We start from the raw sequence: 55144 nt of genomic DNA, 5'->3' as shown, positions 1-55144 counted from the left end.
CCCTTGGTTCGCGCCTTGTCCATGTGCCCTTTTCCTCCGACTGCGATCGGCCGCTGGTTGCGGCACCCGGCCGGTTCGCCCGGTGATGAGTGCCGGAGCGCGAACGGCCCGCACTGAAGCCAATAGGCCGCCTTCCGGCCGGTGGGATGGCCAGGACGGTCCAAGGTGTAACGAAGCCGGAAGGGCTGTGGTTCCAAGGAAATCGCGCTTTCGTACGGGCCTACGCGCGCGAGGCGCCCTCCGGCGCTGTGGTATCCGGGGAAGCGATTGAGGGACAAGGGAAATCCCCGACGATCACCAGGGCGTCGCCGGAGTGGTCGCGGGTGAGGGTACCGCCGAGCTGGGTGGCGAAACCGCCGGCGAGGCCGGACGGCTCCTCCGGCGCGTCGGCGGCGCCGGTGAGCACGAGGCGCAGCCGATCGGCTTCCACCGAGCCGGTGATGAGCACGCCGAGGGAGGTGCTGCCGGGCCGGAGCGACAGGCCGAGCACCAGCTCCACCACCATCAGGGCGAGGGGAACGGCCATGTCGGTGGGCAGCCGCGTCTCCTCGGCCTCCACCATCAAGCGCAGGTGCTTGTCGGAGGAGCCTTCGATCAGCGAGGCGAGTTCCCCGAGCAGTTCGCTGAGACGCACCTGGGAGCCGTCGCTCGCCTCGTAGAGGATGCGGTGGACCAGGGCGAGGGTGTTGACGCGGGTGCGCAGCTGGTCGAAGCGCTTCCTGTCCTCGCCCTTGCCAATACCGCCGCCGTAGAGCGACAGCAGGCTCACCACCACCTGCAGGCTGTTCTTGATGCGGTGGTGGATCTCGCGCACCAGCGCCGTTTTCTCGGCGAGGTTCTCGCGCAGGCGCGCATCCCGCTGCCGCACGGCATAGGCCATGTGCTCCACCGACTGACCGAGCATGCGGAATTCGCTTGGCGCCGAATCGAGCCGCGTCGGCCGGAAGCCGTAGTGCCCTTGCGCATAGACCGCCGTGACCCGGCGCAGATAGAGCAGCCAGCGCAGCACGATGCGGTCCACCGCCACCCACAAAGCGATGAGCGAGGCGACCATCACCAGCGCCGGCAAGGCGAAGCTCGCCGCCACCGTCACCAGGGTCCAGCCGAACAGGCTGTCGGACGGGGAGGCATAGGCCACCACCATGCCCTCCCGCCCGAGGGGGGTGGTGGCATAGGTCCAGCGCCGGCCCGATGGGTCGGTGCTTTCCCGGAGCGCGTTGTCCGGAGTGGCGAACGGGGCGGCCTGGAACAAGGCGCCGCTGAGGGTGCGCGAGTTGGAGACCAGCTCCTCGCCCGACGCGGAGAACACCGCGACCACGCCATCGGTTGGCGGCACCTGCTGGCGCAGGAGATTGTCCAGCCAGCCGATCTCGATGCCCAGCGCCAAGCCGCCCTCGAGCCGGCCCGAGGCATCGCGCAGGGGCAGGAGGCCCACCAGCACGTCGCGGTTGGCGGCGGTGCTCCGCACCCGTCCCGACAGGCTGAAGCCGGGCTGCCGGACGGCCGAAAGCCACCAGGCGTCGTCGCTCATGTCGGTATCGGTGGTGGGTAGCGCGGAGCAGGTGACGCGGCCGGCGGCGTCGATGACACCGATATTGGCCACGAAGGGCAGGGAAATGGTCGCGCCCCGCAGCGTCGCCCGGCAGCTTGGGCCGGCGCTGCGCACTTCTTCCACGTTCTGGAGCGCGTAGAGCACGTTTTCCGCCGAGGCGATGACGTTCTGCTGGGCGGCGGCGGCGGCCAGAGCATGGCGCAGCAGGTTCTGGCGGGCGTCCTCCTCGGCGGCGGACAGCTGCATCACGCCCTGCACGATGTTGAGGGCGGCGATGGGGGCGAGGGCCAGGAGCACCATCAGGATCAGGCGCCGGCGCACGCTGTCGAACAGCGTGCGCGGCCGGGCGCCGGCCGAGCCGAACAGACCGCCACCGTCGCGCGCACCGTCGCGCGCGCCCGCCGCGTCGCCGGAGCCGGCTTCACGGCCCGAAGCGCCCCGCCACAGGCGTTCGCGCGACGTTTCGCGCGCCCCCCCCTCGCGGGATTTGGCGGACTGCGCCCGTTCGAGATCCATCGCCGCTCCGCCAAAACGCCTTACCAGTACAACGCGCCGCCGCCCCGACGGCGTGCCCGATCACAACCCGACCCGCCCTCGATATCTCACACCGCGTCGCCTGCGGCGGCACCCCGACGCAAGCAGCCTGTCCTGACGCCCGCACCGCCGACCCGAATGACGCCGCGAGGCGCCACCGGACCCGGCGACGACGGTCGCGGGGGACTGGCTGTCGCCAGCACGCAACCGGGAGGATAGACCGCGAGAAGGGGTCCTTCCCCGACGCCCGAGCGGCCGCTTTTCCTTCTGCCAGGGAACGTCCTGCGCTCCCGGCGGGTTCACCTTGAATGCCGCATGCCGCTACGGTCGCGGTCAAGGTTCCGCTCCCGCAGGGCTCGCTTCGGACTATAATGCGATTTGCGGCGGGCCGGTTCCATCGGGGTGGAACTTGTCGCGCACGCAAGCGTTACCGGGGTTTGGCTTCAACTTGGCCCGAACCACGTTGGCCCGAACCACGGTGGCGCAGGCTACGGTGGTTCACAAGGCCATCCGCTTGGTCCCGTACAGCTTGGCAGGGAAAATTCCGCATGGCTTCCAATCCGCTCATCAAGCAGCTCCCGTTCCTGCGCCGCTATACGCGCGCCCTGATGGGATCGCAGGCGGCCGGCGACCTCCTGGTGCAGAACACCCTGCAGGCGATCCTGGACGGCAAGGTCGCGGTCGATCAGGCGGTCTCGCCGCGCGTCGCGCTCTACAAGGCGTTCCACGAAACCTGGAACCGCCAGTCCTCCGGCGGGCAGGTGCCGTCGCGGGCGGATGCCCGGCTTCAGGCCATGGACCCGTCCTCCCGCGTGGCGCTGCTTCTGACCGCCATGGAGGGCTTCTCCTTCGCCGAGGCCTCGACCATCCTCGGCACCACCCTCTCCGACGTGGAGGCGCAGGTGATCTCCGCGCAACGGGAGATCGACCGCCAGCTTGCCACCCGCGTGCTCATCATCGAGGACGAGTGGGTGATTGCGCTCGATCTGAAGACCCTCGTCACCGAGCTTGGTCACGAGGTGATCGGCGTCGCCCCCACCCATTCCAAGGCGGTGGAGCTGGCGCAGGGCGGAAACTTCGGGCTGGTGCTGGCCGACATCCAGCTCGCCGACGGTTCGTCCGGCATCGAGGCGGTGACGGAGATCCTCGCGAGCTTCAACGTGCCGGTGATCTTCATCACCGCCTTCCCGGACCGCCTGCTCACGGGCGAGCGGCCGGAGCCGACCTATCTCATCACCAAGCCCTTCCTCACCGAGACGGTGAAGGCGACGGTGGCGCAGGCGCTGTTCTTCCACGAGGCCCGCGCCCAGCCGGAAACCGCGCGCAGCGCCTGAGAAGGACCGCGCGCGCGGTCCTGACGAAGATCTGCGCGGAAATCGCGCGGACTACGAACTTTCCCGGGCACGCAATTGCCCTGTCGGTCGTTACACTCCCGAGCGGACCCGGAGCGGGACGCCTCCGGCCATCCGGCCGGCGCCAGCTCCACCGCGCTTCGTGACAAACCCTGCCGGAGACAACCATGGTCGACAAGCCGCAGATCGTGACATCCCCCGCCGCTTCCTCGGCCTCCGCCGCCGAGGCCAGCCTGCACGACGTGAAGTCTGACCTCGACCAGCTCAAGGCCGATTTCACCAAGCTGCTGGAGACCCTCGGCAAGACCGCCAAGCATTCCGTGAAGGGTGCCAAGGGTGACGCCGAGAGCGCCGCCGGCGAGGTGGGCGACTGGGCCGAGGAGCAGGTTCTGACCCTGCGCGAGAGCATTCGCGAGCAGCCCATCACCGCCTGCGCCATCGCCGCCGGCGTCGGCGTCATCCTCGGCCAGATCCTGCTGCGCCGCTGACCGGAGCCGGTCGATGTGACCGGCCCTCCCGTTTGAAACCAAGTCATGGCCGGGCGCGTCCCGGCCATTTGCTTTGAGGGGCCGTCTTTTATTCCGCCATCCGGAACCCGAGCCGCTCCAGCGCCGCCACCAGCGTCGCGCCGTCGTAGGGCTTGGAGATGACGCCCACGTCCGAGCGATCGCCGAACAGCCCGGTCAGGTCCTGCGTCGCGTAGCCCGAGGCGACGATGACCGGCAGGTCGGGCGCGATCTCGCCCAGCCGGCGCACCACCTCGTCGCCGCGCATGTCCGGCAGGCCGATGTCCACGATGGCGAGCACCAGCGCGTCGCGGCCGATGTCGGTCCTGGCGGCGCGGGCGTGCGCGAGCGCCGCCTCGCCGTGGGAGGCGATGGTGACCTTGAAGCCCTGATCCTCCAGGATCTGGCTCGCCACCATGGCGACGAAGGGCTCGTCCTCCACCAGGAGGACGGCCCCCCGGAGGGCGGGTTCGTCCAGCATTCCGTTCACCTTGGCGACCATGTCGGACTGGCTGTAGGGCTTGGTCAGGAGCTTCATGCCCGGATCGAGCCGCCCCTGATGGACCACCGCGTTGCGGGCGTAGGCGGTGGTGAACAGCACCCGCGCGCGCGGCATCCGCCGCTTCATCGCGTCGGCGAGGCCGCGTCCATCCATCCCGTCGCCGAGCCGCACGTCGGTGAAGAGGAGGTCCGGGCGGGCGCCGCGCGACACCGCGTCGAGGGCGGCCGAGGCGTCCGCCGCCTCGATCACCGTATGTCCGGCCTCCCGGAGCGAGGCGGCGCCAAGGGCGCGGAGCTGGTCGTCATCCTCCACCATCAGCACGGTGGCGGGGGCGGTCCGGGTCTCGGTGTCGGCGCGCGCGGGGGCGGGCTCGGCCGCGGCGGCGCCGTCCTCCAGCCGCGGCAGGTAGAGTTTCACCGTGGTGCCCTCGCCCCGCTCGGAATAGATCATCACATGCCCGCCGGACTGCTTCACGAAGCCGTAGACCTGGCTGAGGCCGAGCCCGGTCCCGTCCTTCGGCCCCTTGGTGGTGAAGAAAGGCTCGAAGGCGCGGGCGCGGACGTCCTCCGACATGCCCATGCCGGTGTCGGTGACGAAGATCGCCACGTACTGGCCGGGCGACAGGTCCTCGTGCGCGGCGCAATAGGCCTCGTCCAGATAGGCGTTGGCGGTCTCGATGGTGAGCTTGCCGCCCTCGATCATGGCGTCGCGCGCGTTCACCGCGAGGTTGAGGATGGCATTCTCCAGCTGGTTGTGGTCGATCTCCGTACGCCACAGCCCGCCGGCGAGCACGGTCTCCACCATCACCCGCTCGCCCAGCGCGCTGCGCAGCATGTGGGACATGCCGGTGACGAGGCGGTTGGCGTCGGTCGGGCGCGGGTCGAGCGGCTGGCGGCGGGAGAAGGCGAGCAGGCGCTGGGTGAGGACGGCCGCCCGGAGCGCGCCCTGCCGGCCGTAGTCGAGGAAGCGGCGGATTTCCTCGGTCTTGATCTCCTGGGTCCGGGTGCCGTTCGGATCGGACGGCACCCGGCGCTCGGCGGCCTCGATGTTGCCGATGATGATGGTCAGCAGATTGTTGAAATCGTGCGCGATGCCGCCGGTGAGCTGGCCGACCGCCTCCATCTTCTGCGCCTGCCGGAGCTGGGATTCGGCCCTCAGCCGCTCGTCCATCTCCTGCTTGAGCAGCGAGTTTGCCTCGGCGAGCTGCATGGTGCGGGCGGCGGCGAGGCGCTCCAGGTCCTCGTTGGTGCGCGACAGCGCCTCGCGCGCGGCGACGATCTCGGAGATGTCGGTGCAGCTGCCGTACCAACGGTCCACGCGCCCGTCTTCGTCGCGCACCGGCACGGCGCGGCACAGGAACCAGCGGTAGCTGCCGTCCTTGGCGCGGAAGCGGCATTCGCGCGAGAAGGGATTGCCGCTGGACAGGCTGGCGTGCCACGCGCCCATCACGCCGCTCTTCTCTTCCGGATGGAGGAAGGCGTGCCACTCCACCACCTCGCCGGGCGGCGGCTCGACGCCCGTGTATTCGGACCAGCGGCGGTTGTAATAGTCCCCTGAGCCGGTGGGGGCGGAGGTCCACACCATCTTCGGCAGCGCCTCGGCCAGCAGGCGGTAGCGCTGCTCGCTGGCGGCGATGGCCTTCTCGGCGCGTTTGCGCTCGGTGATCTCCACCACGATCATGCCGACGAGGCTGATGCCGGCGCCATTGGTGCGCACCGGAAAATAGCTGACGAGGAAATGCCGCCACATGCCCGGCAAGGCGGGCGTCGCGCCTTCCAGCTCCACGTCGGCGATGACCTCGCCGGTGGCGAGCACCCGCTCCAGCGATGGCGTCACAGCTTGGGCCAGCTGGGGCAGAATGTCGGTGAGGGAGCGCCCGGCATGCTCGCCGGCGGGGATGCCGTCGATGCGGGCCAGCATCTCGTTGACGCGAATGAAGCGCTGCTGCGCGTCGAAGAAGGCGAAGCCGACGGGAGCGTGGGCCAGCAGGGCCTCGAGCGTCGCCACCACGGCGGTCTGCTCGCTCGCCGCCGACAGCAGAGCGGCATGGGCCGATTCCAGCCGGCGCAGGACCGTGCGCACGAGGGAGGCGATGCCCCAGACGGCGATGGCATTGACGGCGAATGAGAGGAGAGAGGCCAGCGGCGAGCTGCCGGCGCCGCCGTTGCCGGCTTCCGGCAGCAGTGCCGCATTGACGCCGGCAACGAGCGCGATGGAGGCAAGACCGATCTTCGGCCCGCTGACCAGCGACACGACGATGATCGCTGGCAGCTGGAACAGGTAGGGCGGGAAATCGATCACCCACAGGAGAAGGCCGAGACGAATCGCCAGCGCCCCGCCGATGACGGCGCCGGCGAAGGCGAGACGCCACCAGAGGGGCAGCGGCTCCGCGATAATTCTCAGAAGGAGGCCGGCGGGGCCTCGACTGGCCAGGTTCATCCCTGCTCCCTGTGGCGATCGGGCCGCCACATTGCCCCCGCAACTGCCGCGGGATCAACCGCCGCTGGCCCTGTTCGTTCTGCTCCGGCCGGGACGCCGGACGTGACGATGCCGGCCCGGGCCATGGGCCCGGACCGGCAGGTGCTTTAATTCCAGAGGCTTGCGGAGAGAGAGGCCATCACAGCACTCTCTCCCCGGAGGCCGATTGGGATCAGCGGGCGGCCGGAGCCGTGGCTGGCGGGGTGGTGGCCGGACGGTTGTTGTTGTTCACGCTGCCGGTGGTGGCCGGGGTGGCGTCCGCCTCGGTGAAGGTCGGGGCGTTCTTCAGCTCGTCCTTGGTCTTGCGCAGCACCATACGGTTATTGCCGTCCATGCGGGAGACCTCGACCGACTGGAACGGCACCGCCACGTCCTTCTCGCCGATGCCGAGGAAGCCGCCGACGCCGATCACCACGGCCGCCACGTTGCCCGTGCGGTCGATCACGAGATCATTGATCTCGCCGAGGTTCTCGTCGGCCGGGCCGCGCACGGCGGTGCCGATGAGGTTGGACGCCATGTGCTGGTCGGCCATCTGGCGCGTCACGAAGGTGGGGGCGGTGGCGGCGGAACTGCTGGCGGCGCCCATGGTGCCGGTCGGGGCGGCCGGGGTCGCCTGAGGCGCGGTGGTGGAGGGTGCCGCGGTCTGCGCCATGGCGGTGGTGGAAAGAAGAACAGCCGCGGTCGCAGCGTAGATCGGCATCATCTTCATGTCATCCTCCTCGTGGGAACGGGTTATAGCCCTATGGCCCTGTTCAAGATGCACCGAAGCACTTGCCATGCGCGCTATCGCGCGAAGCTATGCCGTCGTATGCCTGAAATGGTGCGCGGGCTCGACTGGCCTGCGCGCAAAGACAAGTTGAAGTCGTGAGGCTTAAGTCTTGTCTCCGCTGGCCTATCAACTCGAACCGCGCCGCGCGGTTCCCTGACGGGGGACGCTTCTGCGAAGAACTTGGAATGGTTGACTAAGAAACCAGTTCAATGGTAGTTTCTTAGTCAACAAATGAGGTGCCCATGGCTTCCGCCCCTCCGGTCCCCGATCTCACCCGCCATCTCGGCTTCTGGCTGAGGCGGGTGTCCAACCACGTCTCCCACGCCTTTTCGGTCCGGCTGGCGGGGCGGGGCGTGACGGTGGCCGAGTGGGCCCTGCTGCGGGCGCTCTATGACCGCGCGCCGCACCCGCCCAGCCGCATCGCGGAGGAGATGGGCATGACGCGCGGCGCCATCACCCGCCTCGCCGACCGCCTCATCGCCAAATCCCTGCTGGTGCGCACCGCCAGCGCCAGCGATGGCCGCGCCCAGACATTGGCCCTCACCGCGGCCGGCCGCGCGCTCGTGCCGGACCTTGCCGCCCTCGCCGATGCCAACGATGCCGCCTTCTTCGACTGCCTGACGGCGGCCGAGCGGGAGACGCTGGAGCAGCTTCTGCGGCGGGTGGCCGAGCACGGCCGAATGACCGCCGTTCCCGTGGAATGACTGCCCGAGAGGAGGCCAAATGACCGAAGAGCAAACCGCCGCCGCACGGGCCTGCCTCGCCGCGGCCGAGAGCGACACCGCGACCTTCCCCGCGATCGTCGGGGCCCTCGTCGCCGCCGGCTTCGAGGGCTATGCGGTGGACTTCCGCCGCGCCGCCGCCACCTATTACCTGCCGAGCGGCGACAGCCTGGAACTGCCCACCCACAAGGCGGCGACCGCCATCGCCCCCGCCCTCGACGACGCCGGGCTCACCGCCGCCATTCGCGAGGCCCAGCAGCAGGCGCCCGGCTACACCTATCGCGGCTTCTGCGAAAAGGCGGCGGCGGCCGGCTGCGCCGGCTACATCGTCTCCTTCCCCGGCCGCCGCGCCGTCTATTTCGCCCGGACGGGGCAGACGCATGTGGAGCTGTTTCCGGGGTCGTGAGGGGCTTCCTGCCGATCGGGCCATTCTCCTGCCTTGCACCGTGGCGGTTCGCATGGCACAGGCGAAAGGAGCCCGAGCCCCGCCCCGAGCCCAGGATCTAGAGGCATGTTCCGCACCCTCTCCGACTTCATCTCCGACATCACCGGAGGCCAGCGCGAGGCCGCCGCCTTCGACGAGACCGACTATCGCCTCGCCGCCGCGGCCCTGCTGGTGCATGTCATGTCCATCGACGGGGCGGTGACGCCGGAAGAGCGGGCGGTGCTCAAGACCATCCTTGCCGGCCGCTTCGCCCTCGACGAGGCCGAGACCGAGCAGCTGGTGGAGATCGCCATCGCCAAGGACGCCGAGGCGGTGGACCTCTACGCCTTCACCAGCGTGCTCAACCGGGCGCTGGACGAGGAAGGGCGCCTGCGCATCGTCGAGATGATGTTCGAGGTGGCCTATGCGGACGGTGGCCTCTCCGAGTTCGAGGACAATCTCGTCTGGCGCGCCGCCGAGCTGCTGAACGTCGGCTCCCGCGACCGCATCCGCATCCGGCGCGAGGTGCGCGAGGAGACCGAGGGCGGCGAGCCGCCGGTCTGAGCTCAGGCTCGATCCTCATGGTATCAGAGGGGGTTTTCGGGGCTGACAGCGCCGAACGGCATCGATACCCCGCCTGAACCCGTCCCGAACGGTGCCGATATCGCCTTGAGGGTTCGGGTGTCAGCTGCCCGTCACAGGCCCCTCATGTGGCTGCGCTAGTCTCCCTCGAAAATCGCGAGGGGGGATAAATTCATGGACGCGCGCACGCCTTTTCCCGCCATCCGCGGCATCGGCTATTCCATCCGCTCGGCATCGCCCGAGTTCGACGATCTCCCCGCCGCCCTCGACGAGGCCGAGCGTCTGGGCGTTGATTTCGTTGAGCTTCCCGCCTTCGCCTGGACGCTCGTGGTGGACGGGCGGGTGCTCGAGGACCGCCTTGACCGGCTGGTCGCCGCCACCCGCGACCGGCCCTTCGGCTACACCGTCCATGGGCCGCTGGCCATCAACCTGATGTCCCCCAGGGAGCGCCTCCCCCGCCACGAGGCCCTGCTGGACGCCATGATCTCCATAGCCGGCTCATTAGCCGCCCCCCACCTGGTCCTCCACTCCGGTTGCGTGCGGGGGGACGATGATGTGGCGGTGGCCTATGAGCGTCAGCGCAACGCTCTGCTGCGGGCCGGCGACAAGGCCGGGGCGGTGGGCGTAACTCTTTGCGTCGAAAACATCTTCCGCTTCGAGACCATGCGCGAGACGGCGCTGCCGTCGCGCCTCGCCGGGGAGCTGGACGCCATCGATCACCCCCACGTCCGCGCCACTTTGGACGTCAGCCACGCCCTCCTGCGGGCCACCGACGCAAGGGTGGATTTCGCCGTCGAAATCGCCGCTCTGGCGCCCTACGCCCGCCATGTCCATGTCCACGAAAGCTTTGGCAGGCCTCAGGAAAGTTGGGCCATCGACGAGGCCGAGCGGGCCGGCCTAGGCGAGGGGGACCTCCACCTCCCGCTCGGCTGGGGCGGCATCGACTGGGATCTCGTCACCCGCCGCTGCGCCTTCCCGGCCGGCACCATCGTGAATCTGGAGCTGAACCGCCGCTACTGGCGCGAGCTGCCGGACCAGATCGTGCGTCTGCGCGCCCTCGCGGACAGCTTTGCCTCGCGCGCCAGCGCCACGGCCTGAGGCGCGTGCGCTGCGGCAGGGACCCACCCCGCGGATGCCGCACTGCACATTCAGGTCCTTGATTCAACGTAGTTATTTTATCGCGCCGGTGCTCCCCTCCGACGCCAAATCGACTAGCTTGGCGGCGAAGGAGTCCGCCCATGCCTGTCGCCACCAAGCCCGAATACAAGTCCGCCCCACAGCCGGAAGGCGGCGCGGACGGCCTGTTCATGTCCTCCAGCATGCGCGGGTTGCTGAAGCGATGGGGCGTGTTCATCGCCGTAACAGTGATCGCGCTCGCCTGCCTTCTCCTCTCCTTCACCTCCCACCAGGCGTGGCTCATCGCCTTCTGCGTCCTCTTTCCCCTTGTTCTGGTTGGTATTTTCGACGTCACCCAGTCCGAGCACTCGCTGCTGCGCAACTACCCGGTCATCGGTTCGGTGCGCTGGATCTTCGAGGCGCTGCGTCCCTATCTGCGCCAGTATCTGATGGAGGATGACCAGTCCGGGCGGCCCTATAACCGCGAGGACCGCTCCGTCATCTACGCCCGGGCCAAGAACGAGGAGGACCGCCAGCCCTTCGGCACCGAGCTCGACACCTATGCCGCCGAGTACGAGTGGATGACCCACTCCCTCGCGCCCGCGCCGGTTTCCCACGAGCCGTTCCGGGTGACGGTGGGCGGCAGCGCTTGCGCAAAGCCTTATTCCGCATCGGTTCTCAATGTCTCCGCCATGAGCTTCGGCTCACTGGGCCGCAATGCCATCGAGGCGCTGAACCTCGGTGCCAAGGGCGCCGGCTGCTATCACGACACGGGCGAGGGCGGCCTCTCGCCCTATCACCGCATCCACGGCGGCGACATCGTGTGGGAGCTGGGCTCCGGCTATTTCGGCGCCCGCAACCGCGACGGCACCTTCTCGCCCGAGCGCTTCGCCGAGCGCGCCACGGACCCCCAGGTCAAGATGGTGGAAATCAAGCTTTCCCAAGGCGCCAAGCCGGGTCACGGCGGCGTGCTGCCGGCCGCCAAGGTGACGCCGGAGATCGCGGAGATCCGCGGCATTCCCTTGGGCGAGGACTGCATTTCGCCGTCCCGTCACTCCGCCTTCTCGACGCCGGCGCAGATGATGGAATTCATCGCGCAGCTGCGGGAACTGTCGGGCGGCAAGCCGGTGGGCATAAAGCTGTGCGTCGGCCATCCCAGCGAGGTGTTCGCCCTCGCCAAGGCCATGGTGAAGACCGGCATCCAGCCGGATTTCGTGGTGGTGGACGGGGCCGAGGGGGGCACCGGAGCCGCGCCGCACGAGCTGGCCGATCACCTGGGAATGCCGCTCCGGGAAGGCCTCATCCTCATGCGCAATGCGCTGGTCGGTACTGGCCTGCGGCAGGAGGTGCGCCTTGCCGCGTCGGGCAAGGTCACGTCCGGCTTCTCCATGGCCGCCAACATGGCCATCGGCGCCGACTGGTGCAACGCGGCCCGGGCTTTCATGTTCTCGCTGGGCTGCGTCATGTCCATGCGCTGCCACACCGGCACTTGCCCGACGGGTGTGACCACCAACGATCCCCACCTCCAGCGCGGTCTGGTGGTGGACGAGAAGGCGGAGCGGGTGGCGAGCTTTCACCGGCACACGGTTCATGCGCTGGCGGAACTGGTTGCGGCCGCCGGGCTGGAGCATCCGGGAGACCTTCTGCCCCATCACGTCTGGCACCGGGTGAGCCCCATCGAGGTGAAAGCGCTCGACCGTATCTACACCTTCCTGGAGGCCGGAATCCTGCTCGACGCGCCGGACGAGACGCCCTACGCGGCCGAATGGCACGCCGCCGACGCCGACAGCTTCGCGCCACGGCAGACGGTGGGTCCCCGCCGCGCCGCCTGAGCCCAGCGGAAGGTCGAGCCTTGCGGGGGCAGGGGGCGCCCCCCATATGCAGCCTGTCGGGATGCCGCAAGGGTTCCGGCGGGCATGGCCGGATAGGTGCATGCCCGGCAATGCAAAGTCGCTTGACGAGGGCTTTGGCCGATGTCGCGGATGTCTTCCCTGTCGTCCCCCTTTCTCCTGGGGTTCGACGAGGTCGAGCGGGCGCTCGACCGGGTGACCAAGAGCACGGACGGGTATCCTCCCTACAATGTGGAGAGGATCGAAGCCGCCGGTGAGCCGTTGCGCCTCAGGATCACCCTGGCGGTGGCGGGCTTCACGGCGGAGCAGCTTGAGGTCGTGCTGGAAGAAAAGGAGCTGACCATCCGGGGCCGGCAGGTCGAGGAAGGTCAGGGCCGTATTTTCCTGCACCGGGGGATCGCCGCCCGGCAGTTCCAGCGCACCTTCGTGCTTGCAGAAGGCATGAACGTGCTGGGCGCCGAACTGAAGCATGGTCTCCTGTCGGTCGATCTGGTTCGCCCCGAGCCTGCTCGCCACGCCAAGCGCATCGACATCGTCTCCCGCTCCTGAAGGGGAGGGATGCCGCGTTTGCCAGGAGTAGAGGAGTAGATTGATGACCCACGATACGGAAAACGAAGTCCTGGCGGATATCACGCCGGAAGCGCTGGCGGTCCTTGGCGGCGGTGAGATCGCCTATGTGCGCAGCATCAAGTCCGAGGATGTACCGTCCCTGTTCCCGCAGGCCCCGCAGATCGCGCCGGGTATGACCCTGTTCACGCTGCACGCGGCCGATGGCACGCCGATCATGCTGACCGACAGCCGCGAAGCCGCGCTGGCCAATGCCATGCAGCACGAACTGGTGACTGTCAGCGTCCACTGAGGCGCAGGATCGGGCGACGCAGAATTTCGGATGTTTCAGCCGGGCCGGCGACGGCCCGGTTTTTGTTTGCCGGCGGTCAGGCCGCGTTGGAGGCGGAGGACGCCGTCTTTTGTTTGCCGGCGGTCAGGCCGCGTTGGAGGCGGAGGACGCCGTCAGCAGCGCGTGCATTGCGCCAGCGTCCCGCGTGGCGCGAAGCTTTTCCACAACATCCGGATCGCGCAGCATCCGGGCGACGCGGGCCAGCGCCTTGAGGTGATCCGCGCCGGCCGCTTCGGGGGCGAGCAGCAGGAACACGAGATCTACCGGCGCGCCGTCCAGCGATTCGAAATCGATGGGCTTTTCCAGCCGAGCGAACAAGCCGAACAGCTTGGTGAGGCCCGGCAGCTTTCCATGCGGGATGGCGATGCCGTTGCCGACACCGGTCGAGCCAAGCCGCTCCCGCTGCAGCAGGGTGTCGAAGATGTCCCGCTGGTCGCGTCCCATCAGAAGGGCGGCGTGGTGGGACAGCTCCTGCAGGGCCTGTTTCTTGCTGCTCGCCCGCAGCATCGGAAACACTGCGTCCGGGGCAAGGAGGTCGGCGAGCGGCATCTATCAAGTTCCTGGAGCGAGCGGCCGAGGCTCATGAAGCGGCGGACGCGCGGAACGGGTCAAGGCCTGCGGAGCGCCCAAAGCGCCGCTGCATTGGTCCGTCCCCACCAAAACGCAGGAGGGTTGCCCCTCCAGGAGGTCGTTATTGCGGCCTCCATCTAGCGTTAACCTGCCTCGGGCTCAAGTCAGGGCCGGCCGCGCTGAAATGAGGCGGGGTGAAATCTGCGTCCCGCACTTTCCGGCTGGAGCGATCCGCGCAGGTTACTCGCTGCAGCTGTCAGGACATGCCCCCCCGAGCATTGCCTTACCCCGAGGCGGTCTCTCGCACCGCCGCGGGAGGTTTCAAACATCGCGAACGGGGAGCCCTGCTACAGGCTCCCCGGCGCGTGACCTAGTGCAGTTCCTCGGAACCCGGATCGATCCACCCCACATGCCCGTCCGGGCGGCGGTAGACGACGCTGACCCGTCCATGGCCGGCATGGCGGAACACCACGACCGGGGCACCAGTAATGTCCAGTTCCACCACAGCATCGGCGACCGAGAGCGTCCGCAGGCGCGTCACCTGCTCGGCCACGACGGTCGGGCTCCAGCCGACGAGCTCGTCCTCGTCCTCCGTCTCCGGCGCCGCGCTGAGGATGTAGCTTTGGGCGGCCTGCTCGGCAGCATTGCCGTTGCCATGACCGTGGCGATCCTTGAGACGCTGCTTGTATCGGCGCAGGCGCTTCTCGATCTTCTCCACAGCGACGTCGGCGCAGGCGTTCGGATCCTGCGCATTGCCGTGCGCCTGAAGGTTCACGCCCGAATCGAGATGAAGCATGCATTCGGAGCGATAGCCGGAGCCGTCCCGGGTGACGGTGACGTGACCTGACCAGCCACCATCAAAGTATTTGCCGAGGACTTCCGAGACCCGCTCGGTCAAACGCTGGCGAAGAGCTTCGCCGACGTCGAGATTCTTTCCGGACACGCGTAGGGCCATGCGATTTGATCCCCTATGAACGGTCCCTGTGAGGGACCGTCATGCATTGCAAACCGGCCGGCTGTCTAAAGAGGTAGAAGTGCTTCGCCGGCATGTCAACGGCAACAGGAGCCGGAAACCGAACGGTTTTTTCAGTCTCGCCGATCGTCACCGAAACGCAGGCGAGGCCGTCGCGATCACCGCGACAGACCGGGCCACATGCGCGACAGAACTCCGTCTCGGCGCACGAAACCATGCCACAGCCCGGCGCCGGCGTGCAGGATCACGAGTGCGGTCATCAGGAAGCCCAGGCGGACGTGCCACGCGCCGAACAGATCAGCCAGGGCATCGTCCTTGGCGACGATGTTGGGCAGGGTGAACAGCCCAAAGATGCTGACCGCGCTGCCGAAGGCATTGGATGCCAGCCAGCCGAGCACGGGCATGACGAAGATCAGCGCATAGAGCGCGTAATGCACGGCGTTCGCCACCATCCAGAGCGATCGGGCCATGGTCTCAGGCGGGGGTGGAGGGGGGTTGAGGATGCGCACCACCACCCGGACGACAGCCAGGCAGAGGATGGTGAAGCCGATGGAGCGATGGAGGTCGAACAGGCGGTCCTGGGTCGGGCCCGAATCCATGTTCATCATGGCGAAGCCCAGCGGGATCACGAGGATCACCAGGGCCGCCATGATCCAGTGGATGAGCCTAGCCGGCGGCGCGTAGGGCGCGGGGTTGGAGAGGGTGTTCATCGGGGTTTCGGACCTCCGGTGGCAAAGGCTGGTCGCGTGATCCTTCCTCGCGAACGCTGTCCTTCAGATCGCAACGAAACAGGACATCGCCATCGGCGAAGACATGCACCTGCGCCTTCGGGCGCAACGCTTGAGCCAGAGTGTCGCACGCCTTGCGCGACAAGCCGATGCGGCCGGCTCCGAGGATCACGGGGGACACGAAAACGTGAAGCTCGTCCACGAGCCCGGCCTCGAGGAAAGCCGAGAGCGTCGTGGGTCCACCCTCCACCAGAATCCGCCTGAGCCCACGCTGCTTGAGCGCCTCGAGGATCGAAGACGGCTCGAAGGCCGACGGGTCGGCCATCGGTACGACTTCGACGCCGGTCGGAAGCGGAGCGCCCGCTGCCATCCGGCGCAACACCAGCCGGCGGATGCCGTCCTCGGCGAAACACCGCGCATTGGGATCGACACGGCCCGATGGATCGATCACCACCCGCGCCGGACTGACGCCGGCGATGCGGCGAACGGTGAGCAGGGGATCGTCGGCGCAGACGGTTCCCACCCCGACCACGACCGCATCCACCGAGGCCCGCAGCGCATGCAGGTGATCGAGCGCGTGGGGGCCGTTGATATATTTCGAATCGCCCGAGGTGGTGGCAATGCGGCCGTCCAGGGACTGGCCGAGCTGGGCGATGACGTAGGGGCGATCGTCCGACCGTCGAAGATTTGCCTGCACCGGGCTCTCGCTCACTCGCTTGTGCGACCGGAGCCGCAGGGTCGTGTCATCCATCGGTCCTCACGCGGCGTATTCAATCTGTTCGATCAGGAACGCGTCATCATGGCGTTTGTTACGCTCCTGCCGATACGACAGATCGTTCGCGCCGCCGGCCGGCCGCGATTCCCGCTGTGAGAGGTCAAAATGGCGTCCATCGTTGAGGGTCTTGGGTTTGCGCCGGACGCGGGTCGGCTTTCCATGGAGCGGGCGATGGCGGAGGTGCGGTCCGCTCGCGCCGTTGTGATCGCCTCGGGCGACGCGCGCATCGTCGTCGTCGCCGCCGAGGCGTTCGATCCCGTCCTGGCCGGCGTGCTTGCCGAGGCGGGGGCCACGGATGCGGCGTTGGTCCTTCCCGCGCCCCGACTGAACAAGATGGGCGCGCCACGGGTCCAGCCGGGCGCCGTCGTGCTGCCGCATCTCGATGCCGCGCGCGTGGCCCATCTGTCACTCAAGCCCGATGCGCGCATCGATGCGCCTGTCGCGCCTGCGACGCCGGCCCAGGCCGCCGCGCTTGAACTGCTGGCCCAAGCGCTTGTCCTGCCGGCGGCGGTGACCTGTGCGGTCCCTGAAGAAAAGGCCGCGGGGCTGCTGACCGTCACGGTGGACGACATCCTGTCCTTCCGGGCCGCCGAGGTGGCCAGTCTCGCCATCGTGGGCCGCGCCCCGGTGCCGCTCGAAGGGGCGCCGGAAACGGAGTTTGTCGTGTTCCGAGGCGGCGAAGGGCTGCGGGATCAGGTGGCGATCATCGTCGGCCGCCCGGACCTGTCGCGGCCGGTGGCGGTGCGGCTCCATTCCGCCTGCCTGACCGGCGACCTTTTCGGTTCGCTGAAATGCGATTGCGGAGACCAGCTGCGGGACACCGTCCGGCGCATGGCGGAGGCCGACGGCGGCATTCTCCTCTATCTGGATCAGGAAGGGCGCGGCAACGGCATCTCCAACAAGATGCGCGCCTACGCTTTGCAGGCGCAGGGCTACGACACCTACGACGCTGACGCCGCCCTCGGCTTCGACCTCGACCAGCGGCGGTTCGATTTCGCCGCCGCCATGCTGCGCCAGCTTGGGGTGTCCGCCGTGCGGGTGTTCACCAACAATCCGCAGAAGATCGAGGCTCTGAAAGCGGCGGGGCTGAATGTGGTGGCCGACCAGCGGGTTCTTGGCCGTCCGACCGCCGAAAACGTCCGCTACCTCGCGTCCAAGCGGGACCGCGCGGGACACTATATCGACTTCGAGGCCCTTGCCGCCCGCGCGCCGGATTGAGACCGGCACACGACCCGTTCAAACGTCCTTGTCGACCGGCTTCAAAACGATTTAGAACCGCCCGGATAAAACCGGGAGGACATGATGAGCAAGGCAGGAAGAAAGGTCGCCATCGTAACCGGCGCCGGGTCGGGCGTCGGACGGGCGGTCGCCGTGGCCTTGGGGGAAGCCGGCTATGCCGTCACCCTCGCCGGGCGCCGCATGGATGCACTCGAAGAAACCGGGGCCGCCCTCGGCGGCGCGCCGCATCTGGCCGTCACGACCGATGTGACGGACCCTGAATCCGTGCATGCGCTTTTCGCCGCCACCGTCGAAAAATTCGGGCGGGTCGACCTCCTGTTCAACAACGCCGGCACCGGCGCCCCGGCCATCCCGCTGGAAGACCTCACCTTCGCCCAATGGCAGCAGGTGGTCGCCACCAATCTCACCGGCCCGTTCCTTTGCACGCAGGAGGCGTTCCGCGTGATGAAGGCGCAGGAGCCGCGGGGCGGGCGCATCATCAACAACGGGTCCATCTCGGCGACCGCGCCACGGCCGTTCTCGGCGCCCTACACCTCCACCAAGCACGCCATCACAGGCCTCACCAAGTCCACCTCGCTGGACGGGCGGGCCTATGACATCGCCTGCGGGCAGATCGACATCGGCAATGCCGACACGCCGATGGCGCAGAAGATGAAGGCGGGCGTGCCGCAGGCCGACCTCTCCATCAAGGTGGAGCCGGTGATGGATGTGGCGCATGTGGCGAGCGCCGTCGTCTACATGGCCAGCCTGCCGCTGGATGCCAACGTGCAGTTCATGACGGTGATGGCCACCAAGATGCCCTTCATCGGCCGCGGCTGAAGGCCTTTTCTCTCTGCGTTTCCAACAAAAAAAGGCCCCGGCAGTGCCGGGGCCTTCTCGTTGCTGGCCGGTCCTGTCAGACTGCCGTCACTCGTTGTTGCGGCCGCCGAAGAGCTGGAGCAGCATCATGAACATGTTGATGAAGTCCAGGTAGAGCGCGAGCGCGCCCATGATGGCCTTCTTGCCCGCCACGGCGACGTCGTCGCCGGCGAAATACATCTCCTTGATGCGCTGGGTGTCGTAGGCGGTGAGGCCCGCGAACACCAGCACGCCCACGACCGACACGATGAACTGCAGCATCGAGGAGCCGAGGAAGATATTCACCACCGACGCGATGATGATGCCGAAGAGGCCCATCATCAGGAAGGATCCCATGCCGGAGAGGTCACGCTGCGTGGTGTAGCCGTAGAGGCTCAGCGCTCCGAACGAGGCCGCGGTGATGAAGAACACCCGCACGATGCTCTCGTGGGTGTACACGAGGAAGATCGTGGAGAGCGATACGCCCACCAGAGCCGCATAGACCCAGAACGTGATCTGCGCGGCCGAGACGCTCATGCGCTCGATGCGGAAGCTCAGGAAAAAGACCGCCGCCAGAGGCGCGAGCATCACCACCCACTTCAGCGGGCTCACGAACAGCGCGTAGCCGAACTGCGTCAGCATGATGCCGCCAGCGATCCGCCCCGCGGCCAATGCCGGGTCGGTGGTCACCGAGAGCATGTAAATGCCGAGCGCGGCCGCGCCCGTGATGGCAAGGCCCAGTGCCATGTAGTTGTACACGCTGAGCATGTACGTCCGCAGCCCCTGGTCGATCGCGGCCTGCGAGCGTGCCACCGACGGGTTCCAACGCCCGGCGACGTTGCGATCATAATCGGACATCGTCGTTCCCCTTGAAGAAATCTCAAACGCCCAAGACCGGCCGAGGCCGGACCTGCGCGTTCGCCGTCAATATGGTGGGTTCGCGAAGGGGCGGCAAGACGAGGCTGGATGAAATTTACGCAAGGTCACTTTACGTCAGGCATACCCTTGCGGCTGCGTTAAGGTATAGTTTCAACCCGCATGGGGTCGGGGCATGCGGATGGGGGATCATCTCAGGCGGCGGATCGTTGCCGGGCGGGCATGTCTTGTCGCCTGGGGACTCTTGCGCGGAAAAATCCATCTTGCCGGAACGGCGCTGAATTGGCCCGGGTTCGGCTCGGCGCTGGTGCTGTTCGCCTTGCTTCTGCTGGCCGGTGCGCCGTCGGCGCGTGGCGGTGCCTGGACGCAGGAGGAGGGGCACGGGCAGGTCATCCTGCAAGGCTCGGCCACCTATTCCGCGACCGAGTTCGGACCCACCTACGATCTCTACGCCAGCCGCCCCTATGACAAGGTGGAGGTCACCCTCGTCTTCGAATATGGCGCCACGGATTGGCTGACCCTGCTCGCGGCGCCGCAATTCCTGAACGTCTCGTTCGCCGACCCGTCACCATCTTCCTATGCCGGGCCGGGCTATCAGGACCTCGGCGCCCGGGTGCGGCTGTGGCGCGATGCGGCGAGCGTGGTGTCGGCGCAGGTGGTGGGCCGCTTTTCGGGTACCGGCAATTCCCAGAGCGCCGCCGCCGTGGGCTATGAGGATCCCGAGCTCGACCTCCGCCTGCTCTATGGCGTGGCGTTCACCCTGTTCGGCAAGCCGGCCTTCCTCGACGTTCAGCTCGCCCAGCGCATGCGCTTCGGCCCGCCGCCGGACGAGCTCCATCTCGACCTCACGCTGGGCTGGCGCGTCGTGGAGCGCTGGCAACTCCTCGCCCAGTCGTTCAGCGTGATCTCGGAAGGGGCGGGGACCGGCCCGTACTTCGGCGACTCCTACGAGTATTACAAGCTCCAGATGGGCGCGGCCTACGATCTCTCGGCGGCCATCACCGTGCAGCTGTCCGTGGTCGGCACGGTCTTCGCCCGCAATGCGCCGCAGGAGAACGGGCTGGTCCTCGCCGCCTATTACCGTTTCTGAGGCGACGGCGCCGTGGTGACGAGGCGGATGCCCAGGGCAATGGGCACGATGCCGACGAGATCAAGCGGCGGCACCGGCTCGCCCAGCAGCAGCCAGCCGAACATGAGGCCGAGCGGCGGCATCAGGAAGTGCAGGGCGCTCGCGCGGGTGGCGCTGGTGCGGCCGAGGATGAAGAACCACAGGCTGAACGCGCCCACCGAGCCCGCCAGCGTCAGCCAGGCGAAAGAGAGGCCGAGCGACAGCGTGGGGTGGATGGACGCCACGTCCTCCCGCCACAGCGCCACCGGCAGCAGCGCAATCCCGCCCGCCAAAGACTGGATGCCGCTGCCGACGAACAGGGATGCCGAGGTGCGTACCTTCTTGAACATGAGCGTCGCGGCGGTGAGCGCCATCAGGGCCCCGACCACATAGGCGGTGCCGAGCGGATCCTCATGCCCGGAGACGATCCGCGAGCGGACCACGATGGCCACGCCGATCATGCCCAGGACGAGCCCGAGCAGTTTGCGCCCCGTCAGCCGCTCGCCCAGCAGCACCGCTGCGCCGAGCGCCGTCAGCAGCGGATTGGCGGAGACCAGGACGGCGGTGAAGCCGGACGACACATGGGTCATGCCCACGTAGCTGAGGCCCAGGTAGACCGCATTGTTGAGAATCCCCATCGCCGACAGCGCCGCGACATCGCGCAGATCCAGCCGGCGGAAATGGCTGGCGGGCAGGAGCAGCGCGCAGCCGCCGAGCACGACCAGCCCGGCCACCAGAAAGCGCGCGGACAGCAGCAGCAGGGGCGGGCAATCCGCCAGCGCCACCTTCGCCACGGCGAAGGCCGAGCTCCAGATGATGCAGAACGCCGCGATGAACAGCGGCAGCAGCGCGTCTGTCCGGCGGGTGGTGGCGGCAATGGGAAGGGGCGTGGCGGTCATGACATCTCCTGAACCGCAGAGAAGCACGCACGCGGCATATTGAAAAATTGAATGATTTGATATTGGCTAGTGGATAATCGAATGATGCCGGTGCGCCATGCTGGATATGGATCTTCTGAAAGCCTTCGTCTCCGTGGTGGACGCGGGCGGCTTCACGCGGGCCGGCGAGCGCGTCCATCGCACCCAGTCCACGGTCAGCCAGCAGGTGCGCCGGCTGGAAGACCAGCTCGGCCACCAGCTTCTGATCCGGGACGCCCGGGGCGTCAGCCTCACGGCCGAAGGCGAGCGCCTGCTCGGCTACGCGCGGCGCATTCTCGCGCTCGGTGCGGAGGCGCGGGCCGCCTTGTCGGGCGTCGCCCCCGCGCGGGTGGTGCGGCTGGGCATTCCCGACGATTTCGCTTTGGCGGCCCTGACGTCCGTGGTGGCGGAGTTCGCCCGCACGCGCCCCGGGGTCCGGCTGGCGGTGGAATGCGGGCTGAGCTGCGACCTCGACGCCGGCTTTGCGCGCGGGGAACTCGATGTGGTGCTGCTCAAGCGCGAGCCGGGCTCCGGTCCCGCTGTCGCGGCCTGGCCGGAGCGGCTGGTGTGGGTCTGTGGGGCCGGCTTCACGCCGGACGAGGACGTGGCGAGCCTTGCCGCGTTCCGGCAGGGTTGCCTTTATCGCAATCGGGCGGTCCACGCCCTCGAGAAGGCGGGCCGCCCGTGGCGCATCGCCTATGAATGCCCGAGCCTGATCGGCATCGAGGCAGCCCTCGCCGGAGGTCTGGGCGTGACGGTCCTGAGCGACCTGGCCCTCAATTCCCGGCTGCGGGAATTGCCGTCGTCCGATCTCTGGCCGCCCATCCCGCCCACGGAACTCGCCCTGCGGGCCGCGAGCAACGCCTGTTCCGCCGCGCGGGAGCTGGCCGATCTCATCGCTGCCTTCTGCGGCCGGGAAGCCCGCGCCGCCGCCTGACCGTCCACCCTTCGGTCAGCACTCCACCAGCAGGCGGCGGCCGATCTCGCCGATGCCGACGAGGCCCGGCGTGGCGTGCATCACCACGTTGATGGGAATCTGCGCGAGGCGGTCGTGGTAGGGCGGGTGCTCCTCGAACGCGGTGCGGAAGGGGCTTTCGGCGAACAGGTGCGCCATGGCCCGGCCCACGCCGCCGCCGACGAAGACACCGCCCTTGGCATCGATGGCGAGGGCCAGATCGCCCAGCACCCGGCCGAGCAGGCGCAGGAAGATGTGGCAGCTCTCCTTCTCCTGCCTCTGACCGTCCAGCGCCGCCTTGATGATGGCGTGGGAGGACAGGCTCTCACCGGAGAGAATGCGATGCAGCCGCACCAGTCCGGGACCGGAGAGCACATGCTCGACCGACACCGGGCCGAGATCGCGCACCAGATGGGCGACGATACGGGCCTCGTCGGTGGTCACCGCGCCGAGCCGCATGTGGCCGGCCTCGCTTGCCAGCACCTCATAGCCTGCCTCGCGGGGCAGGATAATCGCGGTTCCGAGCCCGGTGCCCGGACCGGACAGCAGCATGGGCGCGCCGGCGACGGCGCGGCCGGTGCCGACCTCCAGAAGGTCGTCGCGGGTGAGCAGCGGCAGGCCGTGGGCGAAGGCCTCGAAGTCGTTGAGCACCGTCAGCCGCTGGAACGAGAGGCCGGCCGCGAGCTTTTGTGTCGAGAAGCGCCAGTTGCGGTTGGTGAGCCGCACGTCGTCGCCGTCGATGGGGCCAGCCACGGCCAGCGCGCCGCAGGTAGGGGCGGCGCCGCTGACGGACGCCAGATAGGTGCCCAGCAGGTCCTCGAGGGAGGCGTAGGAATCGTTGGCTTCGAGCCGGACATCGAACGGGATGCCGTCGGCGCCGGCCCGGGCGACCCGGGTGGTTGTGCCGCCGATATCCGCTAGCAGGACAGTGGGAGCCATTGATGAGTCCGATGGTAGAGAGCTTTTACTGCGCCAAGCGTGTCCGGGACGCAAGCGCGCCGGAACCGCACGCACCGGCAGGACCTCAAGCGCAGCGGCGCCGGTGCGGTTCCCGGATGCCTCAGGCCCCGGTCCCGCGCCACCGCTTCAGTGCGCCCCAGAGAGGCAGGCAGAAGACAAGCAGCGTGAGGACGCCGAGTCCGCCCGCGATGGGACGTTCGAAGAAGGCGAGGAGGTTGCCGTCCGCCTTGATCATGGAGGTGACGAAACTGTCCTCCAGCATCTTGCCGAGCACGATGCCAAGCACGCACGGAGCGATGGGAATGTCGTGCTCTTCCATGAGAAAGCCGAGCACGCCGAACACCAGCATCAGCACGACGCCATAGGCGGAGTTGTTCACGGCATAGGCGCCGACGATGCAGAACAGCAGGATGAGCGGGATGAGGATGCGCCGTGGAAAGCGCAGCAGGGCTGTTCCCGCCTTCAGCGCGGCAAGACCGAGCGGGATCATCGCGAGGTTGGCGATGATGAAGATGATGAAGACCGCGTAGATGGATTCGGGATTGTTCAGGAAGAGGGTCGGTCCCGGATTGAGGCCCTTGAGGTAGAGCACCCCTATGACGATGGCCGTGATGCTGTCTCCCGGAATGCCGAACACCAGCGCCGGCACCCACGCGCCCGCCAGCGCGGCATTGTTGGCGGAGGTGCTCTCGATGATGCCTTCCACATGGCCGGTGCCGAACTTCTCCGGCGTCTTCGAAAACTTCCGGCTCATGGCGTAGGACACCCAGGCGGCAATGTCCGCGCCGGCACCGGGCAGGATGCCGATGGCGGTCCCTGTGATGTTGCCGCGGATCTGCTGCGGCCAGTATCGGGCGATCAGCCGGCCCCAGCCCTTCAGCGGATTGCCGAGCGAAGTCTGGCGCACCGACCAGTCCGGCGCACCGGCGGCCATGGTGCGGATCACTTCCGACATGGCGAACAGGCCGATCATGGCGGGGATGAAATCCACGCCTCCGAGCAGGTTCGAGTTGCCGAAGGTGAAGCGCGGCACGCCGGCCGGATTGTCGATGCCGATCTGCGCCACGAACAGCCCGAGGAAGAGCGACACCAGCCCCTTCACCGGCGAGCCCGAGCCGATGAAGATGGCGCACGCGAGCCCCATCAGCGCCAGCCAGAAATACTCGAACGAGGAGAATCCGAGCGCGATCTCCGCCAGAAGCGGCGCCGACACGATGAGGATCGCCGTGCCGAACAGGCCGCCCAGCGCCGAGAACAGAACGTTGGCGCCGAGCGCCACCTCCGCTTCGCCCTTGCGGGTCATGGCGTAGCATTCGTCGGAATAGGCGGCCGACGCGGGCGTGCCGGGCATGCGCATGAGCGTTGCCGGAATGTCGCCCGCAAAGATGGCCATGGCCGAACACGAGATCATGGCACCCACGGCGGGGATGGGGTCCATGAAGAAGGTGATCGGCACCAGGAGGGCGATGGCCATGGTCGCCGTCAGGCCCGGGATGGCACCGACCACGAGGCCAAAGGCGGACGCGACGAGAATGGTGAGGATCACGTCCCAGCGAAGGACGAGATCGAGACCTGCGAGCACGGCATTCATGGCAGGAAGCCCTCCACGAGGCCGCGCGGCAGCGGTACGCGCAGGAGCATGTTGAAGGAGAAATAGGTGAAAAGCGCGGTCGCCAGCGCGATTCCGATCGCCTGCGCCACCGGGACCCGCACGAGCACGAACAGGCCGGTCAGGACGACCGTCGCAGTGGCGACGAAGCCGATGAGCGGCGTCAGCACCATGTAGGCGAGGACAAGCGCGATCGTCGCCGCCGCCCTGAAGCTGGCACCGGGCGTGCGCACCCATGTCGCCTGCGCGAGTGGGAACGGTCCGGCGCGGACCGAGCCCACCGCGAGGATGAAGCCGCAGGCCGCAAGGCCCGCGGCCGTCAGCACGGGGAAGACATCCGCGCCGTAGGCCTGTCCAGGTATGGGCGGCAGGCCGGATGCCGCCGAGAACAAGATGGCAGCCCCGGCGAGCAGCAGCAGGCCGAGGATCAGGTCACTGAAGCGCATGATGCGGCTCCGGCGTCGCAGGAAGGGAGCGGCGGCGCGGGCCGCCGCGTTGAGCAGCCGCGGCTATTTCGCGAGGCCGACTTCCTTCATGACGGCACCGAGCGAGGCATCCGCCTTGGCCATGAACTCGGCAAAGCCGGGCCCGTCCGCATAGCGCCCGCCGAACCCGCGATTGGTGAGGAACTCCTGGTATTCCTTGCTGTCGTAGACCTTCTTGAGGGCCGCCTGCAGCTTGTCCGAGGCCGCCTTGTCGAGGCCCTTGGGAGCGGCGAATCCGCGCCATGCGCCGATGGTCCAGGTGCTGCCGGTGGCTTCCTTCAGGGTGGGAACGTCGGGCATCAGCTTCGAGCGCTCGGTCGCCATGATGGCGAGACTTTTCACCCGCTTGGCGTCGATGAGCGAGCGCGCCTCCGGAATGGAGCAGGTGACGACCTGGACGCCGCCCGCCACCAGGTCCTGAAGGCCGGGCGCCGCGCCGTTGGAGGGAACCCAAGGCACGCTTTTCGGATCGAGCTTCAGGGAAGAGAGCATGCCGGCAAGGGCAAGGTGCCAGATGCCACCCTGACCGGTGCCGGAGGCCTTGAACTTGCCGGGGTTGGCCTTGATGTCGGCGATCAGGTCATCGAGCGTCTTGTAGGCCGCATCCGCCCGCACCTGCACGCCAGCGGGGTCCTCGTTCATCAGGGCGAGGGGGGTGTAGGACGCACCGGTGAGCTGGGTCAGGCCCTGCCAGTGCATCATGCCGATTTCCACGGTGATGATGCCGATGGTGTAACCGTCCGGTGTCGCATCTGCGATGGCCTGATGGCCCACCACGCCCTGGCCGCCTGTGCGGTTCACCACAGCGATCGGCTGTCCGAGATCCTTTTCAAGAAGCGAGGCGACGATGCGCGCCACCGCGTCCGTCCCGCCGCCGGCATTCCACGGCACGATGAGGGTGATGGGGCGATCGGGGTAAGCCGCCGTGGCAGCGTTCGGCGCAATGGCGGCAAAAGTCGATGCGGCGAGGGCAAGCCCCGCCATCAGAAACCGGCGCATGGTGTCTCTCTCCCTGACTTTCGGCTTCTTTGGCCGAAATCTAATCGTTTTGAATGACTGTAAGTCAGTGCCTACCCGAGGTCAACGCGACCACGCCACTGGCGATCCTTCCGGCGGGAGGTGGCGCGGGGGGCCGCAGTGGCTTAAGCTTTCACCGAAAAAGGTGCGCTTCGTAGGCGCAGGGGCTGGCGATACGGCAGCTTCGACGTACATAAGCTGGTGGACCGGAAGCGCGCGCGGGGCGGGCGCGATGGATCGAGGCAACCTGGCGGGCCGGTCACTGGCGCGCCGAGAGGCATGGCGAAGCGCAGTGTTCGATATCTACACGATCATCTTCCTGGCCCTCGCGGTCTTCATCTTCGTGCGGCTGCGCAGCGTTCTGGGGCAGAGGACGGGCCGCGAGCGGCCGCCCTACGATCCCTATTCCCGCGATACCGCTCGTCCGCCTCAGCCGACGCCGGAAGGCAATGTCGTGAGCCTGCCCGAGCGCAACGGAACGCCGCCGGGCGCGCCGTCGCCGGTCGAGGTGGAGCCTGCGGCCTTCCGCTGGGAAGGTGTCGCGGCGGAGGGCTCCGCGACCGCCGCCGCCCTCGATGAGATCGCCCGCGTCGAGCCGGACTTCGACGCCAAGCACTTCCTGACCGGCGCGCGCGCGGCCTACGAGATGATCGTCAACGCCTTCGCCGCCGGCGACCGTCGCCAGCTGAAGGATCTTCTGGCCAAGGACGTCTATGACGGCTTCGTCGCCGCCATCGCCGATCGCGAGAGCCGCAAGGAGACGATGGAATCGCGCTTCGTCTCCATCGAGTCCGCCGATCTGCAGGATGTGACCGTGCGCGGTACCAACGCGCAGCTGACCGTGCGCTTTGTGTCCAAGCTCATTTCCGTCACGCGCGGTCCGGATGGCACGGTGGTGGACGGCAGCCCCGACATGGTGGCCGATGTGACCGACGTGTGGACGTTCGCCCGGGATCTCGGCACGCGCGACCCCAACTGGAAGCTGGTGGCCACGGAAGCCGCCCAGTAGGCCATGGCTCCGGCGCGCGCCGTCATAGCCGGCGTGCGGCGCCCGGCCCTCGCCGGTATCGTCGCCGCGCTAGCGGCCATGACGCCCGCTGTCGCCGCCGAACCTGTTGTCTCTCGCTCGAACCTGCCGGCCATGTCGCTCCAGCCCGTCGTTCCGGCCGTGCCCGGCGCCCGGCTCGAGCCGGTGGCCTTCGCTGCCCTCGACGGGTGGGCGGCCGACGACCACGCCGCCGCCTTCGCCACCTTTCGCGCCAGCTGCGCGGCGTTGAAGACGCCGCCGGCCGAGGTGGGTCCGGCCTCCGCGCCGACGCTCGCGCGCGGCCTCCGCCATGCCTGCGCCGCCGCCGCTCGCCTCGGCCCGTCGATACCGGCGCCCCGCCTCGCCCGCCTGTTCTTCGAGGCCAATTTCCGGCCGTGGCGGGTGATCCCGGACGGCGGCGAGGGCGGCTACTACACCGGCTATTACGAGCCGGAAGTGGCGGGCGCGCTCCAGCCCGGCAACGGCTTCGACGTGCCGGTCTATGGACGCCCCGACGATCTGATCATGGCGGCGCCCGGCCCGACGCCCAATTCCGGTCCGGCCTTCCGCCGCGAGGGTGGCGCACTCGTGCCCTATCACGACCGCGCCGCCATCGAGGATGGCGCGCTGGCCGGCCGCGGGCTGGAGGTCGCGTGGCTTCGCGACCCCATCGATCTCTTCTTCATGCAGATCCAGGGCTCCGCGCGCATCCGCCTTCCGGATGGCCGCATCCTGCGGCTGGGCTATGACGGCTTCAACGGCCAGCCCTATCTGCCGGTCGGGCGACTGCTCATCCAGCGGGGGCTCGTCCCGCGGGAGGAGATGTCCATGGCGCGCATCCGCGCCTTCATGGAGGCTGATCCCGACGCCGGTCGCGCGCTGCGACGGGAGAACCGATCCTTCGTGTTCTTCAAGGTCCTGCCCATGGGCGACGATCAGGGCGCGATGGGCGCGCAGGGCGTGCCGCTCACGGCGGGGCGGTCGCTGGCGGTGGACCGGAAGCTTCACACCTATGGTACGCCGATCTTCGTGGAGGCGGACCTGCCGCTGTCCGCTCCCGGCACGGCCGAGCCGTTCCGCCGGCTGATGATCGCGCAGGATACCGGCTCCGCCATCGTCGGTCCGGCGCGGGCGGACCTCTATTTCGGGGCCGGCGATGCGGCGGGCGCGGTGGCGGGGCGCCTGCGGCATGCCGGCAAATTCACTCTGCTGGTGCCGCGCTTCGCGGACCGCGCGCCATGAGCCGCCGCGGCCGCCGCCGGCTGCTCGATGCGGAAGAGCGCGCGCTCTGGGACCATGTGGTGCGCTCGGTGAAGCGCCTCCGCCCCGAAAGGCCAGTCGCGGCTCAGCCGCCGGTGACGCCGGCTCCGGAGCCTCCGCAGGTGGTCGAGCCCGCGCCGGAGGCGAAGCCGAAATCCAGAGCCAAGGCCGGTACTCCACCCAAGGTGGCCGCCCCCGCAGCGCCTCCGCCGCCGCCGCTCGCGGCGCTGGAGCCGAAGACCCGCCGCCGGCTCACGCGCGGGGCCGAGGTGGATGCCCGCCTCGACCTGCACGGCCTCACCCAGGCGGCCGCCCATCGCCGGCTGCGCTTGTTCCTCTTGGAGGCGCAGGCGAGCGGCCATGCGCTGGTTCTGGTCATCACCGGCAAGGGTGATCCCGAACGCCTGATGAGTTCAGGCCCGGCCTTCGGCGAAGGCCGGGGCGTGCTCAAGCGGGCGGTGCCCCTGTGGCTGGCAGAACCGGACCTGCGGGCCGTGGTGGTGGGGTTCGAATCCGCCGGGCGCCGCCATGGCGGGGAGGGCGCGCTCTATGTCCGCATCCGCCGCCGGCGCTGAGCGTCCCTCAGGTCAGAGGCAGGCGGAAGCAGGCATGCCATAGGTGCGCCCCGCCCCGAGCAGGTGGGCGGTGAAGCGTCGCGCCGGGAACAGACGGGCGATGGCAGGATCGGCGACGCTCAGCCCGCCGGCATAGGCGCCAAAGGCGGGCAGGATCATCCGGCTGCCATCGGTGACGAAACACCGGCGCCGCACGCCCCGTCCCCGCGTCACGACGCGCGCCGCAGGATGGAGATGACCGCAAACCTCGCCCGGCGCCGGCCCCTCTTCCGGCTCATGACGGAACAGCAACGGGCCGAGGGCGAGCATGGCAGTACCTTCGCCGCCGAGATCGTGGGGCAGGGGGTCGTGGTTGCCGGCGATCCAGATGAAGGTGCGGCCGGTCTGGATGCGGCGAATCTCGTCGCGAAGCGGGTCCGCCATGCGCTCGCCGGCCCAGCGGTCGTGCAGGCTGTCGCCCAGCGCGATCACCATGCGCGGCTGGTGCAGGGCAACGACGGCGGAGAGGCGCTTCAGCGTGTCGAGGGTGTCGTAGGGCGGCAGCATCTGTCCGCGCCGGGCGAAGGCGGAGCCCTTTTCGAGGTGCAGGTCCGCCACCACCATCAGCCGCTCGTCCGGCCAGAGCAGGGCACCGGAGGGGTCAAGCTCCAGTTCCGCGCCCCGGAGGTCGATCCGGGCGAGGGAGAGGTCCGCTGATTCGGCGAGGGCGAGCATGGCGGCGGATTGTGCCCAACGCCGCGCCGCGAGCAAGCGGGGCCGTGACGCCGGCATTGACGCACCATCAGCGCCAGATACCCGCCTCGGCCAGGATGGCAGCGACATCCTCGGGCCAGACCTGCTCGGTGAGGGAAGACAGAGCGTCCCTCGTCCACCACGCATGGTGCACCAGCGCCTTGCGCTCATCCTCCGACCAGCCGGCGGACGAGACCACAAGGCCGGGCGCGCGCACGAGGAAATAGCGCTCGTCCGACCGCACGCGCCGCCCGTCCGGCATCACGAACGAGACCGTGCGCTGGGCGACGGCGGGGCCGGGATGGGTGATGGCGAGGCCGGTTTCCTCCAGAAGCTCGCGGCAGGCGGCAGCCTCATAGGTCTCGCCCGGCTCCAGCCCCCCTCCGGGCGGTGCCCAATAGACGTTCCCGGCCAGGGCGCCCTCGGCATAGGCGAAGCGGAACAGCAGCAGCCGGTCCTCGCCATCCAGCACGAGGAGCCGGGCGGCAGGGCGGTCGATGGTGTCGTCGATGGTGCCGCTCACAGGAAGCTCTGCGGGTCCACGTCGATGGCGACCTTGATGTTGCCCGTCACCTTCGGTGCCACGGCCCGCCATTCACTGAGATAGGCGGGCAGATCGAAATTGCGCGGCGTGCGGACCAGAAGCCGCCAGCGGTGGCGTCCGCGGAGCAGGGCCAGGGGCGCTTCCGCCGGGCCGAGGATGCGCACCTCCGGTGCGATGGGGGCGGAAACCGCCAGGCGCCGGGCATGGCCCTCCGCCACATGGGCCTCGCTGGCCGAGACGATGAGCGCGGCCATGCGGCCGAAGGGCGGAAGCTGTGCCTCCTCGCGGGAGGCGATCTCCACGTCGTAGAAGGCATCGCGATCCCCCGTCACCAGCGCGCGCATCACCGGATGCTCGGGCATGTGGGTCTGAATGAAGCCCCGCCCCTCCGCCTTGCCGCGCCCGGCGCGCCCCGCCACCTGATGCACCAGCTGGAAGGTCCGCTCGGCGGCGCGGGGATCGCCATGGCCGAGGCCTACATCCGCATCCACCACGCCCACGAGGGCCAGGCCGGGGAAGTTGTGGCCCTTGGCCACGAGCTGGGTGCCCACCACCACGTCCACGTCGCCCTTGGCGACCGCGTCAAGCTCGGCCCGCATCCGCTCCACCCCGCCCAGAAGGTCCGAGGAGAGGACGAGGGCGCGGGCGTTGGGGAACAGGGTCTGCACCTCCTCCTGAAGCCGCTCCACGCCCGGCCCGACTGGGACAAGGCTGTCCGGCGCATCGCAGGCCGGGCACTTCTCCGGCACCGGGGCCTGATAGCCGCAATGGTGGCAGGTGAGGCGGCGGCGGAAGCGGTGCTCCACCAGCCAGGCGGTGCAGGAGGGGCAGCGCATCCGGTGGCCGCAGGAGCGGCACAAAGTGAGCGGCGCATAGCCCCGGCGATTGAGGAAAAGGAGCGCCTGCTCGCCGGCCTCCAGCGTCGTGTTGATCTCCGCTTCCAGTCGCGGCGCGATCCAGCGGCCGCGCGGCGGGCCTTCCCGGCGCAGGTCGATGGGGGAGAGGCCGGGCACCTTGGCGCCTCCGAAGCGGACGGGCAAGGCGAGCCGTCGGTAGCGGCCGCGCCGGGCGTTCACCTCGGTCTCGATGGAGGGCGTCGCCGAGGCCAGCACGATGGGTGCCGACGCAAGGCGCGCCCGCACCACTGCCATGTCGCGGGCGTGGTAACAGACGCCATCCTCCTGCTTGTAGGCCGGGTCGTGCTCTTCATCGACGATGATGAGGCCGAGATCGCGGAAGGGCAGGAACAGGGCCGAGCGCGCCCCCGCCACAACCTTGACCTGTCCCGAGGCCACCTCGTTCAGCACCTTGGCGCGGCGTCGGGTGGAGACGCCCGAATGCCATTCCGCCGGCTTCACGCCGAAGCGCTCGGTGAAGCGGTCGAGGAAGGCCTGGGTGAGGGCGATTTCCGGCAGCAGGATCAGCGCCTGCCGTCCGGCGCGGATCGCCTCCGCCACCGCCTCGAAATAGGTCTCCGTCTTGCCGGAGCCGGTCACGCCGTCGAGCAAATGGACGGAGAAAGCCTTCGCCTTCACCGCCGCGACCATGGCCTCTGCCGCCTCCGCCTGCGGCTGCGAGAGCTCTGGCACGGAATGGTCGGGATCGGGTGGGTAGGCGGCGGGCTCGGGGGGAAGCACTACGGCTTCCAGCGTGCCGTCATCCACCAGTCCGTCCACCACGGAGGGGGAGACGCCGGCCTCCCGCGCGGCCTCGGTCTTGCCGCGCACGAAGCCGTCCGCGAGCGTGTCCAGAAGCCGCGCGCGGGCAGCCGTCATGCGGGCGGGTGTTGATCCGGAGAGGCGCACGCCAACCCGCTCGCGCGCCGCGCCGGGGCTCTCGCCGTGGCGCAGCGCCATGCGCAGCACCATGCCGCGCGGCGCCAGCGTATAGTCGGCCATCCAGTCGATCAGCCGGATGAGGTCGGGCGGCAGCGGCACGTAATCGAGCTTCGCCTTCACCGCCTTCAGCTTGCCGGCCTCCACCGCCTTGCCGCCGGCCGCCTGCGCGCGCGGCCAGACCACGCCGATGACACTCTTGGTACCAAGCGGCACATGTACGAGGTCGCCCGGCGACACCTCCATCCCCTCGGGCAGGAGGTAGGAATAGGCGGCGTCGAGGCCGAGGGGGAGCAGGACATCGACGGTGCGCGGGCTCATGTTCGTCTTTTGGTCCGGCGCGCGGGAAAGGTCAAAGGGGGTTTCTCCCCTTGCGTTCCACATTGCGCGCGTCTACCTCGAACCCATGAAATTCCTCGATCAGGCCAAGGTCTATGTGCGCTCCGGAGACGGCGGGGCAGGGTGCGTCTCGTTCCGGCGCGAGAAGTTCATCGAGTTCGGCGGTCCCGATGGCGGCGACGGCGGGCGGGGCGGCGACGTGTGGATCGAGTGCGTGGACGGCCTCAACACGCTGATCGACTACCGCTATCAGCAGCATTTCAAGGCCAAGAAGGGCGACCACGGCCGGGGTGCCAGATGCACCGGCGCCAAGGGCGCCGATGTGGTGCTGAAGGTGCCGGCCGGTACCCAGATCCTCGATGAGGACGAGGAGACCATCCTCGCCGACATGACCGAGGTCGGCCAGCGCATCAAGCTTCTGGAAGGTGGCAACGGCGGCTTCGGCAACGCCCAGTTCAAGACCTCCACCAACCAGGCCCCCCGCCGCGCCAACCCCGGTCTCGAAGGTCAGGAACGCTGGATCTGGCTTCGCCTGAAGCTGATCGCCGACGCCGGCCTCGTCGGTCTGCCCAATGCCGGCAAGTCCACCTTCCTCGCTGCGACCACGGCGGCGAAGCCCAAGATCGCCGATTATCCCTTCACCACGCTGCATCCCGGCCTCGGCGTGGTGCGGGTGGACGGGCGCGAGTTCGTGCTCGCCGACATTCCCGGCCTGATCGAGGGCGCCCACGAGGGCGTCGGCATCGGCGACCGCTTCCTCGGCCATGTGGAGCGCTGCCGCGCGCTGCTGCACCTGGTGGACGGCACGTCCGAGCATGCCGGCAAAGCCTACAAGACCGTCCGCGCCGAGCTGGCCGCCTATGGCAACGGGCTCGACGAGAAGCCGGAGATCGTCGCCCTTTCCAAGGTGGATGCCCTCTCGCCCGAACTGCTCAAGCAGCAGAAGGAGCGTCTCCAGCGCGCCGCGAAGAAGAAGCCGCTGCTCCTCTCCGCCACCTCGGGCCAAGGCGTGCCGGAGGCGCTGAGGGCGCTTCTTTCGGTGGTGGAGGAGGCCCGCGGCGTCGAGAAGGAAGAGGCCGCGCCGCGCGATGGCTGGCGGCCCTGAGCGCGTTGCGACGCGAGCGCGACACGGACAGGCATTTTTGCTAGCATCTCGAAAGGAGATGCTAGCATCATGGCAAGACAGCTCAACATCCGCAGCGACGAGGCGTTTGAGACGGCGCAGCGGCTGGCGCGCCGGCAGGGGCGGCCGGTGACCGAGGTCGTCGTGAACGCCTTGCGGGCCTACGACGCGGCCTTGTCCTCCGACACCGCGCTTACGCCCGAGCAGCAGGCCGAATATGAGGCCTTGCGCCAACTCGCTCGCTCTGCAGCGCAGCGTGCGAAGGAGGGGGCGGTCTCCGACCACTCCGATATGTATGACGAATATGGCCTGCCCATATGATCGCGCTGGACACGTCGGCCATCGTGGCCATGGCGCTCGGCGAGCCGGAGGCGGACGCCTTCGCGCGGGCGATCGCGCGCGCGAAGGCCCTTGTCGGGACGCCCATGCTTGTTGAAACGCGGCTGGTCCTGTCCAGCCGCATCGGTGAGGCGGCTGGACCGTTTGTCGAGGCCCTCGCGCGCCGCCCGTCGATCCACCCGGTGGCCTTCTCGCTCAAGATGCACGAGATCGCGAGCCTCGCCTTCGACCGCTTCGGCAAGGGCCGGCACCCGGCGGGCTTGAACTTCGGGGACTGCATGGCCTATGCCGTGGCCAAGGCGCATGATGTGCCCCTCCTCTTCAAGGGGGAGGAATTCTCCCGCACCGACGTGCGCCGCGCGCACGCCTGAGGTGCCCTGCCGGTTCACAGGTCCATGGCTTTTTCCGAGTCCGCCTCGTCCGAGTCCGTTGCCGACGCGCCGGCGAAGACGCCCGCCTTCGCCGATTTCCGCCGCATCGTCATCAAGGTGGGCTCGGCCCTTCTGGTGGACCGGGCGCAGGGCCGGGTGCGCCTCGCCTGGCTGACCTCGCTGGTGGAGGACATCGCCGCTTTGCACGCCAAGGGCTGCGAGGTGATGGTGGTCTCCTCCGGCGCCATCGCGCTGGGGCGCACCGTGCTCGGCCTGCCGTCCGGGCCGCTGAAGCTGGAGGACAGCCAGGCCGCCGCCGCGGTGGGGCAGATCGCGCTCTCCAAGACCTGGGCGGACATCCTCGGCCATTACAACATCACCGCCGGGCAGGTGCTGCTGACGCTGGGGGATACCGAGGAGCGCCGCCGCTATCTCAATGCGCGTTCCACCCTCGGCCGGCTGATGGAGCTGCGCTCCGTTCCGATCATCAACGAGAACGACACGGTCGCTACCACCGAAATCCGCTACGGTGACAACGACCGCCTCGCGGCGCGCGTCGCCACCATGGCGAGCGCGGACCTGCTGGTGCTGCTGTCCGACATCGACGGCCTCTATACCGCCCCGCCGGCGCAGGACCCCAACGCGACGCTGATCCCGGTGGTGCCGCGCATCGGCGCCGAGATCGAGGCCATCGCGGGGGATGCAGGTTCCGAGCTGTCGCGCGGCGGCATGCGCACCAAGATCGAGGCTGGCAAGATCGCCACCTCCGCCGGCACCCACATGGTGATCGCCTCCGGCCATGTGAAGAATCCGCTGAAGCGCATCATGGAGGGCGGGCGCTGCACCTGGTTCCTCACCTCCGCCAATCCCGTGCGCGCCCGCAAGAGCTGGATTGCCGGGGCGCTGGAGCCGCGCGGCACGCTGCATCTCGATGACGGCGCGGTGGCGGCGCTCCGGCGTGGGGCGAGTCTTCTGCCGGCCGGCGTGAAGCGCATCGACGGCCTGTTCGACCGCGGCGACGCCGTGGTGCTGCGTGGCCCCGACGGTGCCGAAGTCGGGCGCGGCCTTGTCGCCTACGATTCCACCCACGCCGCCCGCATCATGGGGCACTCCACCTCGGAGATCGAGGCGCTGCTGGGGGTGAAGGGGCGCTCCGAGATGGTGCACCGGGACGATCTGGCGCTCGGGGTGGAGTGAGGGACGGAGGAGGGCGGCGGCACCTGGAGACGGATGCGGTCCCTCGCCTCAGGGCGTGAGCGTCACGCGGCGGCCGCCGGCGAGGGCGACGTCTACGGCGGGCTTGCCGTTCACGGTGGCGAGGGTGAAATCCCCCGCCGCGGGCGCCGGAAGGGGACGGGAGGCGATCTCGTGCACCCCGCCCTTGAAGGCGAGGAAGCGCAGGCGCCGGCGGTCGAAGCTGGGCACCGCCAGATCCGCCACGCCGTCGCCGTCGAAGTCCGCCACCGCCGCAAGGCCCATCTCCGGGGACCCCGCCACATGGTTGGAGGTGTCGCCGGTCGCGGCGATCTCGACCAGTGCGCCGCCGCGCAGGGTGAACACCCGCAGGCGTCCCACCGCATGGGGCTGCTGCACATAAGCGATGTCGAGACGGCCATCGCCGTCGAAATCGGCAATGCCCGCCGGATTCAGCCAGCGCTGGGGTCCGCCGGTGGCCGGGCCTTCCGCGATGACGGCGAGGGCGCCGTTGCGCTCGCCCACCACCACGAGGGCAGAGCCGGTGCGGCTGGACGAGCGCACCAGCACCACCTCGTCGCGCCCGTCGCCATCCAGGTCGGCCAAGCGCGGGCGCCGGTCCTCGAACACCTCCTCGTCGGGCAGGCGCAGAAGCAGCACGCGGCCGTCGCGCATGCGCACCGAGAGGCCGGCTGCCTCCACCGGGGCACCCAGCACGAAATGCCGGTAGCGGGCCGTCGGACCCACCAGGGTCGCCTCGGCGATGGTTCCGCCGCCCCGTGCGGGACGGGCGTGGGGCAGGGGACCCTCCGGTTTTTGGGGGGTCTGGCCTTGGCCGGCTTGCGCATGGGCGGCCGGAGCGGCGGCGAGGCCGGCGAGAAGGACAAGGATGAATGCGCGCATGGGGCCTCGCAGCGGGACGACATGGCCAGCCTCTTGCCACGCTTGCGGGCCGCCATCCGTTGACAAGTCCGGGAGGAGCCGGCACCGCGCGGACCTGTCGCATCGTCCGCATGACGTGCTAGGGAAAGGCGGCGCCCCTATCTATAGGGGCAACATCGTCCATGCCGTCACGAGAACCGCCATGCCCACCGCCTCCGCCCTCCGCACCGATGCCGCCGCCTCTGCGGGTCGCTCCGTGCCGCCGGCGGAACTGGAGGCAATGATGCGCGACATGGGCAGGCGCGCCCGCGCCGCCGCACGCACCCTCGCCCTCGCCGCGCCGGAGCAGAAGACGCAGGCGCTCCATGCCGCCGCCGCCGCCATCCGCGCGGCTGCGCCGGAGATCCTTGCCGCCAATGCCGACGATGTGGCCAAGGCCACGGCGGACGGCATGACCGGCTCCTTCCTCGACCGGCTCACCCTCACCCCCGCGCGGGTGGAGGCCATGGCCGAGGGCGTGGAGCAGGTGGCCGCGCTTCCCGATCCCATCGGCCTCGTCACCGAGCGCTGGACCCGTCCCAACGGCCTCATCATCGAGCGCGTGCGCACGCCGCTCGGCGTCATCGGCGTCATCTACGAGAGCCGGCCCAACGTGACGGCGGACGCGGCTGCGCTGTGCCTGCGGGCCGGCAATGCGGTGATCCTGCGTGGCGGCTCGGACAGCCTCGCCTCCTCCGGCGCCATCCACCGGGCCTTAGTGGTCGGCCTCACGGCCGCCGGGCTGCCGGAGGATGCCGTGCAGTTCGTGAGCGTGCCGGACCGCGCGGCCGTCGGCCACATGCTGGCCGGCCTTGGCAACACCGTGGACGTGATCGTGCCGCGCGGGGGCAAGAGCCTCGTCGCCCGCGTCCAGAGCGATGCCCGCGTGCCCGTCTTCGCCCATCTCGACGGCATCAATCACGTCTATGTGGACAAGGCGGCCGACCTCGACATGGCGAAGACCGTGGTGCTGAACGCCAAGATGCGTCGAACCGGCGTCTGCGGCGCGGCCGAGACGCTTCTGGTGGACCGGGCGGTGGCCGGAACGCACCTCAAGCCGCTGGTGGAGATTCTGATCGACGCCGGCTGCGAGATCCGCGGCGATGCCGAGGTTCAGGCGGTGGATGGGCGCGTGAAGCCCGCCGTCCCCGAGGATTGGGACACGGAATATCTCGACGCCATCATCGCCGCGAAGGTGGTGGACGGGGTTGGCGACGCCATCGCCCATATCGAGGCGCACGGTTCTCATCACACCGATTCCATCGTCACCGAGGATGCGGCGGCGGCCGATCGCTTCCTCGCCGAGGTGGACAGCGCCATCGTGCTGCACAACGCCTCCACCCAGTTCGCCGATGGCGGCGAGTTCGGCTTCGGGGCCGAGATCGGCATCGCCACGGGGCGAATGCATGCGCGCGGCCCGGTGGGCGCCGAGCAGCTCACCTCCTTCAAGTACCGCATTCACGGGTCGGGACAGACCCGCCCGTGACATCCTACGGCCCCGTCGTGGAGCCCGTGACGCCGCGTGCCGCGCGGCGTCTGCCCTTCGTCACGCCGGGCCTGCGGGTCGGGCTGTTCGGGGGCAGCTTCAATCCCGCCCACGGCGCGCACCGGGCAGCGAGCCTCCTCGCCTTGCGCCGGCTCGGCCTCGACCGGGTGTGGTGGCTGGTGACGCCGGGCAATCCCCTGAAGGACAATCGCGCTTTGCCGCCACTGGAGGAGCGCATCGCCATCGCCCGCGCGGTGGCGCGCCATCCGCGCATCGATGTGACCGGCTTCGAGGCCGGCATCGGCACCCGCTACACCTACGAGACGCTGGCCTATCTGGTGCGGCGGCTGCCGGGCGTGCGCTTCGTCTGGATCATGGGGGCGGACAATCTCGCCCATTTCGACCGCTGGCAGCATTGGCGGGGCATCGCGGATCTCGTGCCCATCGCGGTGGTGGATCGCATGGGCCAGAGCCTCGCCGCCACCGCCTCTCCGGCTGCGCAGGCGCTGGCGCGCTATCGTCTCGGCGAGCATGAGGCCCGCCTCCTGGCGGACTGCGCGCCGCCCGCCTGGGTATTCCTCCACGGGCTGAAATCCCCCCTGTCTTCAACGGGAATCCGGGCCGCGCGCGGGGTGCGGTAAGGCCGCCGAATCGAGACCGCTCGCCACAGGTCTTGAAAATTCATTGATTTGCAGGCATTCTGAGGGGGTGCGGCGGTTTGGACCGTCGCCTTGAGCGAGAGGATTTGGACCCCTGTCCACGACGGCACTTCTGGCGGCCGCTGAGATGACACCGCCCGCCACGGTTTCAGACGCCAAGGTTTCCGAGGCGCTTCCCGACGCTGCGGAAATCCTCGCCCTCGTCCAAGCCCGGCTGGAAGACGACAAGTCCGAGGACATCGTCTCCATCGACCTGCGCGGCAAAACCTCCATCGCCGATTACATGGTGGTTGCCTCCGGCCGCTCGCAGCGGCATGTGGGCGCCATCGCCGAGCACCTCATCGAGGCGCTCAAGGCGGTGGGGATCAAGCAGGTGCGAGTCGAAGGCCAGCCGGCCTGCGACTGGGTGCTCATCGACGCGAACGACGTGATCGTCCACGTCTTCCAACCCGAGGTCCGCAACTTCTACAATATCGAGAAGATGTGGGCCGGGACGCCCCGCTCCTGATGCGGTTTCGCGCTCCCGCGGGTTTCTAGACGACGTGCGCCTCGTCCTCGCCTGTGTCGGCCGGCTGAAAGCCGGCGCCGAGCGCGAGCTCGTGACCCGCTACGTGGATCGCATCCGCCCCGCCGGCCGGCCGCTGGGGCTTGGCCCATGCGACATGATCGAGATCGCTGAATCCGCCGCGCGCCGCGCCGAGGACCGCATGGCCGAGGAAGCCACAGCGCTCCTCGCGGGCATCCCGGCGGGTGCCGGCATCGTGGTGCTCGATCCGCGTGGGCGCCATCTCTCCAGCGAGGACTTCGCCCGTCGCATCGCCTCGGACCGCGATGGCGGGCTTGCCGCCCTTGCCTTCGTCATCGGCGGAGCGGACGGGCTGGGGGAAGAGGTCCGGGCGCGGGCATCCCTCATGATCGCCTATGGCACGGCCACTTTTCCCCACCAGCTGGTGCGCGTGATGCTGGCGGAGCAGATCTATCGGGCGGTCACCATCCTCGCCGGGCATCCCTACCACCGGGCGTAAGGGGCGGGGCGGGAATCCGCTGCTCGCATTGACATCGCGGTTCCGGCCCCTTATCACGCCGGCTCCGATGCAATTCCCGGTGTCGATAGGCCGCGCGGCAAGCGCGCCGCGGTCGGCCCCGAATTTCGACACGAGCGAGTTTGTCATGAAGATCCGCAATTCCCTGAAGTCGCTGCTCGGCCGCCACCGCGAGAACCGTCTCGTGCGCCGCAAGGGCCGCGTCTACATCATCAACAAGACCCAGAAGCGCTACAAGGCGCGCCAGGGCTGATCAGCCCGTCCGGCCTCGGCCGGTCTGTCGGTTCTTGAGCAAATGTGATCTGCCGCGCCGGCCCGGGGCCTCCCCGTGGCCGGCGCGGCTGTTGACGGCCGCCCTGTCGCGGCTGACACTTCGCCGATGATGTCTCGTGCGATGCATTCCGCTTCCGCCAGCCGCACGCTCCGTGCCGCCCGTCTCGGCCTCGCCGCCGCGCTATCCCTTGCGATGCTCGGCGGCCTCGCGCAGGCGCAGCAATTGCGCGGCGACAAGGCCATGCCGCAGCCCGGCCCTCCGGCCGCCGCCCCGTCCGATCCGGCTCCCGCGCGGCCGCGCCTGCCCCGCGACAAGCGCAGCCAGGTGGAAGGCCTGTTCGCCGCCCTCAAGGTCGCCCCCGACGATCGCAGCGCCAAGATGATCGCCGACCGGCTGGACCAGATCTTCGGCGATTCCGGCAGCCCCAGCGCCGACCTCCTGATGGCCCGCGCCGCTGCGGCGGCCGAGGCGAAGGAGACGGAGCTCGCCCTGCAGCTCCTGGATTCGGTGATCGAGATCGAGCCCGACTATATCGGCGCGCTCAGCCGCCGGGCGACCATCTTCTACCTGCGCGACGATTACGGAGCGGCCCTCGCGGACATGCGGGAGGTGCTGGCGCGCGAGCCGCGCCACTTCGCCATGCTCTACGGCCTCGCCCTCATCATGCGTGATCTCGGTGACGACAAGCGCGCGTTGCAGGCGGTGCGTCAGGCGCTGGCGGTCAATCCGCGCCTCGATGGAGCCAGCGAGCTGGAGAGCCAGCTGACCATCAAGGTCGAGGGGCGCGGAATCTGACCCGTCTCAGGGCTTCGCGCGGGGCACCGGCGGCGGCAGAGGGGCAGGGGCCTGGCTCTGCTTGGACTGGTTCGATTCCGTGAGCTGAACCGTCCAGGACTTCTGCTCCTGCGTGTCCACTTCGAAGAAGCCGGTGCGGTCGAAGCCGCGCGCGAGGCAGTCCTCGGCGCCCTTGATGGTGAATTCCTTTTCCCGCGTGCACATGTAGGCCTTGCCGGCCCACTCGCCGCCCTGGTCGTAATCCACCGCGTAAAGGTAATAGAAGCGGGCAGCGAGGTCGCCGCGCAGCAGCGTCTCGCAGCTGTTGGCCGCGACATTCCACCAGCCTTCGGTGGCCCAGGCGTCGCCTTCCTTGTAGCCGAGGGCGATGCCGACCCGGCTCTGGGTGCGGTTGCACAGCCGGAATTCGGCGGCAGCGGGGGTCGGCACGAGGGTGGCGCCGATGCCGAGCGCGAGCGTGGCGCCGACGAGGAGCGCGAGGCGTCTTGGCGAACGGCGTCTTGGCGCAGGACTTCTTGGCGCAGGACTTCTTGGCGAACGGCGGGCCTGCCGCTCCGGAGTTGGGATGCCGGACGCGCAGGGTTCGGGCATGCCGTCGAAGCGGAAGAGCGTGGCAGCGAAGGGCATGATGGGCTGTTGTGTGCCCTCTGCGCGGCGGGGCGTCAATGCCTGCCCTCCCGGTAGCCGGTGGCGGGTGGGGGAACCGCGCTGCGCGCCTTTCGCGCGCGGGGCCGGGCGACCACGATGCCGGCGAGGATCAAGGCGCCGCCCGCCGCCTGAAGCGCGGTGAGCGGCTCGTCCAATAGCAGGGCGCCGAGCACGGCGGCGGAGGCGACCTCCAGGAAGAAGACGAGGGCACCGAAGGCCGGCGGCACGGCGGCGAGGCCCACCGCCATCAGCCCCTGCCCGCCCACCTGCGAGACGAGCGCCAGCGCCACCAGCGCCGCCGCGCCGCCGGTGCTGGCCGGCCAGAGGGTCGGCTCGGCGACGAGCGCCACCATCAGCAGGAGCAGCGCGGTGGTGGCAGTGGAGACGAAGGTGATGGCCGCCGCACCGCGCGCCGCGCGCGCCCGGCTCACCGCGAGGAAATAGCCCGCGAAGAACACCGCCGTCGCCAGTCCCGCCGCGTCACCGGGCAGATGCTGCGGGTCGAACTGCCAGGATCGTCCCACGAGCGCCAGCGCGCCCGCGATGCACAGCGCGAGGCCGATAAGGCCCGCACGGGAGACCTTCTGGCGCAGCACCAGCACGGCGAAGGCGGTGATCCACAAGGGGGAGGTGGTGGCGAGCACCGTGGCATTGGCGACCGTCGTGCCGAGGATGGCGAGGTGCCAGAAGAAGAGATCTCCGGCGAAGAAGGCGCCGGCAAGCAGCGAGAGCCGGTCGGGCCGGAAGGCGCGCGCTCCCTCCGCGAGGGCGGCCCAGAGCGCCAGCGGCGGCAGGGCGAGCGCCACCCGCCAGAAGGCGCTGGCGAACGGTCCCACGTCCGCGAGCCGCACGAACAGCACGGAGGCGCCCATGGCCAGCGCCCCGATCGTCAGCACCACGGTACCCAGGGCCATACTCAGGGTGGGGGCTTTGCTCACGAAAGTGCTTCCATCAGCGATGGGCGGCCCCCTTGTGGATTGCGGACAGGGTGGAAAGCGGGGACGCATCCTTGACGCGCGCCGTTCGGCCCGCCTCTATCAGCTTTCCCTCCGGAGCCGCGACGGCTCCACCCTTTGACCCGCGCGCCGCCCCGGCATGGCCTCGACGGACGCGCGGCGGAACCCAAGGAGACCGTCCAGGTGGCGGAAGACGTGACAGATTCCCCCGCGGGCTTTGCCAAGGAACAGCTCAAGTCCTTCATCGAGCGCATCGAGCGCCTCGAGGAGGAGAAGAAGGCCATTGCCGACGACATCAAGGACGTGTTCGCCGAAGCCAAGGCCAACGGCTTCGACGTGAAGGCGCTGCGCACCATCCTGAAGATCCGCAAGGAGGATGTGGACGAGCGCAAGGAGCACGAGGCCATCGTGGATCTCTATATGCAGGCGCTCGGCATTTTCGTCTGACGGCGGCGGGCGGGAACCCCGCTCGCCTCGCTCACACGCCCTCGCTCACATGCGCGAGGTGTTGTAGGCCACCTGCGGCGCACGGAACACATAGGTCGGCAGGTCCGCCACGGCGGTGCCGGCGAAGCGGGCCTTGAGGCCGAACGAGCCATCCCGCGAGAAGGCTGTCGCCACCACCTCGCGCGGCGGCGCCATGAAGGTCGCCAGCTGCCGCATCTCCGGCACGCGCAGGTAGAGCTCGTTGGACAGGCTCGGCGACAGGAACAGGCGCCCGAAGGCGATTTCCGACAGCTTGGTGCGCTGCCGTCCGGGAGAGGGGGCGCTTGCGGCCACCGGCGCGGTCGCGACGGAGGCCGTGTGCCCGTGTGCCCCGGCCATGAAGCCGCCGGTGAGCGGCATGCGCTGATCCATCATCGAACCAGCCGAGGCGTAGCCGAGAACCGGCCCCGTCTCTCCGTCCGTTCCGCGCGTGATGACCGAGGGCAGCGGCACGGGCGCCGCGCCGAGGCTGGCGGTGCGCGTCCCGCGATCGGCCTCCGCCGGGCGCGGGAGGGGCAGCGGGGCGAGGAAGCCGTTGCGCGTCGCCTGGGCGCTGACCATGGCACCGGCGACGATCTCCGCCGGACGGGTCGGGGGAATCGGCATGGTGGTGGACGCCATGCGGACCGCGCGGGCCGGCGCGGCGGCGGGCGTCTCGCGGGGTGCGCTGTCTTCGGCGGAGGCCACCGTTGAGGAGGCCGCGGCCGGGGCTTCGCCGCCCTCGTCGTCCTCCGCATCCTTCTTGCCGAACAGGCTGGCGAAGAAGTTCTTGCTCTTGCCGCCGCTTGCGACGCCCACGCCGGGCTTGGAGCCGCGCGCCTGGAGCTCGGCCAGAGCCACGTCATACTTCGCCAGCGGGCGCCCGTCGGTGGGCACATGCACGGTCTTGCCGTCCGGGAAGACGCGGGCGAGCTGGTCGTGGCTCATGCGCGGCCAGTGGCGCACGCTGCCGGTGTCCATATGGACGAAGGGGGAGCCGGAGGTGGGATAGAAGCCGACGCCCCCACGCTGGAGCCTGAGGCCCGCGACGCGCAGATCGGTGAGGTTCACGCCGGGAATGTAGAAGTCCATCGCCTTGCCCAGCATGTGCTGGGAGAACTTCGCCACGCCGCTGGAGCGGGAGCGCAGCATGGAGTTGGTTTCCGGCGACCGGTAAGACGAGACGATCTGGATCGGCGCGGTGGCGTCCACCTCCCGGTAGACTTCCCAGACGATGTCGAACAGCTGGGGGTCCATCTGCGTCGACTTCTGGTTGCGCCAGTCACGCAGGAAATGGTTCAGCTGGGCGAGAACCGCCGGGTCGTAGCGGCCGTCCTTCTTGAAGGTGAAGCTGCCGTTTTCGCCGGAATGGGTGTGGTGCAGGGTGATGGTGCGGGTGTCGCCGTTGGCGACCGCATTCTGCAGCGAAGTGGTGCCGGCGAGGACGAGACTTCCCGCCATGGCGAGGGCCGGGAGGAACGCCTGAAAGGCGGACCGACCGCGAGGGCCGCGGCAGCGGCGCGGGGGGCGGGCGGTTGCAGGCGTGGTGCGGATGGCCAATGTCTCGAACCCGAGGCTCAGATTTCAAGGGCTTCGCGACTGTTGCCGCGAAGCGATGGAGACAGAGTCTTGTCGGGTTCGGTTAAGGGTGCGTTGACACCCGGCTCCCCCAGCGCGCCGAAGAGGGCAGCGGGCCTCGCCTTCGGTCACGGTCCCGTGAGTAGCGGCGGAGTATGGCGAAAACGTGCCAAGCCTGACCTGGGGCTGTGGCCGTGGCGCATCAGGCAAGGGGCAGTAGCGCTGACTTTTCCGACAAAATCGCGGCAGGTTGTCGCGGAACCGTGGCGGGTGGCCGAGTTAACGCATTGATAAAAAAGAAAGGCCCGCCGGAGCGGGCCTTTACGGTCGGTTGCGTTCCCAGCGCGTTCAGCGCGCGCGGGGCGCGGTCTTGGGCGTCGCGCTGTCGGCGATTCGCTGCTTGCCGTCGAGCCCGAGGAACGTCTTGGTCGCGGCGTTGATGCCGTAGAGATCCTCGCGCATCACGAGGCGCCCGGAGCCGTCCACGAAGGCATTGAAATAGACGATGTGGACCGGGAAGCGCTGCTTCAGATTGATGTAGCGCTCCGAGCCGCCGAACATCTTGGCGATGCGCTGCTCGCTCCAGGTGTCGCCCGGCAGGCCCATGTCGAAGATGACCTCGCCGAACTTGAGCGGCTCGTAAACGCGCACGCAGCCGTGGCTGTAGGCGCGGCGGTCGTTCTGGAACAGCGCCTTGGACGGCGTGTCGTGCAGGTAGACCGAGTGGTCGTTGGGGAACATGAACTTGATGCGCCCCAAAGCGTTCCGCTCGCCCGGATCCTGCCGGAACGAATAGCCGCCCGAACCGTTGCGCACCACCTGGATGCCGCGGCGGGCCAGGGCGCCGGGGTCGCTGCGCAGCAGCGGCATCATCTCGTTGCGGGCAATGCTCGGCGGGATGTTCCAGGCCGGATTGACCACGATGTACTGCATCTCGCGGGTGAGGAGCGGCGTCGGCGTTTCCGGCTTGCCCACCACCACGCGGGTTTCGTGGATCACCCGGCCGTCCTGGTTGATGCGCACCATGAACTCGGGGATGTTCACCATCACGTTCTTTTCGCCGAGGTCGCGCGGCAGCCAGCGCCAGCGCTCCATATTGGCGATGACATCGTTGCGCAGGCTGCCGCCGCCGCCGGTGGCGCCCACGTTGAGCGCGGCCAGGGTCTGCGGTCCGATGATGCCGGTGGGCTTGATCTTCGCCGACTCCTGGAACGCCTTCACCGCATCCACCAGCGTCGGATCGTAGACAAGATCGTTGCCCGGACGCTCGGTCACGCCAAGGCGGGCGCGCAGGGTGGGCATGCGCGGATCGCTGGCGCCGGGCTTCACCTGCGGGCCGGGCGGAATGGCGGGGATGGTGGGCGCGCTGCCGTTGGCCCTGGCAAGCTGCGCCTTCAGCGCCTTGTAGCCGGCATGGGGCGGGTTGAAGGCGGCGAGGGCCGCGTTGGCGTCGGGCGCATAGGCGACCTTGGTCAGGGCTGCGGTCGGGTCGGGAATGTCGCGCACCGGCGTGACCAGCGAGGAGATCCGGCCGGGATCGAAGCGGCCGGCCTGCGCATGGCGGGCATAGGTCATGGCCGCGACCGCGATCTTCAGCTCGGTGCGGGCGAGATCGGCGGCGGTGGCGCCCCGCTTGGGCAGCGGAACCTGATAATCGGAGGGATCGAGCCCGTCCTCTCCGGCCGCGTCGAGGCGGGCGATGACCGCCTTGCCGCGCACGTCGAGCCCGGTGTCGGAGACGAACACCGGCATGTTCTGGCGGGCGCCGTAGAACGCCGCCAGCGCCTCCTGCTCCTTCTTGGAGGTGGTGACGGCCTCGGGCGTGGCGATCAGCGCGGCGATGGCCTCGCCCACGGGCGCGAGCGGATCGGCGGCCACCACCGGCTGGGACACGGAGGGAGGAGTGGCGGGGGCAGGCGTCGCGGGAGCAGGCGTCGCAGTCTGGGCCGGAGCCGGCTGGGCGGGGGTCGGATTGACCTGGACCGCGGCCGGCGCGGCACCATCGCCGGCGGAATCGACGCCGCCCCGAACCGGGGACGCCACCGTCGAGGGCGCGGAAGCGCGGGGCGTGACTGCGGGCGCGTAAGCCGGTGCGGCGGCGGGCGGCAGGGGCGTGGTGAGCGGGGCGGCGGAATTGCCGGCACCATCGATGCCGCCCGTGGCGCGGGCGGACGAGGGTGCGGCATCACCGGGGCCGACGTCACCCGTGCCCATGCCCGCATTGGCGGTCACGGGAACGCCGTTCGGCGAGGCGACCGCCGGAGCGATGCCGAGGGAGAGCCCCACCAGGCCAGCGCTCATCAGCCGGCACAACGTGCCCGCGACGCTAACCTCACGCTGTGCGATGCCCATGATGCTCTCCTCGCCTCCACTTCTTGTGTTGGTGCCGTGCCGGACGGCGCCAATCAACTCACAAGCTTGGGCGAATGCCGGGTTTGTGGTGCCTTGTCACTCGGCAGCAACAAATTGCGCCGCTGACGGTTCCAGTTGGTGGTTGGTCTCTACCTCTGCGCCGTCGAGCTCCGCGAGCTTGCGGTAAAGCGTCGAGCGGCCGATGCCGAGGCGCCGCGCCACCTCCGCCATTCGCCCGCCGTAGAGATGGCAAGCGAAACGGATGGCTTCCGCCTCGATCTGGTCCAGCCTGCGGGCATGGCCGGACGCATCCAGATGGGCAAAGGTGGCGCCGATGGCCGCATCCGCAGCACCGGCGGCGCGCGCCTGGGCCGCGTGGGACGGAAACGCGATCACATTATCCGGAGTTGCGACCGCACCCGCCTGCCGGACCACCGGGCGGCTCCCGCCTGAGGCCCGGCCGAGGGCGATGGCATTGGTGAGCGCCACTTCCAGGCGCAGCGCGCCGGCCGGCTTCACCACGAAATCGCGGGCGCCCGCCCGGATGGCGCCGCCGGCGGCGTCCAGGCCGGCGGAGGTCACCTGAACGACGACAGGGGTCTCGTCCCCCGCCGCCGTCAGGGCGGAGAGGACGCCCATGCCATCAAGCCCGGGCAGCACCAGATCGAGCAGCACCGCGTCGAATCGCTCCGCCGCAAGCAGGGCAAGGGCCGTGTCGCCGTCTTGCGCGACGGTGCAGCGGTAACCCATTCGGGTGAGCGCCTGTTCGAGGCGGCGCGCCTCTTCGGAATCGTCTTCGACGATGAGGAGGGAAGAAGACATGGAGTGGCGGGCGACTCGGTACGGGGGATTCGTCCCCGACATTGGGCGGTGATGGTTAAGAACCCCTGACCCAAGTTCAGCCCATTCCGACGCCGGCCGCTGGCGCCCGCTTCGACCCGGCTTGCGGCGCGGAGCCATTGCGGCGATTTTGTCCGCCACGATCGAAGCAAGGAGCGGTGTGACCGAAATGGACCGCGCCGCCGTTTCCGGAGGTTCCATGCCGCACAGTCTCCCGCACGCCATTGCCCGCATTTCGGCGATGCCCGTTCGTTCGCACGATTTCGAAAGCGCCTTTGCCGCCGCCCGTCACGCCGCCCAGACCGCCGCAGCCACCGCCTCCGCCACCGAGACGCTGCCGGAATGGAACCTCACCGACCTTTATGCCGGGATGGACGCGCCGGAGCTGGCCGCCGACATCACCAAGGCCGATGCCGAGTGCAAGGCCTTCGAGGCCGCCTACAAGGGCAAGCTCTCCGATATCCTCACAGCGCCCGGTGCCGGCGCGGCGCTTGCCGAGGCGGTGAGGCGGTATGAGGCGGTGGACGACCTCCTCGGCCGCATCGCCTCCTATGGCAGCCTGGTCTATGCCGGCGACACCTCGGACCCGGCCCGCGCCAAATTCTACGGCGACATCCAGGAGCGGCTGACCGATTCGTCCACCCATCTCCTGTTCTTCACGCTGGAGCTGAACCGCCTCGACGACGCGGCACTGGAAGCCGCCATGGCCGATCCGGCGCTCGGCCACTACCGGCCGTGGATCGAGGATCTGAGGAAGGACAAGCCCTATCAGCTCGACGACAAGATCGAGCAGCTGTTCCACGAGAAGTCGAGCCCCTCGCGCAGCGCCTGGAGCCGGCTGTTCGACGAGACGATCTCCTCCCTGCGCTTCAACGTGGACGGGCAGGAACTGGCCATCGAGCCCACGCTGAACCTCATGCAGGACACCAAGGAGGAGGTACGCCGCACCGCCGGCCTCGCCCTTGCGGATACGTTCTCCAAGAACCTGCGCCTGTTCACGCTCATCACCAACACGCTGGCGAAGGACAAGGAGATTTCCGACCGCTGGCGCGGCTTCCCCGATGTCGCCTCCTCCCGCCACCTCGCCAACCGGGTGGAGAAGGAGGTGGTGGACGCCATGGTCTCCTCCATCCGCGAGGCCTATCCGCGCCTGTCGCACCGTTATTACGCGCTGAAGGCCCGCTGGTTCGGTAAGGAGCGGCTGGAGTTCTGGGACCGCAATGCGCCCTTGCCCAAGGTGGAAAGCCGCGACATCGGCTGGGGCGAGGCCAAGGACACGGTGCTCACCGCCTACGGCAACTTCTCGCCGAAGATGGCCGACATCGCCCGCACCTTCTTCGACAAGTCCTGGATCGACGCGCCGGTCCGCCCCGGCAAGTCACCCGGCGCCTTCGCCCATCCCACCGTGCCGTCGGCGCACCCCTATGTGCTGCTCAACTACCAGGGCAAGCCGCGGGATGTGATGACGCTCGCCCATGAGCTGGGCCACGGCGTCCACCAGGTGCTCGCCGCCCGGCAGGGCGCGCTCATGGCGCCGACCCCGCTGACGCTGGCGGAGACCGCCTCCGTGTTCGGCGAGATGCTGACCTTCCGCAAGCTGCTCGACTCGGCGGAAAATCCCAGGACCCGCAAGATCATGCTCGCCCAGAAGGTGGAGGACATGATCAATACGGTGGTCCGCCAGACCGCCTTCTATACCTTCGAGCGCAACGTCCATTCCGAGCGCCGGCAGGGCGAGCTGACCTCCGAGAAGATCGGCGAGATCTGGATGGGTGTGCAGAGCGAGAGCCTCGGCCCGGCCATCCACCTCGGCGCGGGCTACGAGACTTTCTGGACCTACATTCCGCACTTCATCCACTCCCCCTTCTACGTCTACGCCTATGCCTTCGGCGACTGCCTCGTGAACTCGCTCTATGCGGTGTACGAGAAGGCGTCCGACGGCTTTGCGGAACGGTATCTGGAGATGCTCGCGGCGGGCGGCACCAAGCACCATGCGGAGCTGCTCGCGCCCTTCGGTCTCGACGCGCGCGACCCGGCCTTCTGGCAGACCGGCCTCAACCTCATCGACCGGATGATCACCGAGCTGGAGAGCATGGAGGGCTGAGGGCGCGCGAGCCCGAACAGCCGCCCGGGATCGGCTTGGGCTTTACCGATCCTCAACCCTGTTCGTTGAGGATCGGTTCATGATGCCCCGGTCGGTCCTGATCTTCCTGACGCTGGCTGCGGCCCTTGTGGCCGCGGCGCCGTGGCTTCGCGTTCCCGCGGCCATCGCCCAGCCGGGCGCGCCCGCCCCGGCTGTTCCGCTGCCGCCGCCGGTCAACCGCTCCGGCATCGACACGGACGCCCTGAGGGCCGACGTGAAAGGCTCCGAGGAGGCGCAGCGCCAGCTGCGCGAGGATCTCGAGGCCGCCAAGGGCGATCGCGGCCGTCTCAACCAGATGCTGCTCGACACCGCCGCCCGCACCCGCGCGGTGGAGCAGCAGCTCATCGACGTGGAAGGCCGCATCGCCCAGCTGGATCGTTCCGCCGCAGATCTCAACACCTCGCTGGGCAAACGCCGGGGCGTCCTCGCCCAGGTGCTGGCCGCGCTGCTGCGCATGGGGCGGGAGCCGCCCCCCGCCATCCTCATGCGCCCGGACGATGCGCTGGATGCGGTGCGCTCGGCCATCCTGCTCGGCGCGCTTCTGCCGGAATTGCGGGTGGAGGCGGAGACGCTGGCCTCCGATCTTTCCGAATTGTCACGGGTGCGCACCGAGCTCGCCGCCGCCCGCGACCGCCTCACCACCCTGCGCGCCGACCTCGACGAGGACAGCCGCCGCCTCGCTGCGCTGGTGGGCGAGCGCCAGAAGCGGCAGGCGGAGGAGCATCCGGTCGCGTCCAGCGACAAGGCGCAGGCCGAAAGCGTCGCCAAGGCCACTGGCGATGTGCACGATCTCGTGACGAGACTTGAGAATGAGGTGGCCCCTTCCGCGAGGGCTGCCGACGCCGCGCAGGCGGTGACGCGCCCCCAGGAAGCCGGGCGGCCTGACCTTGCCGCGCTGAAAGATCCGGCGCGCCTGACGCCGGCCATCGCTTTCCCGCAGGCCAAAGGCTTGTTGCCTCTTCCGGTCGCCGGCGTGACGGTGCGGACCTTCGGCGCGGCGGATGGGGTGGGAGGTAGCGAGAAGGGCATGACCATCGCCACCCGGGCCGGCGCCCCGGTGAGCGCCCCGGCGGACGGCTGGGTGGTCTATGCCGGCCCCTTCCGCAGCTATGGCCAACTCTTGATTATCAACGCGGGCGGTGGCTACCATATTCTGATGGCAGGCATGGAACGGATCACCGTGGACCTCGGCCAGTTCGTCCTCGCGGGCGAGCCGGTGGGGGTCATGGGGGGCCTGTCCCGCACCGTGGGGGGCACGGTGCAGCGCGGTCCGGGGGGTAGCGGCGCATCCGCCCAGAACGGCTCACCGTCGCCGGGAACGGCCACGGGACAGCCCCAATTGTATGTCGAGTTCCGAAAAGACGGGTCCTCGATCGATCCCACGCCTTGGTGGGCGGCAACGGACATTCAGAAGGTACGTGGATAATGCGTCGGACGTCTCTCTTTCTTCTTGGCGTGGCGGCTGGCGCCCTCGTGGCGGTTGCAGCGGTCCAGCCACGGCTCATCCTCGGGACCGCGGCCGAGGCCGCGTCGTCGGATACCTACAAGCAGCTCAACCTGTTCGGCGACGTGTTCGAGCGCGTGCGCGCCGACTATGTCGAGAAGCCCGATGACGCCAAGCTGATCGAGGCGGCCATTAACGGCATGCTCCAGTCGCTGGACCCGCACTCCTCCTACATGGACGCGAAGAACCACCGCGACATGCAGGTGCAGACGCGCGGCGAGTTCGGCGGCCTCGGCATCGAGGTCATCATGGAAGACGGCCTGGTGAAGGTCGTCACCCCCATGGAGGGTACCCCCGCCGCCAAGGCCGGCGTGCTGTCCGGCGACCTCATCGCCAAGCTCGACGGCGACCAGGTTCAGGGCATGACCCTGAACGAGGCGGTGGACAAGATGCGCGGGCCGGTGAACACGCCCATCACCCTCACCATCCTGCGCAAGGGCACCGAGAAGCCCATCGAAGTGAAGCTGGTGCGCGACACCATCAAGCTGCAGACGGTGCGCTCGCGCGTGGAGGCGGATGACATCGCCTACATCCGCATCAACTCCTTCACCAACGAGCAGACCTTCGAGACCCTGAAGAAGGCCATCGACGACCTGACCGCGAAGATCGGCCCGGACAAGATCAAGGGCTACATCATCGACCTGCGCAACAACCCCGGCGGCCTGCTTGACCAGGCGGTGGCGGTGTCCGACGCCTTCCTCGATCGCGGCGAGATCGTCTCCACCCGTGGCCGCAACCCGGAAGAGACGCAGCGCTTCAACGCCCGTGGCGGCGACCTCACCAAGGGCAAGCCGGTGATCGTGATGGTGAACGGCGGATCGGCCTCGGCCTCCGAGATCGTCGCCGGCGCCCTGCAGGACCACAAGCGCGCGACCGTCCTGGGCTCGCGCACCTTCGGCAAGGCCTCGGTGCAGACCATCATCCCACTCGGCCAGCAGGGCGCGCTGCGGCTGACGACGGCGCGCTACTACACCCCGTCGGGCCGCTCCATCCAGGCCAAGGGCATCGAGCCGGACATCGTGCTGGTGCAGGACCTGCCGGACGAGATGAAGCAGAAGCTGGGCGTGACCACGGATTCCACGCGTGGCGAAGCCTCGCTGAAGGGCCACCTGAAGAATGGCGAAGACGAGCAGACCGGCTCGCCCTCCTACGTCCCGCCGGATCCGAAGGACGACACCCAGCTGAAGCTCGCCGTCGAGCTGATGAAGGGCACCGTGAAGAACGCCGCCTTCCCGGCGACGCCCAACAAGTCCTCGCAGGCCAACTGACCCGAGCAGATGCCGAACGGCGCACCGTTCGGCATCTGCTTAGACTTTAGGCAAGTGCCCCGTCCGAATGCTCGGGCGGGGCATTTTGCGTTGTTGGGTTCGGCCTGGAAGGCCTTGCCCGCAAGGGTTGGTCCGCCCGCGCCTGTGCGCGGCGGTATTTGGGGCACGCTGGCATATCCCTTGCTCCGTTGGGCTGATGGCGCTTAACGCGCCGCCCAAGGAGTTTCGGTCCCGCCATGCAGGCCACCCGCAGATCTTTCCTCTCCCGGACCCTGGCCGCAGCCGCTCTCGGCGGCGCGCTGACCCTCGGCCTTGCCGCCGCCCCCGCCCAGGCGGAAGCGCTCGATGACATCCTCAAGGCCGGGGTCATCAAGATCGCCGTCCCGCAGGACTTTCCCCCGTTCGGCTCGGTGGGCACCGACCTCAAGCCCCTGGGCTATGACATCGACGTGGCCAACCTCATCGCCAAGGGCCTGGGCGTGAAGGCGGAGCTGGTGCCGGTGACGAGCGCCAACCGCATCCCCTACCTGCAGACCAAGAAGGTCGATCTCGTCATCTCCAGCCTCGGCAAGAACCCCGACCGCGAGAAGGTGATCGACTTCTCGGTGGCCTACGCCCCCTTCTTCAACGGCATCTTCGGCCCGGCCGACGTGAAGGTGGAGAAGGTGGAGGACATCGCCGGCATGACGGTGGGCGTCACCCGCGGCTCGGTGGAAGACCTGGAACTGACCAAGGTCGCCCCGCCCACCGCCGACATCAAGCGCTACGAGGACAACAATTCCACCATCTCGGCCTTCCTTTCGGGCCAGGTGAAGGTGGTGGCGACCGGCAATGTGGTGGCTGCCGCCATCCTTGCCCGCAATCCACCGAAGAAGCCCACCGTGAAGGTGCTCATCAAGAACTCGCCCTGCTTCGTCGGCCTGAACAAGGACGAGCCGAAGCTGCTGGAGAAGGTCAACGCCATCCTCACCGCCGCCAAGGCGGACGGCGCGCTGGAGAAGATCTCCGAGAAGTGGCTCGGCGCCCCGCTGCCGAAGGACCTCTGAGGACATCGCTCCCCGCTCGTGACCGGGCGGGGGGCGATCCACGGGCGCGGCGCCATCGGGGGACCAGCCGGACATGGCCTACAGTTTCGATTTCTCATCCCTGGCCGACTATGGGCCGGTGCTGGCGAAGGGGGTCGCCATCACCGTGGAGCTGATCGTGGTCGGCGGCACGCTCGGCGTCGGGCTCGGCATCGCCTGCGCCTGGGCGAAGGCGCTGGGGCCGCGCTGGCTCCGGCCGATCGTCTCGGCCTATGTGGAGCTGATCCGCAACACGCCGTTCCTGATCCAGCTGTTCTTCATCTTCTTCGGCCTGCCGGCGGTCGGCGTGGGGCTCACCGAGATGCAGGCGGCCATCCTCGCCATGGTCATCAATCTCGGCGCCTATGCCTGCGAAATCATCCGCGCCGGCATCGAGGCGACGCCGCGGGGCCAGTTCGAGGCTGGCGCGAGCCTCGCCATGAGCCCCATCCAGACGTTCCGTCATGTGGTGCTGGTGCCGGCCCTTCAGAAGATCTGGCCGGCGCTCAGCTCGCAGATGGTCATCGTGATGTTCGGCTCGGCGGTGTGCTCGCAGATCTCGGTGGAGGAGCTGACCTTCGCCGCCAACTTCATCCAGTCACGCACCTTCCGGGCCTTCGAGGCCTACATCGTCGCGACCCTCCTCTATCTCCTGCTGGCGGTGCTGCTGCGCCAGGTGATGCGGGGGCTCGGGCTGGTTCTCTTTCCCCGCCGGAGGAAGGCGACATGACCCAATTCACGACCTGGGACATCGTCTCCAACCTCCTCCTCGCCGCGCGCTGGACGGTGCTGCTCTCCATCCTCGCCTTCGTCGGCGGCGGCGTGCTGGGCCTCGTGGTGCTCTACTGCCGCATCGCCCGGAAGGTGTGGCTGCAACGGGCGGCCAATCTGTACATCGAGCTGTTTCAGGGCACGCCGCTGCTGATGCAGCTGTTCCTCATCTTCTTCGGCCTGCCGCTCATGGGCCTCGACGTCTCGCCCTGGGCGGCGGCGTTCGTCTCGCTGACGCTGTGGACCTCCGCCTTCCTCGCGGAGATCTGGCGCGGCTGCGTGGAAGCCGTTCCGAAGGGTCAGTGGGAGGCCTCCTCCTCGCTGGCCATGAGCTTCTTCGAGCAACTGCGCTACGTGGTGCTGCCCCAGGCGCTGCGCATCGCCGTGCCGCCCACGGTGGGCTTTTCCGTGCAGGTGGTGAAGGGCACGGCGCTGACCTCCATCATCGGCTTCGTGGAGCTGTCCAAGGCCGCCACCATCATCACCAACGCCACGTTCGAGCCGTTCACCGTCTACGGCTTCGCCGCCCTCATCTATTTCGTGCTGTGCTGGCCTCTGTCGAAGAGCAGCCAGCTTCTCGAAAGGAAGCTGAATGTCGCTCATCACCATCACTGAGGTCCGCAAAAGCTTCGGCCAGAACGAGGTGCTGAAGGGCATCAACCTCGACGTGGCGGCCGGGGAGGTCATCGCCATCATCGGCAAGT

At 68.8% G+C, this 55144-nt stretch carries 57 protein-coding genes (2 of these 57 cut by a window edge); 34 read left to right on the top strand and 23 right to left on the bottom strand.

The features are described from left to right. A protein-coding gene (locus J2126_RS11005) for a general stress protein (protein ID WP_209486767.1) crosses the window boundary here: on the bottom strand, positions 1-23 show its beginning. It extends 262 nt beyond the left edge of the window; only the first 23 of its 285 coding nucleotides appear in the window; its start codon is at positions 21-23; its stop codon lies off the left edge, out of view. 197 nt (positions 24-220) lie between these two features. Beyond that, complete coding sequence (locus tag J2126_RS11000; RefSeq protein WP_209486765.1) at positions 221-2068, bottom strand: sensor histidine kinase; 1848 nt, start codon at positions 2066-2068, stop codon at positions 221-223. 566 nt (positions 2069-2634) lie between these two features. Between J2126_RS11000 and J2126_RS10995 the strand changes: the two genes are divergently transcribed. Together J2126_RS10995 and J2126_RS10990 are read left to right on the top strand one after the other, a co-directional pair. Then, a complete protein-coding gene (locus tag J2126_RS10995; RefSeq protein ID WP_209486763.1) occupies positions 2635-3420 on the top strand; it encodes a response regulator in 786 nt (261 codons plus the stop codon). A gap of 185 nt (positions 3421-3605) precedes the next feature. After that, positions 3606-3926, top strand: coding sequence for a hypothetical protein (locus tag J2126_RS10990; RefSeq protein ID WP_209486761.1), 321 nt, complete (start codon positions 3606-3608; stop codon positions 3924-3926). Between the two features lie 88 nt (positions 3927-4014). Here J2126_RS10990 and J2126_RS10985 read toward each other — a convergent pair whose 3' ends face one another. After that, positions 4015-6885, bottom strand: coding sequence for a hybrid sensor histidine kinase/response regulator (locus J2126_RS10985; RefSeq protein WP_209486759.1), 2871 nt, complete (start codon positions 6883-6885; stop codon positions 4015-4017). Between the two features lie 211 nt (positions 6886-7096). Then, positions 7097-7633 (bottom strand): PRC-barrel domain-containing protein, encoded by a 537-nt coding sequence (locus tag J2126_RS10980; RefSeq protein ID WP_245327276.1) that lies wholly within the window; start codon positions 7631-7633, stop codon positions 7097-7099. A 302-nt stretch (positions 7634-7935) separates the two neighbouring features. Between J2126_RS10980 and J2126_RS10975 the strand changes: the two genes are divergently transcribed. From J2126_RS10975 to J2126_RS10945, 7 genes are all read left to right on the top strand, one after another. Then, complete coding sequence (locus J2126_RS10975; RefSeq protein ID WP_209486754.1) at positions 7936-8397, top strand: MarR family winged helix-turn-helix transcriptional regulator; 462 nt, start codon at positions 7936-7938, stop codon at positions 8395-8397. A 19-nt stretch (positions 8398-8416) separates the two neighbouring features. Then, positions 8417-8821 carry a DUF1398 domain-containing protein gene (locus tag J2126_RS10970; protein WP_209486752.1) on the top strand — a complete coding sequence of 135 codons (405 nt, stop codon included), beginning with the start codon at positions 8417-8419 and terminating at the stop codon, positions 8819-8821. A 105-nt stretch (positions 8822-8926) separates the two neighbouring features. Further along, the gene (locus J2126_RS10965) at positions 8927-9403 is read left to right on the top strand and encodes a TerB family tellurite resistance protein (protein ID WP_209486750.1); all 477 of its coding nucleotides are present in this window, start codon (positions 8927-8929) and stop codon (positions 9401-9403) included. 192 nt (positions 9404-9595) lie between these two features. Beyond that, a complete protein-coding gene (locus J2126_RS10960; protein WP_209486748.1) occupies positions 9596-10519 on the top strand; it encodes a sugar phosphate isomerase/epimerase family protein in 924 nt (307 codons plus the stop codon). A 140-nt stretch (positions 10520-10659) separates the two neighbouring features. Then, a complete protein-coding gene (locus J2126_RS10955; protein ID WP_245327275.1) occupies positions 10660-12369 on the top strand; it encodes an FMN-binding glutamate synthase family protein in 1710 nt (569 codons plus the stop codon). 141 nt (positions 12370-12510) lie between these two features. Beyond that, entirely contained in the window at positions 12511-12936 is a 426-nt protein-coding gene (locus J2126_RS10950; protein ID WP_209486746.1) for an Hsp20 family protein, read from the top strand. Positions 12937-12979: 43 nt separating this feature from the next. Beyond that, the gene (locus J2126_RS10945; protein ID WP_209486744.1) at positions 12980-13246 is read left to right on the top strand and encodes a DUF1150 family protein; all 267 of its coding nucleotides are present in this window, start codon (positions 12980-12982) and stop codon (positions 13244-13246) included. Between the two features lie 123 nt (positions 13247-13369). Here the strand turns inward: J2126_RS10945 and ptsN are convergent, their stop codons facing one another. The 4 genes from ptsN to J2126_RS10925 form a co-directional block, all read right to left on the bottom strand. Then, positions 13370-13834, bottom strand: coding sequence for a PTS IIA-like nitrogen regulatory protein PtsN (gene ptsN, locus J2126_RS10940; protein ID WP_209486741.1), 465 nt, complete (start codon positions 13832-13834; stop codon positions 13370-13372). Positions 13835-14225: 391 nt separating this feature from the next. Beyond that, on the bottom strand, positions 14226-14810 hold the full coding sequence (gene hpf / locus J2126_RS10935; protein WP_209486739.1) for a ribosome hibernation-promoting factor, HPF/YfiA family: 585 nt from the start codon (positions 14808-14810) through the stop codon (positions 14226-14228). 176 nt (positions 14811-14986) lie between these two features. After that, a complete protein-coding gene (locus tag J2126_RS10930) occupies positions 14987-15538 on the bottom strand; it encodes a cytochrome b (RefSeq protein ID WP_209486736.1) in 552 nt (183 codons plus the stop codon). After that, the gene (locus J2126_RS10925) at positions 15495-16307 is read right to left on the bottom strand and encodes a RibD family protein (protein WP_209486734.1); all 813 of its coding nucleotides are present in this window, start codon (positions 16305-16307) and stop codon (positions 15495-15497) included. Before J2126_RS10925 ends, J2126_RS10930 begins: the two co-directional genes overlap by 44 nt. Positions 16308-16436: 129 nt before the next feature. On the opposite strand from J2126_RS10925, the gene ribA reads away from it, so the two are divergent. Then, a complete protein-coding gene (gene ribA / locus J2126_RS10920; protein ID WP_209486727.1) occupies positions 16437-17549 on the top strand; it encodes a GTP cyclohydrolase II RibA in 1113 nt (370 codons plus the stop codon). An 84-nt stretch (positions 17550-17633) separates the two neighbouring features. Next, entirely contained in the window at positions 17634-18389 is a 756-nt protein-coding gene (locus J2126_RS10915) for an SDR family oxidoreductase (RefSeq protein WP_209486725.1), read from the top strand. Between the two features lie 87 nt (positions 18390-18476). Here the strand turns inward: J2126_RS10915 and J2126_RS10910 are convergent, their stop codons facing one another. Further along, positions 18477-19265, bottom strand: a complete 789-nt coding sequence (locus tag J2126_RS10910) for a Bax inhibitor-1/YccA family protein (protein WP_209486723.1) — start codon at positions 19263-19265, stop codon at positions 18477-18479. Positions 19266-19527: 262 nt separating this feature from the next. Between J2126_RS10910 and J2126_RS10905 the strand changes: the two genes are divergently transcribed. After that, positions 19528-20373 (top strand): hypothetical protein, encoded by an 846-nt coding sequence (locus J2126_RS10905; RefSeq protein WP_209486720.1) that lies wholly within the window; start codon positions 19528-19530, stop codon positions 20371-20373. Here the strand turns inward: J2126_RS10905 and J2126_RS10900 are convergent. Then, complete coding sequence (locus tag J2126_RS10900) at positions 20361-21290, bottom strand: DMT family transporter (protein ID WP_209486718.1); 930 nt, start codon at positions 21288-21290, stop codon at positions 20361-20363. The two genes, J2126_RS10905 and J2126_RS10900, sit on opposite strands and share 13 nt — an antisense overlap. Before the next feature lie 97 nt (positions 21291-21387). On the opposite strand from J2126_RS10900, the gene J2126_RS10895 reads away from it, so the two are divergent. Beyond that, positions 21388-22245 (top strand): LysR family transcriptional regulator, encoded by an 858-nt coding sequence (locus tag J2126_RS10895; protein ID WP_209486716.1) that lies wholly within the window; start codon positions 21388-21390, stop codon positions 22243-22245. A 15-nt stretch (positions 22246-22260) separates the two neighbouring features. Here the strand turns inward: J2126_RS10895 and J2126_RS10890 are convergent, their stop codons facing one another. The 4 genes from J2126_RS10890 to J2126_RS10875 all read right to left on the bottom strand — a co-directional run bounded on the left by J2126_RS10890 (position 22261) and on the right by J2126_RS10875 (position 26316). Continuing rightward, positions 22261-23202, bottom strand: coding sequence for an ROK family protein (locus J2126_RS10890; protein WP_209486714.1), 942 nt, complete (start codon positions 23200-23202; stop codon positions 22261-22263). A 121-nt stretch (positions 23203-23323) separates the two neighbouring features. Continuing rightward, the gene (locus J2126_RS10885) at positions 23324-24814 is read right to left on the bottom strand and encodes a tripartite tricarboxylate transporter permease (RefSeq protein ID WP_209486712.1); all 1491 of its coding nucleotides are present in this window, start codon (positions 24812-24814) and stop codon (positions 23324-23326) included. Continuing rightward, positions 24811-25278, bottom strand: coding sequence for a tripartite tricarboxylate transporter TctB family protein (locus J2126_RS10880; RefSeq protein ID WP_209486710.1), 468 nt, complete (start codon positions 25276-25278; stop codon positions 24811-24813). The genes J2126_RS10885 and J2126_RS10880 overlap by 4 nt, the downstream gene beginning before the upstream one ends. A gap of 63 nt (positions 25279-25341) precedes the next feature. Further along, complete coding sequence (locus tag J2126_RS10875) at positions 25342-26316, bottom strand: tripartite tricarboxylate transporter substrate binding protein (RefSeq protein ID WP_209486708.1); 975 nt, start codon at positions 26314-26316, stop codon at positions 25342-25344. A 310-nt stretch (positions 26317-26626) separates the two neighbouring features. Here J2126_RS10875 and J2126_RS10870 point away from each other — a divergent pair, with 310 nt between their 5' ends. The 3 genes from J2126_RS10870 to J2126_RS10860 are packed head-to-tail and all read left to right on the top strand — an operon-like array spanning position 26627 to position 29196. Then, entirely contained in the window at positions 26627-27343 is a 717-nt protein-coding gene (locus J2126_RS10870) for a Tim44/TimA family putative adaptor protein (protein ID WP_348634281.1), read from the top strand. A gap of 3 nt (positions 27344-27346) precedes the next feature. Then, positions 27347-28603, top strand: a complete 1257-nt coding sequence (gene mltA, locus J2126_RS10865; protein ID WP_245327274.1) for a murein transglycosylase A — start codon at positions 27347-27349, stop codon at positions 28601-28603. Then, positions 28600-29196, top strand: a complete 597-nt coding sequence (locus J2126_RS10860; protein WP_209486704.1) for a Smr/MutS family protein — start codon at positions 28600-28602, stop codon at positions 29194-29196. Before mltA ends, J2126_RS10860 begins: the two co-directional genes overlap by 4 nt. 12 nt (positions 29197-29208) lie before the next feature. Here the strand turns inward: J2126_RS10860 and pdeM are convergent, their stop codons facing one another. From pdeM to J2126_RS10845, 3 genes are all read right to left on the bottom strand, one after another. Then, positions 29209-29910: a ligase-associated DNA damage response endonuclease PdeM gene (pdeM, locus tag J2126_RS10855; RefSeq protein ID WP_209486702.1), complete on the bottom strand. Its 702-nt coding sequence runs from the start codon at positions 29908-29910 to the stop codon at positions 29209-29211. Positions 29911-29977: 67 nt separating this feature from the next. Then, positions 29978-30451, bottom strand: a complete 474-nt coding sequence (locus J2126_RS10850; protein WP_348634280.1) for an NUDIX hydrolase — start codon at positions 30449-30451, stop codon at positions 29978-29980. After that, on the bottom strand, positions 30448-32628 hold the full coding sequence (locus J2126_RS10845) for a primosomal protein N' (protein WP_209486698.1): 2181 nt from the start codon (positions 32626-32628) through the stop codon (positions 30448-30450). The genes J2126_RS10850 and J2126_RS10845 overlap by 4 nt, the downstream gene beginning before the upstream one ends. An 85-nt stretch (positions 32629-32713) precedes the next feature. Here J2126_RS10845 and obgE point away from each other — a divergent pair, with 85 nt between their 5' ends. From obgE to proB, 4 genes are all read left to right on the top strand, one after another. Continuing rightward, complete coding sequence (gene obgE, locus J2126_RS10840) at positions 32714-33751, top strand: GTPase ObgE (RefSeq protein WP_209486695.1); 1038 nt, start codon at positions 32714-32716, stop codon at positions 33749-33751. A 69-nt stretch (positions 33752-33820) separates the two neighbouring features. Next, complete coding sequence (locus J2126_RS10835; protein ID WP_209486693.1) at positions 33821-34090, top strand: type II toxin-antitoxin system VapB family antitoxin; 270 nt, start codon at positions 33821-33823, stop codon at positions 34088-34090. After that, positions 34087-34479 (top strand): type II toxin-antitoxin system VapC family toxin, encoded by a 393-nt coding sequence (locus J2126_RS10830; RefSeq protein ID WP_209486691.1) that lies wholly within the window; start codon positions 34087-34089, stop codon positions 34477-34479. Before J2126_RS10835 ends, J2126_RS10830 begins: the two co-directional genes overlap by 4 nt. Positions 34480-34503: 24 nt before the next feature. Then, positions 34504-35676 carry a glutamate 5-kinase gene (gene proB, locus J2126_RS10825; RefSeq protein WP_209486689.1) on the top strand — a complete coding sequence of 391 codons (1173 nt, stop codon included), beginning with the start codon at positions 34504-34506 and terminating at the stop codon, positions 35674-35676. A 48-nt stretch (positions 35677-35724) separates the two neighbouring features. Here the strand turns inward: proB and J2126_RS10820 are convergent, their stop codons facing one another. Beyond that, positions 35725-36576: an FG-GAP repeat domain-containing protein gene (locus J2126_RS10820; RefSeq protein WP_209486682.1), complete on the bottom strand. Its 852-nt coding sequence runs from the start codon at positions 36574-36576 to the stop codon at positions 35725-35727. Positions 36577-36835: 259 nt separating this feature from the next. On the opposite strand from J2126_RS10820, the gene J2126_RS10815 reads away from it, so the two are divergent. The 6 genes from J2126_RS10815 (at position 36836) to J2126_RS10790 (ending at position 40851) form a co-directional block, all read left to right on the top strand. Continuing rightward, positions 36836-38080, top strand: a complete 1245-nt coding sequence (locus J2126_RS10815; protein WP_245327849.1) for a glutamate-5-semialdehyde dehydrogenase — start codon at positions 36836-36838, stop codon at positions 38078-38080. Next, positions 38077-38721, top strand: a complete 645-nt coding sequence (locus J2126_RS10810; RefSeq protein WP_348634279.1) for a nicotinate-nucleotide adenylyltransferase — start codon at positions 38077-38079, stop codon at positions 38719-38721. Before J2126_RS10815 ends, J2126_RS10810 begins: the two co-directional genes overlap by 4 nt. A 145-nt stretch (positions 38722-38866) precedes the next feature. Beyond that, positions 38867-39247, top strand: coding sequence for a ribosome silencing factor (gene rsfS, locus J2126_RS10805; protein WP_209486673.1), 381 nt, complete (start codon positions 38867-38869; stop codon positions 39245-39247). 34 nt (positions 39248-39281) lie between these two features. Continuing rightward, on the top strand, positions 39282-39764 hold the full coding sequence (gene rlmH / locus J2126_RS10800; RefSeq protein ID WP_209486671.1) for a 23S rRNA (pseudouridine(1915)-N(3))-methyltransferase RlmH: 483 nt from the start codon (positions 39282-39284) through the stop codon (positions 39762-39764). 145 nt (positions 39765-39909) lie between these two features. Continuing rightward, positions 39910-40035, top strand: coding sequence for a type B 50S ribosomal protein L36 (ykgO, locus tag J2126_RS10795; RefSeq protein ID WP_024276737.1), 126 nt, complete (start codon positions 39910-39912; stop codon positions 40033-40035). A 141-nt stretch (positions 40036-40176) separates the two neighbouring features. After that, positions 40177-40851, top strand: coding sequence for a hypothetical protein (locus J2126_RS10790; protein WP_209486669.1), 675 nt, complete (start codon positions 40177-40179; stop codon positions 40849-40851). 6 nt (positions 40852-40857) lie between these two features. Here the strand turns inward: J2126_RS10790 and J2126_RS10785 are convergent, their stop codons facing one another. Continuing rightward, on the bottom strand, positions 40858-41478 hold the full coding sequence (locus J2126_RS10785) for a DUF1036 domain-containing protein (protein WP_245327273.1): 621 nt from the start codon (positions 41476-41478) through the stop codon (positions 40858-40860). Between the two features lie 35 nt (positions 41479-41513). Beyond that, positions 41514-42437, bottom strand: coding sequence for a DMT family transporter (locus tag J2126_RS10780; RefSeq protein WP_348634278.1), 924 nt, complete (start codon positions 42435-42437; stop codon positions 41514-41516). A gap of 213 nt (positions 42438-42650) precedes the next feature. Here J2126_RS10780 and J2126_RS10775 point away from each other — a divergent pair, with 213 nt between their 5' ends. Further along, positions 42651-42902: a DUF2312 domain-containing protein gene (locus J2126_RS10775; protein ID WP_394030185.1), complete on the top strand. Its 252-nt coding sequence runs from the start codon at positions 42651-42653 to the stop codon at positions 42900-42902. A gap of 45 nt (positions 42903-42947) precedes the next feature. Here J2126_RS10775 and J2126_RS10770 read toward each other — a convergent pair whose 3' ends face one another. From J2126_RS10770 to J2126_RS10760, 3 genes are all read right to left on the bottom strand, one after another. Then, positions 42948-44381, bottom strand: coding sequence for a DUF882 domain-containing protein (locus J2126_RS10770; protein WP_209486665.1), 1434 nt, complete (start codon positions 44379-44381; stop codon positions 42948-42950). Between the two features lie 465 nt (positions 44382-44846). Then, complete coding sequence (locus tag J2126_RS10765; protein ID WP_209486663.1) at positions 44847-46850, bottom strand: L,D-transpeptidase family protein; 2004 nt, start codon at positions 46848-46850, stop codon at positions 44847-44849. A gap of 96 nt (positions 46851-46946) precedes the next feature. Beyond that, positions 46947-47672: a response regulator gene (locus tag J2126_RS10760; protein ID WP_245327272.1), complete on the bottom strand. Its 726-nt coding sequence runs from the start codon at positions 47670-47672 to the stop codon at positions 46947-46949. 259 nt (positions 47673-47931) lie between these two features. On the opposite strand from J2126_RS10760, the gene J2126_RS10755 reads away from it, so the two are divergent. The 7 genes from J2126_RS10755 to J2126_RS10725 form a co-directional block, all read left to right on the top strand. Next, the gene (locus J2126_RS10755; protein WP_209490041.1) at positions 47932-49794 is read left to right on the top strand and encodes a M3 family oligoendopeptidase; all 1863 of its coding nucleotides are present in this window, start codon (positions 47932-47934) and stop codon (positions 49792-49794) included. Positions 49795-49873: 79 nt separating this feature from the next. Then, positions 49874-51259, top strand: a complete 1386-nt coding sequence (locus J2126_RS10750) for a murein hydrolase activator EnvC family protein (protein WP_245327270.1) — start codon at positions 49874-49876, stop codon at positions 51257-51259. Next, a complete protein-coding gene (locus tag J2126_RS10745; protein WP_209490039.1) occupies positions 51256-52605 on the top strand; it encodes a S41 family peptidase in 1350 nt (449 codons plus the stop codon). Before J2126_RS10750 ends, J2126_RS10745 begins: the two co-directional genes overlap by 4 nt. A gap of 236 nt (positions 52606-52841) precedes the next feature. Continuing rightward, positions 52842-53651, top strand: a complete 810-nt coding sequence (locus J2126_RS10740; protein ID WP_209486659.1) for a transporter substrate-binding domain-containing protein — start codon at positions 52842-52844, stop codon at positions 53649-53651. Positions 53652-53724: 73 nt separating this feature from the next. Further along, a complete protein-coding gene (locus J2126_RS10735; protein WP_209486653.1) occupies positions 53725-54399 on the top strand; it encodes an amino acid ABC transporter permease in 675 nt (224 codons plus the stop codon). After that, positions 54396-55055 (top strand): amino acid ABC transporter permease, encoded by a 660-nt coding sequence (locus J2126_RS10730; protein WP_209486647.1) that lies wholly within the window; start codon positions 54396-54398, stop codon positions 55053-55055. Before J2126_RS10735 ends, J2126_RS10730 begins: the two co-directional genes overlap by 4 nt. After that, positions 55033-55144, top strand: partial view of an amino acid ABC transporter ATP-binding protein gene (locus tag J2126_RS10725; RefSeq protein ID WP_209486645.1) — the 5' end (the start) only. 614 nt of this gene lie beyond the right edge of the window; the window shows 112 of its 726 coding nt (coding positions 1-112); its start codon is at positions 55033-55035; its stop codon lies off the right edge, out of view. The genes J2126_RS10730 and J2126_RS10725 overlap by 23 nt, the downstream gene beginning before the upstream one ends.

Source organism: Xanthobacter flavus, assembly GCF_017875275.1.
GTDB lineage: Bacteria > Pseudomonadota > Alphaproteobacteria > Rhizobiales > Xanthobacteraceae > Xanthobacter > Xanthobacter flavus_A.
Note: the sequence above shows the minus strand (reverse complement) of the source record. Positions and strands in the feature narration are given on the sequence as shown.

Bases quoted from the DNA above. Each gene is read 5' to 3' on its own strand.
- J2126_RS11000 (WP_209486765.1), bottom strand. From the start codon at position 2,068: ATGGATCTCGAACGGGCGCAGTCCGCCAAATCCCGCGAGGGGGGGGCG.
- J2126_RS10995 (WP_209486763.1), top strand. From the start codon at position 2,635: ATGGCTTCCAATCCGCTCATCAAGCAGCTCCCGTTCCTGCGCCGCTAT.
- J2126_RS10990 (WP_209486761.1), top strand. From the start codon at position 3,606: ATGGTCGACAAGCCGCAGATCGTGACATCCCCCGCCGCTTCCTCGGCC.
- J2126_RS10985 (WP_209486759.1), bottom strand. From the start codon at position 6,885: ATGAACCTGGCCAGTCGAGGCCCCGCCGGCCTCCTTCTGAGAATTATC.
- J2126_RS10980 (WP_245327276.1), bottom strand. From the start codon at position 7,633: ATGAAGATGATGCCGATCTACGCTGCGACCGCGGCTGTTCTTCTTTCC.
- J2126_RS10975 (WP_209486754.1), top strand. From the start codon at position 7,936: ATGGCTTCCGCCCCTCCGGTCCCCGATCTCACCCGCCATCTCGGCTTC.
- J2126_RS10970 (WP_209486752.1), top strand. From the start codon at position 8,417: ATGACCGAAGAGCAAACCGCCGCCGCACGGGCCTGCCTCGCCGCGGCC.
- J2126_RS10965 (WP_209486750.1), top strand. From the start codon at position 8,927: ATGTTCCGCACCCTCTCCGACTTCATCTCCGACATCACCGGAGGCCAG.
- J2126_RS10960 (WP_209486748.1), top strand. From the start codon at position 9,596: ATGGACGCGCGCACGCCTTTTCCCGCCATCCGCGGCATCGGCTATTCC.
- J2126_RS10955 (WP_245327275.1), top strand. From the start codon at position 10,660: ATGCCTGTCGCCACCAAGCCCGAATACAAGTCCGCCCCACAGCCGGAA.
- J2126_RS10950 (WP_209486746.1), top strand. From the start codon at position 12,511: ATGTCGCGGATGTCTTCCCTGTCGTCCCCCTTTCTCCTGGGGTTCGAC.
- J2126_RS10945 (WP_209486744.1), top strand. From the start codon at position 12,980: ATGACCCACGATACGGAAAACGAAGTCCTGGCGGATATCACGCCGGAA.
- ptsN (WP_209486741.1), bottom strand. From the start codon at position 13,834: ATGCCGCTCGCCGACCTCCTTGCCCCGGACGCAGTGTTTCCGATGCTG.
- hpf (WP_209486739.1), bottom strand. From the start codon at position 14,810: ATGGCCCTACGCGTGTCCGGAAAGAATCTCGACGTCGGCGAAGCTCTT.
- J2126_RS10930 (WP_209486736.1), bottom strand. From the start codon at position 15,538: ATGAACACCCTCTCCAACCCCGCGCCCTACGCGCCGCCGGCTAGGCTC.
- J2126_RS10925 (WP_209486734.1), bottom strand. From the start codon at position 16,307: ATGGATGACACGACCCTGCGGCTCCGGTCGCACAAGCGAGTGAGCGAG.
- ribA (WP_209486727.1), top strand. From the start codon at position 16,437: ATGGCGTCCATCGTTGAGGGTCTTGGGTTTGCGCCGGACGCGGGTCGG.
- J2126_RS10915 (WP_209486725.1), top strand. From the start codon at position 17,634: ATGAGCAAGGCAGGAAGAAAGGTCGCCATCGTAACCGGCGCCGGGTCG.
- J2126_RS10910 (WP_209486723.1), bottom strand. From the start codon at position 19,265: ATGTCCGATTATGATCGCAACGTCGCCGGGCGTTGGAACCCGTCGGTG.
- J2126_RS10900 (WP_209486718.1), bottom strand. From the start codon at position 21,290: ATGACCGCCACGCCCCTTCCCATTGCCGCCACCACCCGCCGGACAGAC.
- J2126_RS10895 (WP_209486716.1), top strand. From the start codon at position 21,388: ATGCTGGATATGGATCTTCTGAAAGCCTTCGTCTCCGTGGTGGACGCG.
- J2126_RS10890 (WP_209486714.1), bottom strand. From the start codon at position 23,202: ATGGCTCCCACTGTCCTGCTAGCGGATATCGGCGGCACAACCACCCGG.
- J2126_RS10885 (WP_209486712.1), bottom strand. From the start codon at position 24,814: ATGAATGCCGTGCTCGCAGGTCTCGATCTCGTCCTTCGCTGGGACGTG.
- J2126_RS10880 (WP_209486710.1), bottom strand. From the start codon at position 25,278: ATGCGCTTCAGTGACCTGATCCTCGGCCTGCTGCTGCTCGCCGGGGCT.
- J2126_RS10875 (WP_209486708.1), bottom strand. From the start codon at position 26,316: ATGCGCCGGTTTCTGATGGCGGGGCTTGCCCTCGCCGCATCGACTTTT.
- mltA (WP_245327274.1), top strand. From the start codon at position 27,347: ATGGCTCCGGCGCGCGCCGTCATAGCCGGCGTGCGGCGCCCGGCCCTC.
- J2126_RS10860 (WP_209486704.1), top strand. From the start codon at position 28,600: ATGAGCCGCCGCGGCCGCCGCCGGCTGCTCGATGCGGAAGAGCGCGCG.
- pdeM (WP_209486702.1), bottom strand. From the start codon at position 29,910: ATGCTCGCCCTCGCCGAATCAGCGGACCTCTCCCTCGCCCGGATCGAC.
- J2126_RS10845 (WP_209486698.1), bottom strand. From the start codon at position 32,628: ATGAGCCCGCGCACCGTCGATGTCCTGCTCCCCCTCGGCCTCGACGCC.
- obgE (WP_209486695.1), top strand. From the start codon at position 32,714: ATGAAATTCCTCGATCAGGCCAAGGTCTATGTGCGCTCCGGAGACGGC.
- J2126_RS10835 (WP_209486693.1), top strand. From the start codon at position 33,821: ATGGCAAGACAGCTCAACATCCGCAGCGACGAGGCGTTTGAGACGGCG.
- J2126_RS10830 (WP_209486691.1), top strand. From the start codon at position 34,087: ATGATCGCGCTGGACACGTCGGCCATCGTGGCCATGGCGCTCGGCGAG.
- proB (WP_209486689.1), top strand. From the start codon at position 34,504: ATGGCTTTTTCCGAGTCCGCCTCGTCCGAGTCCGTTGCCGACGCGCCG.
- J2126_RS10820 (WP_209486682.1), bottom strand. From the start codon at position 36,576: ATGCGCGCATTCATCCTTGTCCTTCTCGCCGGCCTCGCCGCCGCTCCG.
- J2126_RS10815 (WP_245327849.1), top strand. From the start codon at position 36,836: ATGATGCGCGACATGGGCAGGCGCGCCCGCGCCGCCGCACGCACCCTC.
- rsfS (WP_209486673.1), top strand. From the start codon at position 38,867: ATGACACCGCCCGCCACGGTTTCAGACGCCAAGGTTTCCGAGGCGCTT.
- ykgO (WP_024276737.1), top strand. From the start codon at position 39,910: ATGAAGATCCGCAATTCCCTGAAGTCGCTGCTCGGCCGCCACCGCGAG.
- J2126_RS10790 (WP_209486669.1), top strand. From the start codon at position 40,177: ATGCATTCCGCTTCCGCCAGCCGCACGCTCCGTGCCGCCCGTCTCGGC.
- J2126_RS10785 (WP_245327273.1), bottom strand. From the start codon at position 41,478: ATGCCCTTCGCTGCCACGCTCTTCCGCTTCGACGGCATGCCCGAACCC.
- J2126_RS10770 (WP_209486665.1), bottom strand. From the start codon at position 44,381: ATGGCGGGAAGTCTCGTCCTCGCCGGCACCACTTCGCTGCAGAATGCG.
- J2126_RS10765 (WP_209486663.1), bottom strand. From the start codon at position 46,850: ATGGGCATCGCACAGCGTGAGGTTAGCGTCGCGGGCACGTTGTGCCGG.
- J2126_RS10760 (WP_245327272.1), bottom strand. From the start codon at position 47,672: ATGTCTTCTTCCCTCCTCATCGTCGAAGACGATTCCGAAGAGGCGCGC.
- J2126_RS10755 (WP_209490041.1), top strand. From the start codon at position 47,932: ATGCCCGTTCGTTCGCACGATTTCGAAAGCGCCTTTGCCGCCGCCCGT.
- J2126_RS10750 (WP_245327270.1), top strand. From the start codon at position 49,874: ATGATGCCCCGGTCGGTCCTGATCTTCCTGACGCTGGCTGCGGCCCTT.
- J2126_RS10740 (WP_209486659.1), top strand. From the start codon at position 52,842: ATGCAGGCCACCCGCAGATCTTTCCTCTCCCGGACCCTGGCCGCAGCC.
- J2126_RS10735 (WP_209486653.1), top strand. From the start codon at position 53,725: ATGGCCTACAGTTTCGATTTCTCATCCCTGGCCGACTATGGGCCGGTG.
- J2126_RS10730 (WP_209486647.1), top strand. From the start codon at position 54,396: ATGACCCAATTCACGACCTGGGACATCGTCTCCAACCTCCTCCTCGCC.